This window comes from Curtobacterium sp. USHLN213 (assembly GCF_037144815.1).
Classification (GTDB): Bacteria; Actinomycetota; Actinomycetes; order Actinomycetales; family Microbacteriaceae; genus Curtobacterium.
Map to the genome: position 1 here is coordinate 459,896 of NZ_JBBCYQ010000001.1, position 55,084 is coordinate 514,979.

The window sequence follows — 55,084 nt, forward strand, 5'->3', positions numbered from 1 at the left end:
GGTGCCCGCTGCGGCGGTCGTTTCAGCGTTGGCGGCGAGGATCACTCAGCGATCATGCCATCAGGTCGATACGCTCGGCTGCATGACTAGCCAAGCGCTCGAAGATCACTACAAGGACCAGGTGGAGGAGCTGAGCCCCGGACGAGTCGCGCGGGCGGCCGCAATGCAGGAGTACGCGGATGCAGAGCGCGCACTCCTCTCGCTGTTCCCGATTGTCGACGGTCAACCGTGCATCGCCTCGAAGCAACTGACATATGAGGACAAGGTTGCTTTGGACGATGCTGTCCAGGCCCTCGCTTGGGCACACACGAAGCTGGCGACGACATGGCGGGATTTCGAGGAGTTCTCTGCCTACGTACTCGAACGTGAAACCGGGCGAGTCGCCTAGTTGCTTCCGCAGCGAACCCCCGTGACACGCAATCGTCACGGGGGTTCGCTTCCCTCTAGGGGCGCCCGTCGCCGGCCTTCGTCAATCGGCGACGGGAGTCTTCTCTATCGGCGCCGGAGTCGCGCCCGGATCGCCGCGGCCTGCGTCTGGTCGGAGTCGTTCACTGCCCGGGGGCGCTCGGAGGTCCGGCGCAAGCGTTCGGCCTGCGACTGGTCGACGTCGAGCTCGTCGTCGGCTGCGCGGCGCTCGAGCTCTGCTCGGATGGCGGTCTGTCGGCGGCGGAGCCGCTGCTCGTTCTGGGTCATGATGCTTCCGTTCTCTCGTTGGGTAGTGCGTCGGCGAGCGTGAGTCGCAGGCGAAGCTCGCTGAGGTAGACGTCGCGGTCGGGACGCTTGTCGTCCGGGAAGACTGCTCGAGCTTTCTCGACGCGGCTGCGTCGCCACTCGACCGGCTTCGTGTCCCACTTCCTGCTCGCGCGCTGCACTCGCGCGTTGAGTGCAGCGTGCTGAGCCTCTTCGCGTTCTCGCCGCTGACGCTCGAGGATGCGCTCGATGAGCAGCGCATCGATGTCGGCGAGCACTGCTGGTGTCTCGTCGAGCGCCGCGAGCTCGTGAAGGCGCCGCTCGCGTTGGGCGACTCGGCTCGCTTCTGCGGCTGCAACCTCGGCGACCATCTGATCGAGCTCGGCCTTCGCGGCTACTGCCTCGGGGGTGAGTTGGTAGTCCCGAGCGTTCCGTCGCACCGGCACGGCTCAGCCCTCCGTCTCGGGGCGCAGGTTGAGCGCGAGCAGCCGAGAGCGCTGCGCCTCGGCGGAGAGGATCACGCGGTAGAGCGCTGTGCGCTCACCCTGGGAGTCCGCGAGCTTGAGGTCGAGATTCGCCTTCCGGATCACCTCGTTGATGCGGTCTTCTACCTCGGTGCGTACCTCGTCCGCGGTCTGCTCTGCCAGACGGCCGTAGCCGACCCGGGCGAGCTCCGCGGCTTCGGCTGCGCTGACACCGACCCTGAGGGCGATGTCGTCGTAGTCGAACCCTTCGCGACGGAGCATGACCGCCTGCACGGCTTGCTCAGCTCGAAGATGGCGGTCGACCGCCTTCCCGCTAGCCACGGCGGTACCAGTCGAGGTCGTTGCTCGACAGGCCGACGCCTTCCGACAGCGGCTCGAGCGCGGCCTGCAGGACAGCCAGGCGCCGGCTGCCCTTGCGCTCTCGCGTGGTCGGGCCGTTGCCCTCGTCCGACACCATGCCGGCAAGGCCGAACGTGACGACCGAGTCGGCGATGGCGACCTCCACGGCCTTGCGTGCACTCGCGAGGGCGGTGAGAGACCGCTCCGCGTCGGCGAGCGCCGCCTTCCGAAGCTTGTCGCGGTTCGCCTCCATCGTGATGACGAGCGTGTTGTGGGCGTGGACGAACGCGTCCTCGAACGCCTTGAGCTCGACAGTGGCTTGCTCGAGGTCGTCCCGAGCGGCGGCAACACCCTCTCGGATGTCGCGAGGGATGAAGCCGCCTTCAATCGCGGCGGCACGCGCAGCCTCCTCCATCGCTTCGGTAGCGCGAACCACTCCGAGGTCTGCGGCGCGGTAGGTTCGCTCGGCTTCGGTCAGCCGGGCATAGGACGCTTCGAGCGCCTGCGCTGCCTTCGCGACGGCGGGAACGGCGATGCGGCTTGCGTCGGGCAGGTTGACGATGATGCGAGCGCCGGATGCAACCGACTTGTGAATACGGATCATGATGTGTTCCTTCGCTTAGATGGGGGTTCCGGTGGTGGTCGTGGGGAGGTAGCGGAGCCAGGCGTCAGAGAAGTCGTGACGCTCCCAGCCCTTGCGTGTTCCGCCGGCGGTCGGGTCGAAGCGCACTGAGTGCGATCGGACGATGCCGTAGCCGTCGAACATGCGACCGAGGTAGCGGGAGTCGATCGGCCCTCGGCCTCCGAGGTCCGCCCACGGCGCGTCTTCGATCGCCAGCAGTCGGCCCAGCAGCTCGACAGCCGCGAGACGCTGCTCGTCGCCGAACGCGCGTCGCACGTCCGAGAGGAGGCGGACGCCGAGCGTTGCGGGGCGGTCGCGGGCGTCTTCGAGGATGCCGAGCGCCGCTTGCCGGGCGTTCGCTGGCCAGTGCCCGCCCGCGGCGTCTGCAACCGCGAGCAGCGGCTCCCAGACGTCGGCGTCACGGTCGGTGATGCCGTCTGGCATGACCGGCCAGGGCGCGCCGACTTTCGAGCTGACGCGCTTCGTCCAGGCCGCAAGGCGCGATCGCACTGCGGCGAGCTCCGATCCGTTCTGACGCTCGCGGTAGGGCTCGACGACCTCCCCTGGCGCGCGGCGCCGCATCGGCACGATGACCGAGCGGGCACGCACCGTGTCCGGGATGTCGCCGAGGCCGGCCATCGCGACGGCGGCGAAGGTCGAGAACTCCTCGAGCACGACCTCCTTACCGCGCACCGCGGCTCGGTTGTAAACGCCATTGCGACGGTGCCCCGAGTTGAGGATGCCGCGCAGTTCCTCGGAGGCCGCGTCCCGTGCCCGTACGCCGAACAAGGTGTCGACTTCGTCGAACAAGACCGTGGGCGGCGTCGTCGCGCCGCTGATGCGGCGTGCGAGGTAGGCAGCGGAGGTGTTCACCGTCTCGACCGGATCGTGCGTGAGCTGTGCGAGCACCTCAAGAAGTCGGCTCTTCCCGCTCCCTGGCTCCGGGCTCAGCACCGCGAGGCGCGGCGTGGAGTCGAAGCGGTCGAGGATGTGCGTGTGCGCCACCCAGCATGTGACGGCTATCGCCGCCGCGTCGCTCGGGAACGAAACGAATCGTTCGAGCTGCGCCCGTACGTCATCGAGCAGCCTGGCGCCGTTCGTGGTGTCGGTAGCAGCACGCCGCGCTCGGAGCGCTTTCCGCTCCTCCTTGGTCAGCACGAACGTCACGGGTGGCAGACCAAGCCTTCGGACCGAGCCGTCAGCAGCGGTGTCCCACTCGCGCGCGTGTCCCGGGTAGTTCTCGAGGTACGTCGCACGGGCCATCGCGTAGGCGGTCGCGGCGCCTCGCTCCCCCCGGTTGCCCGCCTTGATGAGCTCGTCGGTCGCGGCGAGCATGTCACTCCGGCTCATGCCCTCGCTCGTCACGGAGTCCGCGATGCGGCGCATCGCCTTCGACGGCTTGCCGTCTCGGACACGACGCATCCACTCCGCGACGCTTCCGTCCGGTGCCGCGTCCGTTCCTCCCCCGCCGTACTCGGTCACGAACGCGTCGTCGATGACCTCCGTCACGGTGGTCGGCTCGATCGCCTCGGCGTAGTGCGTCACGCGCGCCAGGCCGTTGAAGCTCTTGATGTCGACGCCGGGGAACGACGGGTTGCCGTTGCGCTCGACGCGGGGGCTCGCAAGCTTCCAGTGGTGCTCGCCGTTGCCGCTCGAGCTGGGGTTGCCGGCGCCGATGTCGATACCGAGCTGGTCCGGCTGCTCGCGTAACCACTCCCGGCCATCGACGCCGCCGGGGTGCCAGTCGACGTCGATGAGAGTGAGCGGGCGAACGCGATTGCGACCAGGGATGACGAGCACTTCGTCGTCCGGATGTGCTGTCCACCACTCGCGGACCATCGCCTCAATCGTATCCGAAATGTTGAGTGCGACGTAGGCGACCCGCGAGCTCTTCGTGCCCGGCTTCCCCGGAAGGACGTAGTGGCCGGCGCGCTGCCACGCGAGCGCGATGTCAAGGCGCTTCATCGGGCGATCTGGTTCCACAGGTACCGAGGCACGACGACGTAGTAGTGCGGCGGCTGGGCGACGGATGCGTATGCGCCGCACTTCCGGTGGCGCATCCCCGGCTGCCGGTCGCGGCGACCCTTCGGCGGGTACCCCCACTCGTGGTACTCGAACTCGCCGCAGAGCGGGCAAAGGACCATCACCCAGCGCAAGCCCCGCTGTTCCTTGATGGCGAGGACGGCGGCGTAGACAGTGATGCCGTCGCGGTGCAGTGGCGGGTACTCAGGAGTTGTCCTGGAGCTCATGACTGCTCCTTCCGCGACCGCAGCGCGGCAAGCGCGGCTGCCGCGACGTCGCGCTTGAGGCGCAACGATGCTTCCCGGATGCGCTCGTCGTAGGTGAGGGTGCCGCCCTCGGCGTCGATCTGGCGGAGGTACGGCTCGAGCTGGTCGAGAGGTGGCACGGTCGCTCGATTGCGCGGCTTCGGCTCCGGCAGACCCGCCTCCTCACGACGGCGTCGGCGTGCCGCTGCGGATGCCGCCGCGGCCTTCTTGGCGAACGCGACGCGCTGTTCCGGAGTGCGGTTCGACATCGACGTCATGCCGCCCTTTGCACCGCGTAGGCGACGGGCCTCGGCGGCGTCCTCCGGGCCGAGCTCGGAGTAGGAGTCGCGGCTCATCGCGTGGCTCCGGCGAGGAGGGCTGCGAGGCGAGCGCGAACGGACTGAGACAGCGGCGGGGCGGCGTCGACGACACGGGCGATGACGCCGGTCGGAGCGAGCTGCGGTGAGGTGGAAGCCGACGAAGGCATTGGGCACACTCCTGCGAGTAGTGCCCCTGTCTGGCTCGGGTGCGGCGACGGCTTCGCGTCTCTCCTGCGTCATTACCGACGACCCGCATCTGCAGGACCCTGAGTTTCGAGCTCAGGCGGTGGAGCAGCCCAACCGTTCGGTGTTCCGAAGAACTGCGACCACCGTAGCATGATGACCGGCAGTCCGCTACATGTCACCCACTTAACTTCGCACAGTGGCACTACACCCGTCGCACGTGGAGACGCGCGCACAACGGCACGGCGGCGGGGATGCACGCACATCACGGCGCGCTGCTCGATGTTCGCTGGGCGCAGGGATATCCGGTTGGAGCCGTCGCGGACTCGATCTGCTCCGCGCTCGCGGCGTGTGCCCGTGTGACCGCTGTGTCCGACCCCTGCGTCAGCACGTGCGGGCAACGGCGGGGGTAGTGCCCGTATACCCCTCGTTACCTACTGTGCAAAGACAACATAGAGAGGAGGTGTTCGCCCCCTCACGTCCTCTTCCGGGGGTCGGACACAGCGGTCACACGGACACGGAGCTACGCCCCGGCGATGCAACGGGACCGGTGCGTTACTTGACCTACCTCACCCCCACTACGCTCGAGGCTGTGAGCATCCTTCAGCCGATCGGCGCCTTCTTTGCCTCAATGACCGCGACGGATTGGCTCTCTTCGGTAGCTGGCTTGGGTGGCTTGGTCGTCTCCCTCGTTGCCCTGCACCAGGCCCGGCAAAGCAACCTGCGCCCGAACGTCGCCTTCCGATCCCAGTGGCATGAGCCAATCACTTACACCGGCCCGGGAAACGAGCCGGTGGACGTCGAAGACGTCGAGGTCATCATCACCAACCGTGGTGCCGGGGACGCTGTTGACGTTCAGGTCACCTTCCCGCTTTCTGGCCAGGTCCGATCCCTGGGCACGCTAGCTCGGGACGGCTACGGCTCCGCGACGTTCAATGCCTTGGACTTCCCCGGCAGTGCGCCCTACCCCTTCACCGTTACCTGGCGAGAGTACCCGCCAGCCAACGGTCGGATTCGGGCGAAGAAGGGGGTCGCTTCGAGTAGCGACCCGACTGTATGGCGGCACCAGTGACTGTCAGCGCCACGTGATCGGCATCGTCGCGGCGGTGTGGGCCAGTCGCCCAGCTTCGTCGCGCGGCGGGCGCGAGCCCTTGCCCGGACTCCGCATCTCGACGGAGAGCAGCGCCTTGACAACGGCGCGGCGTCGGCCGAGGTCAAGCGCCGCCCACGCTTCGCGCGCGTCAGTCGCACCGAGCAGCGGGCCGAGGACATCCACGCGGCCGGCGTCGCTCATCGCGCTCTCGAGCTCGCCGATGCGGCGCCGCAGGTCGCGCAACGTCGTCTCCGCCGTCGCGAGGCTCGTCAGCCCCTTCGCGACGAGCGACAGCACCCCTGCCTCACCCTGTTGAACCTCGAGCAGTTCCGCGCGCATCCGGTCTACGTCGGGCGCGTCTCGCTTCGCCAGCAGGTCCGCAGCGTCGGGGCGCGACAGTCGCTCGATGACGACTTCGGTGATGAAGTGGTCGGCGTCGTCAGCCTTCCGCGCGAGGTGCGGCGACTTCGTGCAGCGGTATAGCTTCACGCGGTTCGCTCCGGTCGTGCCCGACTTCATCGCGGCGCCGCACACACCGCAGGTCGCGATGCCGCTGAGCAGCCACTTCGGGTTCGGCCCCGTGGACGACCGCCGCGCGGGGTCGGCGAGGAGGTCGCGAGCGGCAAGCCACGTTTCGGGTGTGACGAGGGGTTCCCAGCTGCCCGCCGGAAGGTCGCTTAGTCCGAGGTTGAATCCCGCGCTCCGGTCAGTAGCCGACCGAGGCGGGGCGACGAGCGCCGCATATCGCGGGTTCGAGAGCACGCCACGGACGGCGTAGGGCTGCCAGGGTTCCCCCACAGTCGTCGTGAGGCCTTCGGCGTTCCACGCTGAGGCGATCGACGCGATGGATGCCCCGGCGAGTAGCAGCTCGAAACCGCGGCTGACGGCGCTCGCTTCCGGCTCGAACGGCTCGTGACCGTAGGCGGGGTACTCCCGCCCATCGCGGCCGACACGCATCGCGCCGATCGTGCGCGCGCCAGTCACCAGCCGTGTGTAGCCAAACGCGCGCCGACCACCAGCCGGGACGCCGAGCGACCGTCCGTACTGATTCGCCCGCTTCTGCCGCTCGCTCTTGCGGGCGACCTCGAAGCGCGCCAGCCCGGCCGCGAGGGTCGCACGGAACTCGCCGTCAGCGGTGGTGAGGTCGACCTCGCCGTCGACCGTCGCAATCTTGACGCCGAGCTCGATTAGCGTCACGAGGTCGCGCAGCGATCGCATGAGTCGGTCCTGGTCGACCGCCACGACGACGTCGATGTTCCCGGCCTTCGCGTCGGTCACGAGCTCATGCCACGCGGTGCCGACGCCGCGCGGCTTGGTCGCGCTCACGTCGTTGTCGACATACTCGCGCACGATGTCCCAGCCGCGAGAGGTTGCGAGGCCGCGGCAGCGGTCGCGCTGACGGCCGACGCCCTCTTGCCGGTTGTCACGGTCGAGAGACTGACGGAGGTACAGCGCCGCGCGGGTCATGTTTTAAGTATGTCCTGGATCGGTACTGGATAACCGCATGACCCGGTCCCACCCCCGCATCGTCAGCGTGCCGAAGTCGAGTGCCCGGTCGAGGGGTGCCGTCGCGCCCGGCTCCGCCCGGCCCTCAGACCGGAGCCACGGCCCGGTGACCTCGGCGTTGCAGGCCCAGCCGGTGCCGTGCAGCCGATCGGCCATCCGACGTCGGGCTGCGGCCACACGCGCTGCCGCGTCGGCGGTGGTGGGCGCGGTGCCCTCCGCCGAGCGGATCGTGCCCGTCGTCACCCGGGGCACCGCCACGCGGATGTCGATCCGGTCGAGGAGCGGTCCGGAGAGGCGGCCGAGGTACTTCCGCACCGTGCTCGGGCTGCACGAGCACAGTGGGCCGCCCCGGGTCCCCGCGTTGCCGCACGGGCAGGGGTTCGCCGCGAGCACGACCTGGCACCGTGCGGGGAACTCGGCACTGCCGACGCTGCGGTGGATCGTGATCCGACCGGACTCGAGCGGCTGGCGGAGCGCGTCGAGGACCGCCCGGGGGAACTCGGTCGCCTCGTCGAGGAAGAGCACCCCGCGCGTGGCCCGCGACACGGCACCGGGGCGGAGGAGCCCCGAGCCCCCGCCGATCAGGGCCATCGCCGACGACGAGTGGTGCGGCGCTTCCCACGGCGGACGTACACTCCAGGACTGGTTGCCGAGCCCGCTGACGGAGCGGACGGCTGCGACCTCGAGCGCCGCCTCGGGGTCGAGGTCCGGCAGGAGCCCCGGCAGCCGCTCGGCGAGCATCGTCTTGCCGGCACCGGGCGGGCCGAGCAGGAACACGTGGTGCCCTCCGGCCGCGGCCGCGATGACCGCCCGGACGCCGACGGCGTTGCCGATCACGTCTGCGAGGTCGTGCACGTCCGGACGGAGCTCTGCCACCGCGGGCTGCAGGACGGGGTCGGTCTCGACCGGCGGCAGGAGCGCACCGGCGGTGATCGCGCTCGCCCGGAGCGACGGTGTGCCGATCACCTCGACGCCCGGCACGATCCGGGCTTCCTCGACGTTGCCGAACGGCACTACGACCGTGTGGATGCCGGCGTCCCGCGCGGCGATCACCATCGGGATGACCCCGGGCACGGGCCGGACCCGCCCGTCGAGCCCCAGCTCGCCGATGTACGCGACCTCGCGGGAGACCTGCGGCGCGATGCCCTCGGCCCCGAGGACCGCCATGGCGATGGCGAGGTCGAACCCGGAGCCACGCTTCGGGATCGACGCCGGGGTGAGGTTCACGGTGATCCGCCGCGCCGGGAGCGGACTCCCGGCGACGGCGCTGGCCGACCGGACCCGCTCACGCGCTTCGCCCAGGGCCGCGTCCGGAAGACCGATGATGCTGAAGCCGGGCAGCTGGCTGGTGAGGTGCGCCTCGACCTCGATCACGCGCCCCTGGACCCCGACGAGCGCGATCGCCGACGCGCGCCCGATGTCCGTCGTCACAGCACACCCGCCACGTGCTCGACCCCGACGCGGTCACCGTCGACGTGCACGGCGACGGCATCGACGCGGATCATCCGCGCCGACACCTCGGGATGGTCCGCGAACCAGGCCGGCACGAGACGGCGCAGTCGTGTGACCTTCGAGGCCGTGATCGCCTCGAACGGATGGCCGGTCGCGTTCCCCGACCGGGTCTTCACCTCGATGAAGCACAGCGTGCAGGACTGCCACGCGACGATGTCGATCTCCCCGCGGGCGCATCGCCAATTGCGTTCGACGACGCGGAACCCGTGGCTCTCGAGCCATTCCGCAGCCTGTTCTTCGCCGAATCGTCCGAGACTGCTGTTCCGCAGCGGTGTTCGTTCCATGTCGTTGCCTCCGCCACGACCATCCCGGACCACCGGTCGTCGCCGAGGCGGGCGCCGACGAATTGTGGAGGGGACTCACCGACCGCAGCGTTGTGGAGGACAAAGAGAAGGACCCCGGTCGGCCGAAGCCGTCCGGGGTCCTGCAGCAGGGGCACTCAGTGTGCGGCTGCGTACGCTTCCTGCACCTGGGTGGAGATACGCCCGCGGGTCGAGACCTCGTACCCGTTCTCCTTCGCCCATTCACGGATCTTGGCGAGCTCTTCCGAGTTGCCGCGCTTCGGCGCCGCCTTCGGAGCAGTCCCACCGGAACGGCGGCCGGAGACCTTGCGCGCGGCGGCGACGTAGTCGGAGATCGCCTCACGGAACTTGTCGACGTTGTCGTCGGTCAGGTCGATCTCGTACGACGATCCGTCGAAGGCGAATTCGACGGTCCGACCCGAGCCGGCGGTGATGGGCGTGTCGTCGAGATCGTCGACGAGTTGAACGGTGACCTTCTGTGCCATGACGTGCTCCTTGTGCAGGGGACGGGAAATCCCCTTCACATTAGCGGGCGGAATGCATTCCGGCACAATTGTCTCGGCGATTCTCAGATTCGCCGAAAAGAAGTGAAGATCACTCGTCGAGCGCGAGTTCTTTCGGCAGCTCGAGTTCGCGGGAAGTGAGTTCCTCGACGTTCACGTCCTTGAACGTCAGCACCCGGACGGACTTCACGAATCGGTCGGAACGGTAGACGTCCCACACCCAGACGTCGTTCATCGTCAATTCGAAGTAGAAATCGTGTTCGGTGTCACGGCGGGCGAGTTCCACCTCGTTGGCCAGGTAGAAACGTCGCTCGGTCTCGACCACGTACCGGAACTGCGACACGACGTCGCGGTACTCGCGGTACAGGGCCAGTTCGACCTCGCGGTCGTAGTCGTCGAATTCGTCGTCATCCATCGCGCCCACAGTCTACGGCGACGGGAGCACCGACGACACACCGCGACCGACCCCACACCACAACGCGCGACCGCCCCGCAGCTCGACGCGCGACCGCCCCGCAGCCCGACGCGCGACCGAACGCGCTCAGCCCGCCAGCGCGTCCAACTCGGCGAACCCGTCCAGCGCCACGCTCGACGCCTGGTGCAACCAGCTCTTCCGGTGCAGCGCGTGCGCCCCCACCGATCGGATCGCGTCGTAGTGCGCCGTCGACCCGTACCCCTTGTTCGACGCCCACGCGTAGTGCGGCGCCTCGTCGTGCGCGGCCGTCATGAGCGCGTCACGGGCGACCTTCGCGACGACCGACGCCGCCGCCACCGAGGCGCAGTCCCGGTCGGCCTTGACCCGCACGACGACCTCGAGCGGGTCGGACGGCAGCCGGAGCGTCACGGGGACGGCACGGGTGAGCCAGTCGAACGAACCGTCGAGCACGACCACGGCGCCATCCAGCGAGAGTCCGTCCGCCACCAGCGCGGCGATCGCCGACGCCCCGGCCTGGCCCAACGCCGGCACGATGCCCTGCTCGTCGACCACCGAGGCGGACGCCATCCCCACCGCGGTCCGGGTCCACCGGCGGACGACGGGGTCGAGGGCCTCGCGACGAGCGGCGGTGAGCAGCTTCGAGTCTGCGAGCCCCTGCGGCACCCGGCCGATGTCGAGCGTCACGGCAGCGACCCCGACGGCGACAGGCCCGGCGATCGCGCCGCGGCCGACCTCGTCCATCCCGATGACGGTCACCCGGCCGTCGGCCAGGAGCTTCTTCTCGAGCCGGAGCGACGGCCGGACGGCGGTCACTTCTCCCGCTCCTCCACGCCCGCGAACACCTCGGGGTGGTCGTCCAGCCAGGTCCACCGGCTCGACGGCCACGAGATGACGAAGGCACGCCCGGTCACGTCGGACAGCGGCACGAACCCCTTCGACGGGGTGTCGCCGTTGTACCGCGAGTCCTTCGAGTCGTAGCGGTTGTCGCCCATCACCCAGATGGCGCCCTTCGGCACGGTGACCGAGAAGTCGGTCCCCGAGGCGCGGGTCTCCCCCGTCGGCAACTTGAGGTACGGCTCCTTGATCGGCACACCGTTCACGGACATCTGCCCGAGGTCGTTGCAGCAGGACACCTTGTCGCCGGGCAGGCCGATGACGCGCTTGATGAGGTGGTCGTCGCTGTCGCCGGTGCCGAGGCCGACCTGGGTGAGGAGCCAGTCGATGGCCTTCGCCGGCTGGGTCGTCGGCGTCACGCTCGGCACCTCGGACCCGGTGAGCCACCCGCCCGGGTCCTTGAACACGACGACGTCGCCGCGCTTGAGGGACACCACGTCTGGCACGAGCTCGTTGACGATCACCCGGTCGTTGATCTGCAGCGTGTTCTCCATCGAAGCCGACGGGATGTAGAACGACCGGATCAGGAAGGTCTTGACGAGGAACGAGACGAGCAACGCCGCGATGAAGATGATGACGAGATCGCGGAGGAAGGTGAGGACACCGTTCCGCTTCTTCTCGACACGGGGCCGGCGCCCGGTTTCGTCAGTCGTGTCCGTCATTTCCGCTCTCGTTCAACCACAGGTTCCCGTCGCGGACCGCAGGAGTCCACGAAAAAGGGAAAGCCCCCCGTCGATGCACAACCGTACATGGACGAGGGGCCGACAGCGGCGTCCGGCTCGCGGACGCTCACTGTGAAGGCGATCAGGAGTCGCGCTTCTCCTTGATCTTGCGACGGGCAGCCTTGCCGCGGAGTTCGCGGAGGTAGTAGAGCTTCGCACGACGGACGTCACCCTTGGTGACGATCTCGATGTGGTCGATGATCGGCGAGTGCACCGGGAACCAGCGCTCGACGCCGACCTGGAAGCTCACCTTGCGGACCTTGAAGGTCTCGCCGAGGCCGTGACCCTGGCGGCCGATGACGACGCCCTGGAACACCTGGACACGCGAGCGCGTGCCTTCGATGATGTTGACGTGCACCTTGATGGTGTCGCCGGGGCGGAAGTCCGGGACGTCGGTGCGCAGCGACGCTGCGTCGACGTGGTCGAGGAGCTGGCTCATGATTGGGTCACTCTCTGCGGACGCACACGGGTCGCCGCGGATCGAATTCGGTAAGTGAAGGTGTGTGCCCGGTGTCGGCGACTCCCCCGTGGCAGAGTCCAGCCAGGGCACGGCTACCCATCTTGCCACAGCAACCCACGTCCGCAAAACGCGCGAGGATGGTCCCATGATCGAACTCCGCACCCCCGCCGAGCTGGACGGCCTGCGCGCCGCCGGTCGGTTCGTGGCCGACGTCCTCGACGAACTGCTCGACACCGTCGACGTCGGCGTGAACCTGCTCGACCTCGACCGGGTGGCCGCACGGATGATCGCCGACCGCGGCGCGGTGAGCTGCTACGTCGACTACCACCCCTCATTCGGCAAGTCGCCGTTCGGCAAGAACCTCTGCACCTCGGTCAACGACGCGGCGCTGCACGGCCTGCCGTACGACCGTGTGCTCGTCGACGGCGACCTCGTGAGCCTCGACTTCGCCGCGAGCGTCGACGGCTGGGTCGCGGACTCCGCCGTCACGGTGCAGGTCGGCACCCCGCGCGAGGACGACCAGCGCCTGATCGACACCGTCGAGCGCGCGCTCATCGCGGGCATCGCCCAGTTCCGCACGGGCAACAAGCTCGGCGACGTGTCGTACGCGATCGGTCGCGTCGCGAAGGACGCCGGCTACGACGTGAACCTGCAGTTCGGCGGGCACGGCGTCGGCAGGACGATGCACGGCGACCCGCACGTCCCGAACGACGGCCGGCCCGGGCGCGGTCTCAAGCTCCAGCAGGGGCTGGTCGTGGCGATCGAGCCGTGGCTCATGCAGGGCACCGCCGACCTGTTCCAGGACGACGACGGCTGGACGCTCAAGAGCGTCGACGGCTCGCGCGCCGCGCACGTCGAGCACACCGTCGCCGTGACCGACGCCGGTCCCGAGGTCCTCACCCTGCGTCGCGCCCAGCGCGCCGACGCGACCGCCTGAGGATCCGCAGCCAGCGGCGCACCGAGCCCAGGTGGTCACATCAGGGCCGGGAGGCGCGGTGCGGGCAGCTCCCGCGCCTCCTGTCTCGCAGTGCGCGGCCGGCGCCGAAGCCGCGAAAGCGACAGGTCACAGCCGTGCGGCGTGGTCCGTGCCGCGAGAGCGACAGCCGCCCGCAGCGCCAGCCGCGCGCTACGCGTCCGGCAGCAGATCCGGCCTGACGCGCCGCGTCCGCTCCACCTGCTGCTCGTGCCGCCACGCACCGACGCGGGCGTGGTGCCCACTGAGCAGCACGTCCGGCACGTCGAAGCCACGCCAGGACGCGGGCTTCGTGTACGACGGGTACTCGAGCAGCCCGTCTTCGTGGGACTCCTCGACGAGGGACTCGGGGTTGCCGACGACTCCGGGCACGAGTCGCCCGACGGCCTCGATCATCGCCATCGCAGCGACCTCGCCGCCGTTCAGCACGTAGTCGCCCAGCGAGAGCTCGACGACCGTGGCGTGCGCCGCGGCCCACTCGAAGACCCGGGCGTCGATCCCCTCGTACCGCCCGCAGGCGAACACGAGGTGGTCCGACGTCGACGCGAGCGAGCGCGCGATCGCCTGCGTGAACGGCCTGCCGGCGGGCGTCGGGACCACCAGGGTCGACGAGCCGTCGGGCCGGAACAGCGACTCGAGCGCGAGCGCCCACGGTTCGGGCTTCATGACCATGCCCGCTCCCCCGCCGTACGGGGTGTCGTCGACGGTGCGGTGCCGGTCGGTCGTCCACGAGCGGAGGTCGTGCACGTGCAGGTCGAGCAGGCCGCCGGAGCGGGCCTTGCCGAGCAGCGAGACGTCCAGCACGGAGAAGAACTCCGGGAAGATCGTGACGATGTCGATGCGCACGCGCGCTAGTCCGTCACGGTCTCGGGTCGGGACGTGTCCTCGGGGTCCTCGAACAGGCCCGTCGGCGGCGTCACGGTGACGGTGCCGGCGGCGATGTCCACCGCGGGCACGATCGCCGAGACGAACGGCACGAGGACCTCGCCCCGCGACGGGGTGTCGATGGCGAGGAGGTCCTGCGCCGGCAGGTGGTCGACCCGCGCGACGGTACCGACCTCGACGCCGCCGCGGAGGACCGTCAGCCCGACGAGCTGGTGGTCGTACCAGGCGTCGTCCTCACCGGTCTCGGCGTCGGCGTCCTGCTCGACCCAGAGGATCGCCCGCGCGAGCGTCTCGGCTGCGGTGCGGTCCCCGATGCCCTCGAAGAAGGCGACCGGGTGGCCGTTGTACCAGCGGAGCTCGTCGAGCGCGATGGTCTTGCCGGCCCAGGGCGAGTCGTCCGGGACCTGGAGCGTGAACACGGCTCCGGGCGTGAACCGACGATCCGGGTCGTCGGTGTAGAGCTCGAGCTTGATGCCGCCCTTGAGCCCGTGCGCCTTCGTGATGCGACCCACCCGGAGCTGGGTCGTCTCCCTAGGAATCGGTGTCGACCACGTCGACACGCACCCGCTTGCCGTCGGCGAGAGCCGAGACGAGGGTGCGCAGCGCCTTTGCGGTCCGTCCGGCGCGACCGATCACGCGGCCGAGGTCCTCGGGGTGCACACGCACCTCGAGGACCTCGCCCCGCGCGGAGGTGGAACTGGCGACGCGCACGTCGTCAGGGTGATCGACGATCCCCTTGACGAGGTGCGTCAGCGCGGATTCGAGCAAGGAATTACGCCTCGGTCGTCTCTGCGGTCTCGTCGGCCGACTCGGCCGGAGCGGCGGCGGGGGCCGTCTTCTCCGACTTCGGCTTGAGGACGGCCTTCTTGGAGGAGTCCACGACGAACGCCTGCTTGGGCTCGGCGACCTTGACCTTGGACTCGGTGTCCTTCTCGCCCTTGAACTTGGCCCAGTCGCCGGTCAGCTTGAGGAGGGCCGCGACCTGCTCGGTCGGCTGCGCGCCGACGCCGAGCCAGTAGAGCGCACGCTCGGACTCGATCTTGATGACCGAGGGCTCCTCGGTCGGGTGGTACTGACCGATCTCCTCGATGACGCGACCGTCGCGCTTGGTGCGCGAGTCGGCGACGACGATGCGGTAGTACGGCGCCCGGATCTTACCGAGACGCTTGAGACGGATCTTGACAGCCACAAATGCTCCTGTTGCGTGTTGTTGTGGTTGAACCGGACCGCGGGCGTGGGGGCACACACGGTGGAAGCTCGATGAGACCGTGATCCGCTGGATAGAGGGTCGAGCGGACACGATTCGACCGTTCATTCTTGCAGGTTTCCGAGCGAGAAGCGAGTCGGGACGCGCCGTCAGGGTGCGAGTCGTCGAACCGCTTCGAGCGCTTCGGACGTGGCACGCACCGCGTCGACGCTCCGGGCGTCGCGCGCGCCGCCCACGACGGCGTACGGCACACCGGATGCCAGGAGGCGCGGCTCGAGTCCGTCGGACGGCCCTGCGCCCGCCTCGGCACCCGTCCCGAGCGCCCGCTCCTGCCCGGCGCAGACCACCACGGTGTCCGCAGGGACGCCGCGTTCCTCGCCGTGCTCGTCGCGGATCCAGAGCACACCGGGCTCGATGCGGAGGTACTCCTGCACGCCGCCGACCAGGTGCACGCCGGCGTCCCGGAGCCGGCCGATCGCCACCCAGCGGGAGGTGATGCCGATGCCCTGCCCGAACTTGCCCGAGCGACGGAGGACGGTGACGTCGCCGCCGGGTCGGAGCGTGCGGGTCGCCACGGGGAGCCGCTGCGGCACGTCCCCCACGACGGTGTCCGCGACGTCGAGGTCCCAGCGGACGCCGAACTCGGTGGCACGCCGGGGCTCGTCGGGCGACTCGACGAGGAACGCCGCCGTGTCGACGCCGATCCCACCGCCGCCGATGATCGCGACGGTCCCGGCGGGGACGCCCTCGCGGAGCGCCCGCTCGTAGGACCGGACGTGCGGCAGGTCGGCACCGGGGACGTCGATCGCCCGGGGCACGACACCGGGGGCGAGCACGACGGCCTCGCTCGCGGTGAGGTCGGCGGCCGTGGCGGCCCGACCGAGGTGGATCGTCGCGCCGCGGTCCTCGAGCTCGGCGCGGGCGGCGCGGACCGTCGCCGCGTAGTCCTCCTTGCCCGGCACCAGCGCGGCGAGGTCGAACTGTCCGCCCAGCCGGTCGGACGCCTCCCAGAGGGTCACGGTGTGGCCGCGACGAGCGGCGTCGACCGCGGCGGCGAGCCCGGCCGGGCCACCACCGACGACGTCGACGCGCTTCGGGTCGGTCGTCGGACGGGCGGGGAACGCGACCTCGCGGGCGGCGCGCGGGTTGACCAGGCACGACACGGGCTGGCCGACGATCGAGCGGTCGAGGCAGGCCTGGTTGCAGCCGATGCAGGTGTTGACGAGGTCGAAGGCGCCGGCGAGCGACCGGTTCACGATCGCGGGGTCGGCGAGGAACGGGCGCGCGAGGGCGACCGCGTCCAGGAGCCCGTCGGCCAGCACGGCCTCACCGTCGCGCAGGTCCGTCATCCGGTTCGACGCGATGACCTTCACGTCCGGGTACGCCGAAGCGCGGACGACGCCGGCGATGCGGGCGGCGTACGCGAGCCACGCACCGTGCGGCACCGCGGCCTGCACCGTCGGCGTGCGGGACTCGTGCCAGCCGATGCCGACCGATATCCCGTCGAGGCCGAGGGGCAGCAGCTCGTGCACGAGCGCGTCGACGTCGTCGTCGGTCGACGAGCCGGGCATCAGGTCGGCGCCGGAGAGCCGGATCGTCACGGCGAGGTCCGGTACCGCCCTGCGGACGGCGTCGACGACCGCCACCGTGAACCGACGACGCCGGACCGCGTCCCCGCCCCACTCGTCGTCGCGCAGGTTCGTCAGCGGCGACTGGAACTGGTTGATGAGGTAGCCCTCGGACGCCATGATCTCGACGCCGTCGAAGCCGATGTCCCGCGCCGACCGGGCGGCGTCCGCGAAGTCCTCGATGGTCCGCTCGATCTCGGCGGCGGTCAGCTCGACCGGCACCACGCCACGGGCAGCCGCCCACGGCAACGCGGACGGGGCCACCACGCGCTGGGGTTCCCCGTGCCGGTCGACCATGCCCGACGCGAGCGCGTACCGCCCGGCGTGGAAGAGCTGCGCGAGGATCACCGAACCGGCGTCGTGCACGGCGTCGACCGCCGCACGGAACCGCTCGTCCGCTCCCCCGACGCCGAACACGGCGAAGTCCGGGCCACCACGGGCCTCGTCGCTCACCGCGATGCCGCCGGTGATGATGCACGCGGCACCGCCCGCGGCACGCTCACGGTAGAACGCCGCCATGCCGGCCCCGCCGTCGTCGTGCACCTCGAGCCCGGTGTGCATCGACCCCATGACCACCCGGTTCGGCAGGGTCAGGGGGCCGAGCGTCCACGGCGAGGAGACGACGGCGAGGTCGGGCATGGCGACGGTGCTCATGCGCCTACTCTGCCGTGTCGGCAGCCGAGTCGGCAGCAGCGTCGGCCGGCGGCAGGACCGCGTCGCGCAGCGGGGACGTCGTGTCCGCCCAGAACGGCGGGGCGATCACGGTCAGGCCGCCGTCGACCGACAGCACCTGGCCCGTGATGTAGCCGGCCTTGTCGGAGAGCAGGAAGTCCACCGCGTCGGCCATGTCGTCGGCGGTGCCGGGACGCTGCAGCGGGAGCTTCTCGAACACGGTGTCGATCGGCGCCTGACCGGGCACCTTCGTGTAGAAGTACTCGAGCGAGTCGGTGTCGATGAGCCCGCCGTTGACCGCGTTCACGGTGATCTGACGGGGCCCGAACTCGACCGCCATGTACTTCATGTAGGACTCGCTCATGGCCTTCGCGGCACCGAGCGCGGCGTACGTCGGGAACGCGCGGAGCGACCCGTACGAGGTGACCACCACGATGCGGCCGCCCCTGTCCATGAGCTGCGCGGCACGCTGCGCACCGAGGACGAACGAGCGGGCGTTCGTGGCGTAGCTGCGGTCGAGGTGGTGCAGCTTGAGGTCCGCGACGGGCTTGAAGGCGCTCGCGGCGGCGTTCGCGACGAAGTAGTCGAGGCGTCCGTACGTGTCGCGGACCAGGTCGAACAGCGCGTCGATCGACTCGGGCTGCTCGATGTCGACCTGCGCCGTGATCCCGTCGCCGCCCGCGGCCTTGACGTCGGCGAGCGACTCCTCGGCCAGGTCGGCGTTGCCCTTGTACGTCACGACGACGGTGACGCCGCGCTGGCCGAGCTTCTGCGCGAGCAGGCGGCCGATGCCGCGGGAGGCACCCGTGATGAGGGCGATGGGAGCAGTGGTTGCAGCCAATGTGTTCCTTGCGTTGTCAGGGCCTGGAGGCGCGGTTCGGGCCCGCACCGCGCCTCCAGGCCATGGAGTGGTTGCGGGTCAGAACCCGGCCTGGCCGGTCACGACGGCGCGGCCGACGACCAGCTTCTGGATCTCGTTGGTGCCCTCCTCGAAGCGCTGCGCGCGCGCGTCGCGGTAGACGCGCTCGATGGCGTTGCGCTTCCAGTAGCCCTGGCCGCCGTGCACCTGCAGTGCCTTGTCGGTGACGCGGGCGAGCATGTCGACGGCGACCATCTTCGAGGCGCTGGACAGCGTGCCGGCGTCCGGACGGCCCTCCTCGTAGGCGCGGGCCGCCTCGAGGACGAGGGCGCGCGCGGCGGCGATGTCGGCGTAGTTCTCCGCGACGTAGAACTGGATCGCCTGCCGGCTGGAGAGCTTCTTGCCGAACGTCTCGCGCTTGTTCGCGTACTCGACGGCGAGCTCGTTCGCACGCTCGGCGAGGCCGACGGCGCTCATCGCGACGGACACGCGGCTCGGCAGCAGGAAGCCGCCGAGTGCGACCTCGAGGCCCTGGCCCTCCTCGCCCAGACGGGCGGAGGCCGGGATCGGGGTCTCGGTGAAGCGGAGGATCGCGTGGTCGGTGCCACGGATGCCCATGGTGTCGGAGTCGTCGATCACCTCGGCGCCGGGCAGGCCGGAGTTCGGCATGAGGAACGCGACGGTGCCGTCCTGGCCCGTGGTGCCCTCGAGGCGCGCGGCGATGAGCCAGTAGTCGGCCTTCACGCCGAACGTGATGAGGTGCTTCTCGCCGTTCATCACGTAGGTGTCGCCCTCACGGCGGACGGTCGTGCGGATGTCGGCACCCGTGCCCGCGGTCGCCTCGGTCAGCGTGAACGCGACGAGCTTGTCACCGGCGACGCTCGGCTTCACGACCTCGTCGAGCTGCTCCGGCGTCGCGTACGGCTGCATGGCGCGCCAGGTGCCGTTGATGACGTGCACGAGCATGCGGATCGACGCGTGCGACCGCGACACGATCTCCATGATCTCGAGGTAGCGCGAGAACGGGATGCCCCGTCCGCCGAGCTCGGCCGGGGCGGCGAGCGACAGCCACCCCTTGTCCTTGAGCTCCTGGAACAGCTCGGGCGCGACCTGGCCGGTGCGCTCGATCTCCTCCGCCCACTCCTCGCCGCGACCGCGGACCCACTCGGTCACCTCGGCCTTGAGCTCCTGGAAGGCGGCCTCGGTCTGCGGCTCCATGACCATCGTCATCTGTCAGTTCTCCTTCGTCGCGACGAGCGCGGCTGCCTGCTCGCGCAGGACGTTCTTCTGGACCTTGCCGACCGCGTTGCGCGGCAGCTCGGCGATGTACTCGAGACGCTCAGGCCAGTAGTACTTGCTCACGCCGGCCTTGTCGAGCGCGCGCTGCATCGCGGCGAAGTCGAGCTGCTCCGCACCGGCCGCGGGCACGACGAACGCGCAGGCGCGCTCCCCGAGGCGGGCGTCCGGCATCGCGACGATCGCCACGTCGGTGACGAGCGGGTGCTGGTAGAGCAGGTTCTCGATCTCGACGACCGGGATCTTCTCGCCACCGCGGTTGATGACGTCCTTGACGCGGCCGGTGATGGACAGGAAGCCCTTGGCGTCGACCTTCGCGAGGTCACCGGTCTTGTACCAGCCGTCCTCGGTGAAGACGTCGTCCGTGAGGTCCTGCCGGTCGAGGTACCCGTCGAACATCGTCGGCGAGTGCAGCTCGAAGTTGCCCTCGGTGTCCGCCGGCAGCTCGTGCCCCTCGTCGTCGACGATGCGGATCCGGATGCCGGGCAGCGCGCGACCGTCGTGACCGTAGGCGTCCGCCGGGTCGTCGGTCGGGCTGGAGAGCGCCCCGAGGCAGGTCTCGCTCGTGCCGAACGCGCCGAGGATCGCGGTGCCGAGCACCGTCGCGGCACGCTGGGCCAGTGCACGGGGCACCGCGGCGCCCGTCGGCACGAAGATCCGGAGGGACTCGGGCTGTCCGGCCCCGGCCTCGACGAGGTCGACGAGGTCGGTCAGGAACGGCGTCGCGCACTGCACGAACGTGGCCCTCGCGACGCCGAACGCCTGCTCGAGCGCGACGGTGCCGTCCCACACGGGCTGGATGACCTGCGGTGCGCCGAGCCGGAAGGCCAGGAGCATGCCGTACAGGAACCCGGTCTGGTGGGCGAGCGGCGACGGGATGTAGATCCGGTCCTCGCTCGTCAGGCCGGACTGCGCGACGTGCATCGCGGTCGCCAGGCCGAGCGTCCGGTGCGGGTGCTGCACGCCCTTCGGCTCGCCGGTGGTGCCGGAGGTGAAGAGCAGCTGGCAGACGTCGTCCGGGCCGGGCGCGTGGGACAGGATCTGGTCGACGTCCACCTGGACCGAGTCGAGCGCAGTGTCGAAGTAGCGCCAGTTCCACTCGCTCGCGGCGACGCGGTCGGCGGCGTCGGCGGGCAGCGGCGGCTGGTTCGTCGGGCTGTCCGCCTGTCCGCGTGCCTCGGAGCGGAGCACGACCACGTGCTCGACCGACAGGCGGCGCTTCTGGGCCTTCGCCTCGTCGATGACCTCGAGCAGTTCGAGCGCCGGGCGACGCTTCCGGAAGACGTTCGGCAGGAAGACCACGCGGGCGCGGGACCGGGCCAGTGTCATCGTGGTCTCGCGGGGACCGAACACGGGCATGATCGGCGTCGCGACGGCACCGATCTGGATCGCACCGAGGGTGATCGAGACGAACTCGCGCCAGTTCGGCAGCTGCATCGCCACGGACTCGCCCGTGCGGACGCCGAGCTCGAGGAGCAGGGCGGAGACCTTGTCGGCCTCGTCCTGCAGCTCGCGCCACGTCGTGTTCACCGGCTCGGGACCACCGACCTCGATCACGGCGAGGCCGTCCGGGTCCTGCTGGGAGAGTGCGCGGACCTTCTCGCTGAGGACGAGCGGGTCGGCGTCGACGCCGGCGAGCTCGGGCAGCGCGCTCGTCACCGTCTCCTGCTCATCCCCCAGGTCCGTGCTCTCCGCAGCGGCCTCGGCGGCGTCGATCCGGTCGTCGCGGGCGATCTGCGCCTCGGCGCCGTCGCCGACCTCCATGTCGAGGCCGACCGAGTTCATCGCCTCGAGGAAGGTCGGGTACGAGATCCGGTAGGCGCGCGGGTAGGTGAGGGCGGAGACGCCGTCGGCCTTCGACGCGGCGACGGCCAGCGACATCAGCACGCGGTGGTCGTTGAACGAGGACATCGGCGACCCGTGCAGGTCGCCCGGACGGACACCGGTGACGCGCAGCTCGTCGGCGCCCTGCTCGGCGCGGCCGCCCAGTCGGTTCAGCTGGAGCATCGCCGCGACGCGGTCGGACTCCTTCAACCGGATGTGCGCGACGTTCCAGAGCCGGGTCGTGCCCTCGGCGAAGGTCGCCATCGTGGACAGGATCGGCAGCAGGTCCGGGATCGGCTGGCAGTCGATGTCGAGGGGGCGCAGCGGGGAGCCGTCGTGCTCGATGCGCACGAAGCCGGTCTCCTCGTCGATCCGCATCGGGACCCCCATCGCCGTGGCGAGGTCGAGGAACTCGCTCTCCGGGTGGTCGGTCTCGGCGGTGGTGAACGCCGTCATGCCGCGGAGCAGCACGTTCGACTCGCGGATGCCGGCCGCAGCGATACCGAACGCGGCCGAGCCGATGTCCGGCGGGATCACGTAGTCGTGCGGGGTGGCCTGCTGGTTCGCCGGGATCCGGTACTCGAGCCAGTCGTCGGACACCTCGACCGTGAGGCCGAACTGGCGCATCATGCGCACGGTCAGCTCGACGTACGGCTGCTCGTTGAGCCGTCCGCCGGTGATGTGGATCCTGGTCTCCTCCTCCGCGAAGGGCGCGACGAGGAGCAGGCCGGAGATCCACTGCGACAGGGTGCCGGCGATCTGGACGTCGCCGCCGCGCGGACGCTTCGGCTGCACGGTGACCGGCGGGCAGTCGTTCGTGGCCTCGAGCTCGATGCCCATCTGGGTGAGCGAGGTGAGCAGGGCCTTGATCGGGCGGCGCTGGAAGTACTTCATGCCCGAGAGGGTCATCGGCTTGTCCGCCAGCGACGCGAGCCCCGTCATGAAGTAGAGCGTGGTGCCCGAGGAACCCATGTTGAGGAGCCCGTCGGCGCCCCGGGAGCCGTGGTCGACGACGTCGGTAGCCTCGTACCGACCGCCGAGGCCGGTGACGTGGTACTCGTTCCCGCGACGCTTGACGTCGACGCCGAGGGCACGGAGCGTGCCCACGGTCCACTCGACCTGCCGGGTCGCACTGATGCCGGAGACGATGCTCGTCCCCTTCGCCAGCGACGCGAGCACCAGCGCGCGGTGCGCGTGGTACTTCGAGACCGGGATGTCGAGTTCTCCGACGAGCGGTGCGTTCGTCCCGCGCACGACCAGCTGCATGCCTACCTCTTCCCTGTTGAGCGTTACTACGGTACGCCCGGTGTGGATCGTCTGTGAATCGGATCCGCACGACCGGGAGTGCGGTTCCTTGTGCGTGTCCGACAAGGAGCCGGGCAGGATGTACAGCATGGACATCCGTTTCACCGAGTCCCGCCCGTCGACCATCGGCGTCGAGTGGGAGCTCCCCCTGGTCGACCGGGACACCGGCGACCTGACCCCGCGTGCCCCCGCCGTCATCCAGGCGGTGCAGCAGCGGCTCGGTGACCACGACCGGGTGACCGAGGAGCTCCTGACGAACACGGTCGAAGTCGTCACCGGCGTCCACTCGCGGGTGAGCGGTGCCACGAGCGAGCTGTCCGGCATCATCGGCGAGGTCGTCGACGCCGCCGAACCGCTCGACGCGCAGGTCATGTGCGCCGGCACCCACCCCTTCGCCGTGTGGGACCAGCAGGAGATCACACCGGACAGCGAGCACTACACGACCCTCATCGACCGCACCCGGTGGTGGGGCCGTCAGATGCTCATCTGGGGCGTCCATGTCCACGTCGGCATCGACGACCGCGACAAGGCGCTGCCGATCCTCGGCGCGATGCTCGCGTACGTGCCGCACCTGCAGGCCTTCACCGCCTCGAGCCCGTTCTGGGCCGGCACCGACACCGGGTACGCCTCGAACCGCGCCCTGATGTTCCAGCAGCTGCCGACCGGTGGCCTGCCGCCGGCACTCGGCGCGTGGGCGAACTTCGAGGAGGTCGTCGACGACCTCACCCGCACCGGCGTCATCGAGGGCGTCAAGGACCTCCGTTGGGACATCCGCCCGTCGCCCGGCTGGGGCACCCTCGAGAACCGCGTCTCCGACGGCATCTCGACCCTGCACGAGGTCGGGGCCGTGACCGCGCTCGTCCAGTGCCTCGTCACCGAGATGTCCGACCGGCTCGACGCCGGCGAGACCCTGCCGACCATGCAGCCCTGGTTCGTCCGCGAGAACAAGTGGCGTGCGGCCCGGTACGGCATGGAGGCCGAGATCATCACGAACGCCGCCGGCGACGAGCGGCTCGTGACCGACGAGGTGCACGACCTCGTGCAGCGGCTCGACCCGGTGGCGGACCGTCTCGGGTGCCAGCAGGAGCTGCACCACCTCGACACGATGATCGCGGACGGCGCCTCCTACCAGCGGCAGTTGCAGGTCGCGCAGGAGAACGGCGGGGACCTCCGCGCCGTCGTCCGGCACCTGGTCACCGAGCTGCGCGACTCGCTCTGACCGTCACCGTCCGACGGGCTGGCGGGGGGGGGCCGGCCGGCACCGCGCCTCCCGTCCTGGGGGACGTGCGGGAGTCCGCGCGACCGCTACAGTTCCCCTGTGACAGGGGGGACCGCGGAACGCGGAGCAGGGCCGACCGTCCAGCGGGCGGCCGCCCTGATCGACGCGGGACGGCCCGCCGACGCGCTCGCCGACCTGGCCGTCGTCGAACGGGACCAGGGCGCTTCGGTCGCCGGGCACCGTGTCCGGGCGCTGGCCCTCCTGGCGCTCGACCGTCCGGACGACGCCCAGGACGAGGCCCGACGCGCGGTCGGCCTCGCCCCCACCGACTCCGTCGCGCTCCGGATCCTCTCGACGACCCTGGTCCGCTCGGGCGACCAGACCGGAGCCGTCGCCGCCGCGCGCCGATCCGTCGAGGCCGATCCCGGGTCGTGGCTCGCACACCTCGCGGTGGCCGACGCCCTCTGGCTCGACGAACAGCGCCGCCCCGAGGCGCTCCGTGCGAGCTACGAGACCGTCCGGCTGGCGCCGCTCGAACCGATGGCGCACCGCAGGCACGGCGACCTGCTGCTCGCGGCGGGACGGCAGCGCGACGCCCAGGCCGCCTACCGACGCGGCCTCGAGCTCGCGCCGGAGGACCGCGGCGCACGGCACAACTTCGCGGTGTCGCGACTCCGGCGGGGTCACGACGGTGAGTCCGCGCTCGCCTTCGCCGGGATCCTCGCGACGGACCCCACGAACGCGCTCGCGCGACGGAACCTCGTCGTCGGTGTCCTCAACCCGCTCGCGCGCATCCGGTTCGGACTCGGTGCCGGCGCCCTGATGACCGGCTTCCAGTACCTGGTCTCCCTCGACGCGCCGTCGGACGCCGGCCGCTGGTACACGACGCTCCCGCCGGTGATCGGACTCGCGCTCGTGGTGGTCGTCGTGCTCCGGTTCGCCGCCGAGACCCGGCCCCGGACGGGGTTCCTCGTGCGCGCGGCGCGGCGGGCGGTCCCCGGGTGGACGACGACCGTCGGCGTCCTCGGGGCCGCGACGGCCGTCTCGGTCGCGGGCCTCTTCCTCCCGCCGGTCGCGGCAGTGGTGGCACAGGGACTGGTGTTCGCCGGGGTCGTCGTCGCCTCGGTACGCATCCGGAGGACGATGCGCGCGTTCCCGAAGACCACGCCCGTGCGGCAGGACGTCGACGAGGGACGGACCGACCGCGACGACGACGGCTGGGGGAACCCGTGGTGAACGACGACGGACGAGGAGTCCCGATGGACGACGACCCACTGATCGACGCGATCCGGCGAGCCGTGGTGGCCGCTCCGGAGGACGTCACGCTCCGGGTCCACCTCGGGCGCCTGCTCCTCGACGCGGGGCGCCGGGTCGAGGCCACGACCGAAGCGGCGGCAGCGGTCGCGGTCGCCCCCGACGACGCCGCGGCCCGGGCGCTCATGCTCGAGGCGCTGCAACCCGACGCGACGGCCGGCCCCGCCGCGCCCGGACCGGACGACGCCGCGACGGACGACGCCGGTCCCCCGCCCGCGACCGGGTTCGACTGGCACGCCGCCGAGCAGCAGGTGGAGCACATCGTCGAACCGGCGTTCGTCGACGACGACGGCCCCGACCCGAACCCCGCGTCGGCGTTCTCCGTCGAGCGCGCCGGTGTCCGGTTCGCCGACGTCGGTGGCATGGAGACCGTGAAGCAGCGCCTGACCGCGGCGTTCCTCGCACCGCTCGCGAACCCCGAGCTGCGCACCCTCTACGGCAAGAGCCTCCGCGGCGGCCTGCTCCTGTACGGGCCGCCCGGCTGTGGCAAGACGTTCATCGCCCGGGCCGTCGCGGGCGAACTCGGCGCACGGTTCATGAGCGTCTCGATCACCGACGTGCTCGACCCCTACGTCGGCCAGAGCGAACGCAACATCGAGGCCGTGTTCCGCGCCGCCCGGGCTGCGGCGCCCTGCGTGGTGTTCTTCGACGAGGTCGACGCGCTCGGACAACGGCGCAGTCAGACCCGGAGCTCGCACGTCCGCGGGATGGTCAACCAGCTCCTCACCGAGCTGGACGGCATCGACGGCGGGAACGAGGGCGTGTTCGTCCTGGCGGCGACGAACCAGCCCTGGGACGTCGACCCCGCGCTCCGCCGACCGGGGCGGCTCGACCGCACCGTGCTCGTGCTGCCGCCGGACGCCCCCGCGCGCGAGGCGGTCTTCCGCGGCCACCTGCGGGACCGACCCGTCGAGGGCATCGACGCCGCAGCGCTCGCGAAGCGCACCGAGGGGTTCTCGGGCGCGGACATCGCCTACGTCTGCGAGGTCGCCGCGGAACGGGCGCTCATGGACAGCGTCACGACCGGGTCGGTCCGGCTGATCGGCATGGCGGACCTGCTCGGCGCCCTCGGTGAGGTGCGCCCGTCCACCGGTGCCTGGCTGGACGCCGCGCGCAACGTCGTCCTCTTCGGCGAGGACGACGGGACGTACGCCGACCTGCGGGCCTGGCTCAAGCGGTCCAAGCGCTGACCGACGGACGGGAGGCGCGGTGCCAGCCGGCACCGCGCCTCCCGTTCGTCAACTGATTGCGATCGCGAGCCGCGTCAGCGACCCAGGAACTTCTGCAGCGACGCGAGCTCTTCCTCGGTCGGCGCCTTGCCGCCCTTGCCGCCGCCGAGCCCGAGACCGGACCCCTTCGGCGCCTGCTGCGGCGCCGCGGCCGCACCCGCGGCGAGCGCCGCACGCTTCGCCGGGTTGCCGACCTTGGACTTCTTCTTGCCGCCCTGCTGCTGCTTCTTGCCGCCGTGCATGCCGGGGATCGGCCCCATGCCGGGCATCTGCGGGACCCCACCGCGGGCGACGGTCTTCATCATCTTCGCGGCCTGCTCGAACCGGTTCACGAGGGCGTTGACCTCGGTCACGGTGGAGCCGGCACCCTTGGCGATGCGGAGGCGGCGGGAGCCGTTGAGGAGCTTCGGCAGCTCGCGCTCCTGCGGGGTCATCGACTGGATGATGGCCTCGGTGCGGACGATCTCGCGCTCGTCGAAGTTGTCGAGCGCCTCGCGCATGCCCTTGGCGCCGGGGAGCATGCCGAGCATGCCCTTGATCGAGCCGGCCTTGCGGAGCTGCTGCATCTGCTCGAGGAAGTCGTTGAGCGTGAACGAGTCGCTCGCGATCTTCTCGGCGACCTTGCGCGCTTCTTCCTCGTCGAAGGCACCCTGCGCCTGCTCGATGAGGGAGAGGATGTCGCCGAGGTCGAGGATGCGGCTCGCCATGCGGTCCGGGTGGAACGGCTCGAAGTCGTCGAGCCCCTCGCCCGTGGAGGCGAACATGATCGGACGGCCGGTCACGCTGGCGACCGACAGGGCCGCACCACCGCGGGCGTCGCCGTCGAGCTTCGAGAGGACGACGCCGGTGAAGTCGACGCCTTCCTGGAAGGCGCGGGCGGTGTTGACCGCGTCCTGACCGATCATCGCGTCGATGACGAAGAGGACCTCGTCGGGGTCGACGGCCTTGCGGATGTTCGCGGCCTGCTTCATGAGCTCGGCGTCGACGCCGAGACGACCGGCGGTGTCCACGATGACGGTGTCGTACTGCTGGTCGACCGCGGCCTTGATGGCGTTCTTCGCGACCTTGACCGGGTCGCCGACGCCGTTGCCGGGCTCCGGCGCGAAGACGTGCACGCCGGCCTGTTCGCCGACGACCTGCAGCTGCTGCACGGCGTTCGGACGCTGGAGGTCCGCCGCGACGAGCATCGGCGTGTGGCCGTCCTTCTTGAGCCACTTGCCGAGCTTGCCGGCGAGCGTGGTCTTGCCGGCGCCCTGGAGGCCCGCGAGCATGATGACCGTCGGGGGCCGCTTCGCGAACTCGAGACGCCGCTGCTGGCCGCCGAGGATGGCGACGAGTTCCTCGTTGACGATCTGGACGACCTGCTGCGCCGGGTTGAGCGCGCGGTTGACCTCGTCGGAGAGGGCCCGCTCGCGGACGGCTGCGGTGAACGCCTTGACGACCTCGAGCGCGACGTCGGCGTCGAGGAGCGCCCGCCGGATCTCGCGGACGGTGCCGTCGACGTCGGACGGAGTCAGCCGACCCTTGCTCCGCAGGTTGCGGAAGGTCTCGGTCAGCCGATCGGAGAGTGAACCGAATTGCGCCATGATCCGTCGATTCTACAAGGCCCCGCCCGGACGCTCTCGCCCGTTCACCGCAGGAGGACGCCCTCGGCCAGTTCCACCGTCGTGCCGAGCCCGAGATCGACCACCACCGGAGCCGACGACGGGGCCCGGTCGAGCGTCGGGAACCACCGGCGGCCGGGCGACACCAGGATGAGCAGCCCGTCGACGTCGCCGACGGGGGCGAAGTCGGGCCCCGGCGGGCCGGCGTAGGGGTCGAGTCCGTGCTGGCTGAGCGTCTCGACCGCCCCGGGGACGTCGGGGACGGCGATGCCGACCTCACTGACCGACACGAGCAGCGGGGCGAGCGGCGCGGGGTGCCCGCCGGCCGGCGCGGCGTCGCCGTCGGGGAGCTCCCGTCGCTCGATGAGCTCGAGCAGCTGCCGGTCGGGCCCCTCGAAGTACACCGACCGCGAGTCCCACCCAGCCGGCCCCTCGAACTCGTCGACACCCTGCGCCCCGAGCACCGTCGCGACCTCGGCCGCCCGGCGCTTCGCGTCCGCGAACGTCCCGGTCGGGATCGTGAACGCGAGGTGGTGCGCCCCGGTCATCCCGTCGAGCACGCGGAAGACGAGCTGCGACGACCCGACGGTGACCCGGACCGAGTCGTCGTCGGCGAGCACGGCGCACCCGAGTCTCTCGTAGCAGCGGGCGGTGTCGTCGAGGGAGCGGGTGGCGAGCTGGACCTGGCGGATGTGCATGGCCCCACCCGACACCCTCAACCGCGCTTCAGGTCAAGCCCCGGACTACTGTCCGTCGCATGCACCTCCGGGAGATCGACCTCGGCGGCTGGGCCCGTGCCGCTGCCGTCGCACTGCTCTGCGGGTTCGCCGCCGCCGTGTTCGCGTCACGGTTCGCGATCCCGGTGTCGACCGTCGTGGCCGTCGGCATCGGCGCGGGGGTGCTCGTGACCGTCCTCGTCGTCGTCGCCTGGGCCACCATCGGCGGGTACGCGACCCAGCGGGCGCTGCGGGAGTGGGTTCGAGGGGGTCCGGAGCCGGTCGCCGTCCCCGCCCGACGGCGGGTCCGGTGGCTCGCGCACTTCATCGACCGGACCAGCTGGTTCGCGTGGCTCTCCGCGGTCCTGGCCGTCCTGTTCCTCGCACCGGCCGTCTCGCAACTGGCCGGTGCGAGCGACTGGCAGGACGTCGTGCTCGCGCTCTTCCCCGGGGTGCTGTGGGCGGGCATCGCGGTGCACGTCTTCGCGGTCGAACGACGCCACCTGCCACGGGCTCGTGCGCTGTACGAGGAGGAGCTCCGCACGGCAACGTGGCAGGACGTCCGCCTGCCGTGACCTCCGGAAACCCGTCGATGCCGTTGTTGGACGGAGTACAGAAACTGTCGTAGCCTGGCGCGCATGCCGGAACTCGACATCGTGCGCCCGTCCGGGTTGCTGGACCACGCCGAGGGACTCGCACTGCAGCGGGCCCTCCACGCCGACGTCGTCGCCGGCCGCTCTCCCGGGGCCGTCGTCCTGTGCGAGCACCCGTCCGTGTACACCGCCGGGCGTCGCACCGAACCGTCCGACCTGCCGACGGACGGCTCCCCCGTGGTCGACGTCGACCGCGGCGGACGGATCACCTGGCACGGACCGGGGCAACTCGTCGCGTACCCGATCGTCCGGCTGGCCGAGCCGCTCGACGTCGTCGCCTGGGTGCGGGACCTCGAGCAGGTCATCGTCGACGCGGCGGCCGCCGTGGGTGTGCTCGCCGAGCGGGTCCCGGGTCGCAGCGGCGCCTGGGTCCCCGGCCCGGCCGGTGCCCCGCACGCCAAGGTCGGCGCGATCGGCCTGCACGTCGCCGAGGGGGTGACGAGCCACGGCCTCGCGATCAACTGCACGAACAGCCTCGACGCCTACGCCGCGATCGTGCCGTGCGGGATCAGCGACGCGGGGGTGTCGACCCTCAGCCGCGCAGCCGGTCGCACCGTGACGGTCGACGAGATCGTCCCCGTGGTGCTCGACCGCCTCCGCGCCGCCGAGCGGGGCATGCACTCCGGACACCGGATCAGCAGCGCCGCGGGCACGCCCACCACCACGCCCGCACGACAGGAGACCCTCGTATGACCCTCGCCCCCGAAGGCCGCCGGATGCTCCGCGTCGAGGCCCGCAACGCCGAGACCCCGATCGAGACCAAGCCGGCGTGGATCAAGACCCGCGCCACCCAGGGTCCGGAGTTCCGCGAGCTGTCCGGCCTCGTGCGGAGCAAGCAGCTGCACACCGTCTGCCAGGAGGCCGGCTGCCCGAACATCTTCGAGTGCTGGGAGGACCGCGAGGCCACCTTCCTCATCGGCGGCTCGCAGTGCACGCGCCGCTGCGACTTCTGCCAGATCGACACCGGCAAGCCCGAGCCGCTCGACCGCGACGAGCCCCGCCGGGTCGCGGACTCCGTCGCCGAGATGGGCCTGAAGTACGCCACCGTCACCGGCGTCGCCCGCGACGACCTGCCCGACGGCGGCGCCTGGCTCTACGCGGAGACGATCCGCCAGATCCACGAGCACTCCCCCGGCACCGGCGTCGAGATCCTCGTGCCCGACTTCAACGGCCGCCCGGACCAGCTCGGACAGGTGTTCGACGCCCGCCCCGAGGTCTTCGCCCACAACGTCGAGACCGTACCGCGCATCTTCAAGCGCATCCGCCCGGCGTTCACCTTCGAGCGCTCCCTCGACGTCATCACGCAGGGACGCGACGCGGGGCTCGTCACGAAGTCGAACCTGATCCTCGGCATGGGCGAGGAGCGCATCGAGATCGAGGATGCCCTGCAGCGCTTGTACGACGCCGGCACGGACATCATCACGCTGACGCAGTACCTCCGCCCGTCGCCGCGGCACCTGCCGGTCGCGCGGTGGGTCGCACCCGAGGAGTTCGTCGCCCTGCGCGAGGTGGCCGAGGAGATGGGCTTCGCCGGGGTCCTCGCCGGGCCGCTGGTCCGGTCGTCCTACCGGGCCGGGCGCCTCTGGGCGCGTGCCACGGTCGCCCGCGGCGGCACGGTGCCGGAGCACCTGTCGCACCTGCTCGACGCGACGCCGGGTCGCCAGGCCGTCTGAGCGGTGGGACCGGACGGACGACGGACGGGGGGGGGGGGGGCCCGGGGCCCCCGCGCCTCCCGTTCCGCGCATGCGTCCGTGACGGACGCGTCGGTCGCTACGCGCGACCGCGGATGCTCCTGAGCAGCCAGCCGATGACGGCCAGGATGATGAGGACGATCCCGACCCACAGCAGGAACTTCAGGGCACCGACGAAGATGCCGCTGAAGAGCAGGACGAGGCCGACGATGATCGCGATGATCAGCAGAGCGGGCATGTGAGGGCTCCTTCCGTGTACCTGGACGATCCCTGTACTGCGCAGACGGTACCCGGAATCAGCCCACGAGGTTCTGCACGAACACGTGCGGGGTGAAACCGGTGAGGTCGTTGATGCCCTCGCCCTGGCCGATGAGCTTGATCGGGATGCCCGTCTTCTCCTGCACGCTCAACACGAAGCCGGCCTTGGCCGAGCCGTCGAGCTTGGTGATGACGAGCCCCGTGACGCCCGCGCCCTCGATGAACGCCTGCGCCTGCGCGAGGCCGTTCTGGCCGGTCGTGGCGTCGAGCACGAGCAGGACCTCGGCGATCTCGGTCTGCTTCTCGACCACGCGCTTGATCTTGGTGAGCTCGTCCATCAGCCCGGCCTTGGTGTGCAGTCGGCCGGCGGTGTCGATGACGACGATCTCGGTGTTGTCCCTGATGGCCTTCTCGACCGTCTGGTACGCGACCGACGCCGGGTCCTGCCCGGGCTGGGCCGGTCGCACGACCTCGACGCCCGCTCGCTCCGCCCACGTCGCGACCTGCTCGACCGCGGCGGCGCGGAAGGTGTCCGCCGCGCCGACGAGGACCGTGCGGTCGTACGTCTTGAGGAACTTCGCGAACTTGCCGATGGTGGTGGTCTTGCCGACGCCGTTCACCCCGACGACGAGCACGACCGCCGGCCGGTTGCTGAGCTTCAGCGTGGTGTCGAGCTTCGACAGCCGTTCCTCGAGCACCTCGCGCAGCATCCGCTGGAGGTCGGAGGGGTCCGTCGTGCCGTAGCGGTCGACGCGCGCGTGGAGGTCCTGGATGATCTCGTCGGCGATGTCCGGGCCGAAGTCCGCACCGATGAGCGCCGTCTCGAGGTCCTCCCACGTGGTCTCGTCGATCGTCTTGCGCTGGAACAGCCCGCGCAGCCGGGAGGACAGTGACCAGGAACTCGCCATGTTCCCAGCTTAGAGCGCGGCGCATGTGGGCGGCGCCCGGTACGCTCGACACCACGAAGGGGAGTATTCCTCCTCGGTGTCCCCGTCAGTACGGTCCGGAACGATCCGGGCCCGGGGCGCCGGTCGTGGTCGACACATCGTGCGGACCGCGGCGGAAGAGACCTTCAGGCCTCGGCGTACCCACCACCTGGTTGCGCCCATCGACCTGAAGGAAACCCGTGGACGTCCCACTCTTCGTCTGGCTCCTCACCATCGCAGGCATCCTCGCGCTGCTGGTGTTCGACTTCTTCTCGCACGTGCGCACCCCGCACGTCCCGCACATCAAGGAATCCGCGTTCTGGTCGGCGTTCTACGTCGGGCTCGCGATCCTCTTCGGTGTCGGCATCCTGGTCTTCGGCGGCGGACAGGCCGGCGGTGAGTACTTCGCCGGGTGGCTGACCGAGAAGGCACTGTCGGTCGACAACCTGTTCGTCTTCCTCATCATCATGACGAGCTTCGCCGTGCCGAAGGAGTTCCAGCAGAAGGTCCTGCTCGTCGGCGTCGCGATCGCCCTCGTCGCACGCGGCATCTTCATCGCCCTCGGCGTCACGATCATCGACAACTTCTCGTGGGTGTTCTACCTGTTCGGCGCGCTGCTCTTCTGGCTCGCCTGGTCGCAGGCCCGCAGCGGCAACGACCACGGTGGCGACGAGGGTGACTCCCGCCTGATCCGGATCCTCAAGCGCGTCATCCCGACCTCGGACCACTACGACGGCGACCGCCTCACCACGAAGGTCGACGGCAAGCGCCTCTTCACGCCGATGCTGCTCGTGATGGTCGCGATCGGCCTCACCGACGTGCTCTTCGCGCTCGACTCGATCCCCGCGATCTTCGGGCTGACCCAGGACGCCTTCATCGTGTTCACCGCGAACGCGTTCTCGCTGCTCGGGCTCCGTCAGCTGTACTTCCTCATCGCCGGGCTGCTCGAGCGCCTCATCTACCTCGGACAGGGCCTCGCGGTCATCCTCGGGTTCATCGGCGTCAAGCTCGTCTTCCACGCCATGCACGTCAACGAGCTGCCGTTCATCAACGGCGGTGAGCACATCGAGTGGGCTCCGGAGATCCCGATCTGGTTCTCGCTGGGCTTCATCATGCTGACGATCGCGGTCGCCACGGTGGCGTCGCTCGTGGTGTCGAAGCGTCGCCAGGAGCGCGGGCTCACCCCGACGGGCGAGCCGAAGGAGGCCGTCGAGGCCGACGCGCACTAGTCGCGACCGTCTGACGGTCTGGAGGCGCGGTGCCCGCCGGGCCCCCCCCCCCCCGGCGGCGCGGCCGGGGGCGCCCCGGCCCCCCCCCCCCCCCCCCCCCCCCCGCGTCGCCGGGGGGGGGGGGCCCCCCCCCCCCCCCCCCCCCCTCCCGTCCGTCGTGTGGTCGCGGAGGCCGGCGGCGCGCCGAGACTCGGCCAGGCGGACAGTTTCGCGGCCGCGAGGGCACGAAACTGTCCGCGGAGCCGAGTCTCGGACTCGGGCCTACGCGACCGCGACCGCCGGCTCCGGCGACCGCTTCTGCACGCGCTGGCCGACGACGGCGGAGACGCCGTCCTGCCGCATCGAGACCCCGTACAGCGCGTCGGCGATCTCCATCGTGCGCTTCTGGTGCGTGATCACGATGAGCTGCGACGACGCCCGCAGCCGCTCGAACACCGTCAGCAGCCGCCCGAGGTTGGCGTCGTCGAGCGCCGCCTCGACCTCGTCCATGATGTAGAACGGCGACGGGCGGGCGGTGAAGATCGCCACCAGCAACGCCACCGCGGCCAGGGACCGCTCGCCGCCGGACAGCAGCGTCAGCCGGTCGATCTTCTTGCCGGCGGGCTTCACCTGCACCTCGATGCCGGTGTTCAGCAGGTCGTCGGGGTTCGTCAGCGTGATCGACCCGGAGCCGCCGGGGAAGAGGATCGGGAAGATGACGTCGAACGCCTCCTTCGTGTCGTCGAACGCGGACTCGAAGATCGTCTGCATCTTCTGGTCGAGCTCGTCGATGATCGTCATGAGGTCGGTCCGGGTCTTCTGCAGGTCCTCGAGCTGCTCGGCGAGGAACGCGTGACGCTGTTCGAGCGCCTGGAACTCCTCGAGCGCGAGCGGGTTCACCTTGCCGAGCTGCCCGAGGTCCCGCTCGGCCGCCTTGAGCCGTCGCTCCTGCTCGGCGCGGACGTACGGCACCGTCTCGACGTCGGCGGGGTCGACGTCCTCGGTGGCGTCGAACTCGGGCAGGGCGGGGCCGCCCGGGAGCGTCGACTCGGCGTCGACCAGTTCGACCAGGTCGTCGTCGGCGTCGGTCGGCGAGTCGGCGTCGGTCGGCGAGTCGGCGTCGGTCGGCGAGTCGTCGGACTGGAGGCGCGGCTCGGCCCCGTCCTCCACCGTCGCCTCCGGCACGGCGCCGTCCAGGACCGTCTCCGCCGCGGCGGCAGCGGCCGCGCGCTCGGCGTCGCGGTGCTTCCGCGCGAGGACCCGGGGGTCGATCAGGACGTCCACCGGGACCGGCACGTGCGGCCCGTACTCAGCGACGAGCACGGCCTCGACGAGCCCGAGCTCGCTCTGCGCCCGGTCGAGCACGCCGGACACGTGCAACTTCTTCTCGTAGATCTCCATCTCGAGCGAGTGCACGCCGTCGGTGATGGACTGGAGGCGGTCGCGGAGCTCGCGCTCCTCGTTCCGGATCGTCTGGAGCTCGGTGTTCCGCTTCGACCGCTCGGCCTCCTCGGTGGCGAGCTGCACGCGCGCCTCGGCGAGGGACCGGTCGACGGCACCGAGCAGCCCGGGCAGGTCGGCGAGCACGTCCTCGGCGACGGCTATCTGGCCACGGCGGATCACGGCGAGTCGTGCGGCCTCCGCCGCTGCGGCGCGTTCGGCCTCGAGTTGCCGCTCCAGCTGGTCGGCGCGGGTCCGCTCCGCCCGGACACGCTCGCGGACGGTCTCGACCTGGATGCGCTGCTCGATCTCGGCGGCGCGTGCGGCCTCGAGCGCGTCCTGCAACCCGGGGCGCTCGGACGCGTCGACGACGGGGCGCGGACGGTCGGCGAACTCCTGGCGTGCGCGTTCCGCCTCGGCCAGGGCCGCCTCGGCAGCCTCGGCAGCGCCGTCGGTCTCGGCGAGGGCTGCGCGCAGTCGCTCGACCTCGGCGGCGGCGTTCTCCACCTTCGCGCGGGTCGACGCGCTGGTCCGGTCGTACTCCGCCTTCGCCCGGGCGTGGGCGCGCGAGGCAGCGTCCGCGTCGTCCGCCGCGCGACGTGCGTCCTCGACGGCGGTGCGGGCGGCCTGGAGGCGCGTGGCCGCGTCCTCGGCGTCGCGCGCGATCGCGTCGCGGCGGGTCACGGCGTCGTCGCGTTCCGCGACGAGTTCGATGCGCGAGGTCACGCGCTCGCCGCCGCCCGTCACGCGGACCGCACGGACGAGGTCACCGGACCGCGTCACCACCGTGGCCTGCGGGGCGGCGGTGAGCACCGCCTCCAGGTCGACCCCGTCGGCGTCCGCGACCAGCGTGTCCCGCAGGATCGCGGCGATCGACGGCGGACCCTGCACGAGGTCGAGTGCGCGGCGGACCCCGGCCGGGAGCCGCTCGGGCAGTCCGGACGGCAGGGCGTCGGCGTCAGCGACCACGACGTCGATGCGTCCGATGTCCTCGGTGCGGGCGTGCGCGACGGCGTCGAGCGCGACGGACCGGTCGTCGGCGAGGACGGCGTCGGCGAGCCCGTCGAGGGCGATCGCGATCGCCCCTTCGAACCCGGGCGTCACGCTGAGACGGTCCGCGAGGCGACCCACGATGCCGTCGCGCCCGGCCTCGATGAGTGCCTGCGAACCGTCACGGACGTCGATCGACATGCCGAGCGCGGCGACACGGGCGTCGAGGGCGTCCCGTTCGCGCTCGAGGGCGTGCAGGCGGTCACGGAGTTCGTCACGCGCCGCCTGGGCCGCTTCCTGCTGCTCGCGGGCGGTCTCGAGCGCGGCGGTCAGCGCCTCCTCGTCGATGCCCTCGGACGGGTCCGCGCCGAGTTCGGCGAGTGCCGCAGCCGCCCGTTCGGACCGCTCCCCCGCCTCGGCCAGCGCCCGCTCGCGCCGTTCCCGGTCGGCCACCGCGGAGCCGCGTTTCGACGTCGCCACGTCCACCGCGGACCCGAGGCGCTGGGCCTCGAGGTCGTGCTGCGAGACGAGAGCGGCCTGGGCGGCGATCCGCTCGTCGAGAGCGTCGAGCGCCGCACGGGCCGCCTGCACCCGCTGCGCCGCCACCGCCGTGCCGCCGGTCATCTCCGCCGCCTGCGCCTCGAGCCGGTCCGCTTCGTTCCGGACGCCCTGCACCTGCTCCGGCGTGATCGTGGGGCCCTGCTGCGGTGCGTCGGCTTGCTGGGCGAGGAACATCAGGCGCTGGTTCGCCAGGCTCGACAGGCCGCGGAGCCGCTCCTGCACGCTCTCCAGCCGGTGCACCACCGTGCGGGCGCGGTCGACGTCGTCGCCGACCATGCTCTGCTCGACGTGCTGCTGGCGGGCACGGGTCTGGTCGAGCCGTTCCTGCAGCACGATGCGCTCGGACTTGCGACCGGCCTCGACCTCCTGGTGCTCGTGGAGCTCGCGGCGCAGGCGGACGACGTCGTCGGCGAGGATGCGGGCCTTGGCGTCACGGGCGACCGCGGCGACCGACTGGGCCTTGCGCGCGACCTCGGCCTGGCGTCCGAGGGGCTTCAGCTGGCGGCGGATCTCCCCCGCGAGGTCGGACAGGCGCGTCAGGTTCGTCTGCATCGCGTCGAGCTTGCGGAGGGTCTTCTCCTTGCGCCGACGGTGCTTCAGGATGCCCGCGGCCTCCTCGATGAAGCCGCGGCGGTCCTCGGGCGTGGCGTGCAGGACCTTGTCGAGCTGGCCCTGGCCGACGATGACGTGCATCTCACGGCCGAGGCCGGTGTCGCTCAGGAGCTCCTGGACGTCGAGCAGGCGGCAGTTCTCGCCGTTGATCGCGTACTCGCTGCCGCCGTTGCGGAAGAGCGTGCGGGAGATCGTGACCTCGGAGTACTCGATCGGCAGCAGGCCGTCGGCGTTGTCGATCGTCAGCAGCACCTGCGCACGGCCGAGCGGACCGCGCGTCGAGGTGCCCGCGAAGATGACGTCCTCCATCTTGCCGCCACGGAGGGTCTTCGCCCCCTGCTCCCCCATCACCCACGCGAGGGCGTCCACGACGTTGGACTTGCCGGAGCCGTTCGGGCCGACGATGCACGTGACGCCCGGTTCGAACGCGAACGTCGTCGGCTGCGCGAAGGACTTGAACCCCTTGATGGTCAGGCTCTTCAAGTACATGCGGTCTCCGGATGCTCTGGTTGGGCGTCAGGCTAACGCGTGCGACGGCGTGGGCGTGGTTGGCACACGGGGCAGATGTGGCTCGATCGGTTCATGAAGGCCTCACGCACGATCGTGGTGCCGCACCGGGGGCACGGCTTCCCCTGCTGCCCGTACACGTGCAACCGCTGCGAGAAGTACCCGGACTGCCCGTTCACGTTGACGTACTGCGCGTCGAAGCTCGTGCCGCCGTCCTCCAGCGCACGGCCGAGGACGTGCCGCACCTCGGCCAGGAGGCCGTGCAGGTCGGCGCGGGTCAGCCGCTCGGCCGGGCGGTCGTAGTGCAGCCTGGCGGCCCAGAGAGACTCGTCGGCGTAGATGTTCCCGATGCCGCTCACGACGCCCTGGTCGAGCAGGACGCGCTTGATGCCGCTCGAGCGCTTCCGGGCGGCGGCGATGAAGCGGTCGTCGTCGAACGCGGGGTCGAGCGGGTCGCGGGCGATGTGCGACACCTGCTTCGGGATGCTCCGGCGCCACACGGCGTCGGGATCGACCTCGTCGACGTGTCCGGCGGAACCGGCCGGCGCCCCGTCGATCGTCGGGACCATCTCGTCGATCGCCATCGAGCCGAACGTGCGCTGGTCGACGAACTCGAGCTCGACCGGGGGCTCCGGGGAGCCGTCGCGGTCGGTGCCGGTGGGCTGGACGTCGAGGAGGATCCGTCGGTGCTTCGCCGCCTCGCGCCCACGGCCGAGCAGGATCTGACCGCTCATGCCGAGGTGGGCCACGAGGGCCTCGGGTCGGTCGCCCTCGTGCTCCGGCTGCAGGGGCATCCAGAGGAACTTGCCACGACGGACCGCGGCGGCGATGGTGCGACCGGTCAGGCGGTCGGCGAAGTCCTCGGCCGGACCGTCGTGCCGGGTCAGTGCCCGGTCGTCGACGACGTCCACGTGCAGGACCCGCGCGCCACTGACGGCGGGTTCGAGGCCGGCGCGGACGACCTCGACCTCGGGCAGTTCGGGCACGCGGTCAGGCCGCCCGGCCGGAGAGCTGCGTCCACGCCTGGAGCGCCGCTGCCATCTCGGCGGTCTTCTTGCTCGACCCGGTGCCGGTGGAGACGTCCTCGCCCTGGAGCACGACCGTGGCGTGGAAGGTCTTGTCGTGGTCGGGACCGGCCTCGGTCACGCGGTACGACGGGTTGCCGAGCGACAGGCTCGACGCGAGTTCCTGCAGGCTCGTCTTCGGGTCCATCGCGGCGCCGAAGCGGTCCGGGTCGATGAGGAGCGGTTCGACCAGCCGGAGCACCAGCTCGGTCGCCGGGTCGGGGCCGGCGGAGAGGTAGGTCGCGCCGATCACGGCCTCGACCGTGTCGGCGAGGATCGACGACTTGTCGCGGCCACCGGTCTGCTCTTCACCCTTGCCGAGCCGGAGGTACTGTCCGAGCCCGATCATGCGGGCGATCTCGGCGAGGGCGACCGTGGACACCAGGCTCGCGCGCCGCTTGGCGAGGTCGCCTTCGTCGAGGTCGGGGAAGGACCGGTAGAGCTTCACGGTCACGGCCTGGCCGAGGATCGAGTCCCCGAGGAACTCGAGGCGTTCGTTGTGCCCGATGCCACCGTGCTCGTACGCGTACGAGCGGTGGGTCAGGGCGAGCTGCAGGAGCTCGAGGTCGATGTCGGCCCCGAGGATCCCCTGCAGACGAACGACGTCCGGCCCCACGGGGCGGGACCCCGTGGCGCCGGACGTCGCTGTCATGCGTGTGGTCCGATCAGACGTCGGCGACCTTGCGGCCCTTGTACTCCATGTACAGGGGCGTGCCGGCGGAGTCCTCGACGACCTTCGCGCGGTGCGGGAGGCTGTAGGTGACCTTGCCGTTCTCGATCGTCTTCACGAGCTGGACCGGCGCGGCCTTCCACTGCGAACGACGGGCGTGCGTGTTGGCACGGGACTGCTTGCGCTTGGGAACGGCCATGGTGGTTCTCTTTCGGTTGGTCGGTGGTCAGTGGCGAGGGGCGGCGGTCAGTCGGCCTGGTCGGCGTCGGACCGCTCCTGACCCTCGGTGGTCTGGGGCGTGGTCGTGCTGGCTGCGTCGGTGTCCTCGCCGCCGCTCGTCGCGTCGTCGAGGGTGATGCCGCTCAGCGCAGCCCACCGCGGGTCCAGGACCTCGTGAGCACGCTGCTCGCCGATGTCGGCCAGTCGCTCGCCCGTCACCGGGTCGAGGCCTGGGCAGTCCGGTCGGCAGACCGGCTGGAACGGCAGCGCCAGCACCACCGCATCTCGAACGACCTGTTCACAATCCACGTGGTCATCGTGAACGAAGAAGTCGAAATCCTCCGAGGCATCATACGCGAACAGCTCGGCGAAATCGACCTCGACGGGCTCGCTGATGTCGATGAGGCACCGGGAGCACTCGCCCTCGGCCTCGGCGCTGGCGTGCCCGGAGACGAGGACGCCCTCGTGCAGGCCCTCGAGCCGGAGGTCGATGTGCATCTCGGCGCCTTCGCGGACGGAGATGACACCCGCTCCCATCGCATCCGGCACCGCGATGTCGAGCGAGTGCTCGCGCATCTCGCCCGGCCGGTGCGCGAGGTCGCGCACGCGCAGGGCGTAGGGGCTGTTCACGTGGGAAGACACGATCGACAAGCCTACATCGCTCGGGCCTGCGAGTCGAGGCGGGGGCGGGCGTGTCCGGTTCCGTGCGTCCGGCGCTCAGCGTCCGGTGTGCTCGTGGAGGGCCGCCGCGACCACCTGCGGCACGTACGGGGTCACGTCGCCGCCGAGGGACGCCACCTGACGGATGAGCGAGCTCGACACGTGGGCGCGGGCGGCCTCCGGCAGCAGGAACACCGTCTCGACGTCGGCGAGGTGGCGGTTCATGATCGCCATCGGGGTCTCGTACGCGACGTCCTCGCCGGATCGGACGCCCTTGACGAGGACCTTCGCACCGACCTGCCGGCAGTAGTCGACGAGCAACCCCGAGGTCCACTCCCCGACCCGGACGTTGTCGGACACGCCCGTCTCGACGAGCGACTCCTCGATGAGGCGGACACGGTCGACCGCGTCGAACATCGCGGGCCGCTTGTCGGGGTTGTGCACGACGAGCACGTGCACCTCGTTGAAGAGCCCCGCCGCACGCCCGATCACGTCGAGGTGCCCGAGGGTCACGGGATCGAAGGAACCGGGGACCACCGCGATCTGCGCCATGCCAGCGACGATACCGGCGTTCAGTTCTTGCCGAGGAACGCGGCGTCGGACTCGTCGAGCCGCCGGGCCAGGGCTTCGCGGAGCGCGGGGTGCCCGTCGAGCTGCGGATCGGGCTCCAGCACGCGCTCGGCTTCCTCGCGCGCGTCGACGATGAGGTCGGCGTGCTCCACGACGCGCAGGAGGTTGAGCGACGACCCCCCGCCCGACTGCCGTTCGCCGAGCACGTCGCCCTCGCGCCGGAGCTCGAGGTCGACCCGCGCGAGCTCGAACCCGTCGTCGGACGCCGACACCGCGTCGACCCGTTCCCGCGAGGTCGTCTCGGCCTCGGCCGCGGTCACGAGCAGGCACACGCCGGCGTACTGGCCGCGGCCGATGCGCCCGCGGAGCTGGTGGAGCTGCGAGACGCCGAACCGGTCGGCGTCGAGCACGGCCATCATCGAGGCGTTCGGCACGTCGACGCCGACCTCGATCACGGTCGTGGCCACGAGCACGTCGACCGTTCCGGCCGCGAAGGAGGTCATCACCCGGTCCTTCTCGTCCGCCGTCATGCGGCCGTGCAGGACCTCGATCCGGCGGTCGGCGAGGACCGGCATCGTCCGCATGCGTTCCGCCGTGGCGAGCACGGTGGCCGGGGCGCGCTTCGGGGCGTCGTCGTTCGCCGGGTCGGGCTCGCCGTCGTCTTCCGTGTGGGCGTCGTCGATCGCCGGGCACACCACGAAGGCCTGTCGGCCGTCGGCGAGTTCCTCGGCCATGCGGGTCCAGATGCGGGACTCCCAGCCCGGGTGCTCGGCGAGCGGGACCGTGAAGGTCTCGACGCCGGCGCGGCCGGAGGGCAGCCCGGTGATCGTCGAGACGTCGAGATCGCCGAACACCGTCATCGCCACCGTGCGCGGGATGGGCGTCGCGGTGAGGACGAGCACGTGCGGCGGTGTGGCCCCCTTCGTGCGGAGGGCCTCGCGCTGTTCGACCCCGAAGCGGTGCTGCTCGTCCACCACGACGAGGCCGAGCTCGGCGAAGTCGACCCGGTCGCCGAGGAGCGCGTGCGTGCCGACCACGAGCCGCGAGCTGCCGGACGCCGCCGCGAGCAGGGCCCGCCGCCGTTCGTCCGTCGACTGCGACCCCGTGAGGATCACCGGCCGGAGCTCGGCCGCGAGGTCGGGGCCGAGGAACTTCACGATCGACCGGAGGTGCTGCGCCGCGAGGACCTCGGTCGGGGCGATGAGCGCCGACTGCCCGCCGGACTCGGCCACGGTGAGCATCGCCCGGATCGCCACGAGGGTCTTGCCGGAGCCGACCTCGCCCTGCACGAGGCGGTGCATCGGCCAGTCCGCCGCCAGGTCGTGCGCGATCTCGGCGCCGACCGACCGCTGGTCGTCCGTGAGCGTGAACGGCAGCGTGGCGTCGAAGCGTTCGAGGATCCCGCCGGACGAGGCGGAGCGCGGCGTGGCGGCGGTGGCGCGCGCGGCGATCCGGCGCTGCACGAGGGCGGTCTGGAGCACGAACGCCTCGCGGTAGCGGAGGGCGTCCTGCGCGCGCTTGAAGTCCGCGACCTTCTCGGGGCGGTGCAGGAGTTCGAGGGCCTTGCGGAACGGCACGAGGTCGAGTCGGGTCCGCACCCGGGCGGGGATCGGGTCCGGGACGTCGGGCAGCGTGTCGAGCACGATCGCCATCGACTTGGCGATCTGCCACGAGGTCAGCGTCGACGTCGCCGGGTAGATCGGGATCGGCTGGCGGGAGAAGCGGATGGCTTCCTCGGACTCGGGGTCCGCCGTCGCCCGGGGGTCGTCGCGGTCGAACAGCTCGTAGTCGGGGTGGGCGAGCTGCCGTGCGCCGCGGTAGTCGCCGACCTTGCCGGAGAAGATGCCGCGGGCACCGGGCACGAGGTCCTTCGTCCGCCAGCCCTGGTTGAAGAACGTCAGGGTGAGCAGCCCCTTGCCGTCGCCGATCTTGGCTTCGAGGATCGAGCCGCGGCGCGCACGCATCGTCCGTTCGCGGACGTCGACGACCTCGGCCACGATCGTCACCGACTCGCCGATCGCGAGGGAGTCGAGCGCGGTCAGGGCACCGCGTTCGGCGTAGCGCCGGGGCGCGTGCTCGAGGAACTCGCCGACCGTGCGGTACCCGAACGCCTTCTCGATCGCGCTCGCCGTCCGTCCGCCCAGGACGTTCGACAACCGCGCGTCGAGCGGTGCGGGGCCGAGGTCCGGCACCGCCGGCTCGGTTGTCGTTCCGGTCGTGACCACACGTCAACGGTACCCGGCGGCACCGACGCGATCCGCGCCTCCTGGACCGCCTGTGGAGAACGCCTGGAGCGCCCGGCGGCCCGCTACGGTGGCTGCATGACCCGCATCATCGCCGGCGCCGCCGGCTCCACGACGCTCCGGGTGCCGAAGTCCGGCACACGGCCGACGAGCGACCGGGTGCGCGAGGCGCTGTTCTCGTCGCTCGAGGCTCGCGGGCTCGTCGACGACACCTCCGTCGCCGACCTGTACGCCGGCACGGGTGCCCTCGGGCTCGAGGCGGCGTCCCGCGGTGCGGTCGAGGTCGTGCTCGTCGACCGGGCGTCGGCGGCGGCGCAGGCCTGCCGGGCGAACGCGAAGGCCGTGCAGCAGCGGGTTCCCGGCGTGCGGATCGACGTGCAGCCGCAGCCGGTGCTCGGGTACCTGCGCGGCACCGTCCGGACGTTCGACCTGGTGTTCATCGACCCGCCGTACGACGTCACCGAGCACGAGCTGGCCGAGGTGCTCGAGACGCTCGTGCCCCGGCTCACGGCGGCCGCGGTGGTGGTCGTGGAGCGGAGCAAGCGCTCCCCGCAGCCGACGTGGCCCGCGGGGCTCGAGCCGTTCAGCAAGCGGAGCTACGGCGAGACCGTCGCGTGGGAGGCCGTGGTCGCCGCCGCCTGACGGCGCGCCCGCGCCCGCTGACGCCGCGCCCGCGTCCGCGAACCGGTCAGCCGGCCGCGCCGTCCCAGTCGGCGTAGGGGTCCCACCCGGTCGTCGGCACGGGCACTTCCCCGCGCACGAGGTCCGCGTCGCCCCGGTCGAGCACGACGCCGATCCGACGGAACCCCCCGGGCAGCGGGACACCGGGCGGGAACGCGGCGAGCAGCCCGTGGTCCTCGCCGCCGTGCAGCGCCACCTCGTCGATGACGGGCCCGGTGCCGGAGGCCTCGTCGAGCGCCAGTGTCACCCCGCTGGCCCGGGCGAGCCGTCCGGCGTCGATCGCCAGCCCGTCGGAGAGGTCGAGCATCGCCGTCGCCCCCGCGGACGCCGCGCGTGGCCCGTCCGCGATCGGCGGGACCGGGCGCCGCTGTCGTCCGACGTCGGGGTCCGTGTCCGCGCCGCTCGCCACGACCGCCTCGCGGGAGGGTTCGCCGTCGGCGTCCACACCCTCGCGGAAGAGCCGCGTCAACCCGCGCGCCGCCGGTCCGAGCTCCCCCGAGACGGCGAGGACGTCCCCGGGGCGGGCGCCCGAGCGGACGACGGGGGCACGGCCCTCGAGGTCGCCGAACGCCGTCACCGACACCGTGAACGCCGACGACGTGGAGAGGTCCCCGCCGACGACACCGCAGCCGGGCGCCAGGGCGTCGACCGCCAGGCGCACCCCGTCCGCGAAGGACTCGAGCACCGCCACGGGGGTGTCCTGCGGCGCCGCCAGGGCGATCACGAGACCGGTCGGCACCGCACCCATCGCGGCGACGTCGGACAGGTTCGTCGCCGCGGCCTTCCACCCGACGTCCTCGGGTGCGGACCAGGCCCAGCGGAAGTCCGGCCCGTGCACCATCATGTCCGTGGTCACCACGAACCGGCCGTCCGGTGCCGCCACGACCGCGCAGTCGTCGCCGGGGCCGAGCAGCGGCGCTCCGGCGGGCAACCGGCGCACGATGCGGTCGAGGACGACGAGTTCGCCGAGCTCCCCCACGGTCGGTCCGGCCCAGGCGTCGTACGTCGCGTCCACACGAGAACGGTAGCCTGGACGTCGATGGACACCGTGCGCCGCCCCACCCGGAAGACCGCGATCGTGGGCGTCGTGATCGCCATCGCGGCCGGTCTGACCGGCTGCACGAACGCCGTCGCGATGTCCCCGGCGCCCTCCGCCGACGCCGCCGCGTGCGCAGCGGTGCAGGTCCGGCTGCCGGCAGCGGTCGACTCGAAGTTCGACCTGCGGAACACGAACGCCCAGTCGACGGCGGCGTGGGGCGACCCCGAGGTGGCCCTGTACCACTGCGGCGTGGCCGTCCCGACGGTCTCCGACCTGCCGTGCTTCTCGCTCGGTGACGTCGACTGGATCCGGGACGACCGTGGCGGGCAGATCGTCTACACGACCTTCGGGCGGTCGCCGGCGGTCCAACTCGTCATCGACGCGACGAAGACCACGAACCAGGTCGTGCAGGACGTCACCGACGCGGTGTCGACGCTCCCGAAGGACGGGCACCAGTGCCTGGACCCGTCCGACGTCGACCAGTAGGCCCGGATCAGCGGACGGCGGCGCGCCCCAGCTCGATGAGCTCGCGGACGAGCTCGCCGTAGGACACGCCCGACGCCGCCCAGCAACGCGGGTACATCGACAGCGGCGTGAACCCCGGCATCGTGTTGACCTCGTTCACCACGAAGCCGTCGTCGGTCAGGAAGCAGTCGACGCGGGCGAGCCCGGAGCCGCCGATCGCCTCGAACGCCCGGGCGCCGATCGACCGGATCTCGTCCGTCTGCGCCTCGGTGAGCGGGGCCGGGCAGAGCAGCGACTCGTCACCGCCGAGGTACTTCGACGCGAAGTCGTAGAAGCCGTCCTCGGCGACGACGATCTCGCCCGGCAGGCTCGTGCGCGGGACGCCGTCACGACCCTCGAGCACCGCGACCTCGACCTCGCGCCCGATCACCCGCGGCTCGACGATGACCTTGGAGTCGTGCTCGAACGCCAGGTCCATCGCGGCACCGAGCTCGTCGGGGCCGTCCACGCGGGACACCCCCATGCTGGAGCCCGCACGTGCCGGCTTCACGAAGAGCGGCCACCCGTGCGCGGCGATCGCCTCGGCGACGTCGACCGGGTCGGCCGACCACTCGCGACGGAGCACGGTCGTCCACGGCGCGACCCGGAGCCCGGCGTGCTCGAGGACCGCCTTGGCGACGTGCTTGTCCATGGCCAGGGCGCTCGCGAGCACCCCGTCGCCGACGTACGGCAGACCGGCGATCTCGAGGAGCCCCTGGACGGTGCCGTCCTCGCCGAACGGGCCGTGCAGGATCGGGAAGACGATGTCGACCGCGATCGTCGTGACGGAGCCGTCCGGGTGCGAGACCACGAGCTCGTTCGTCGCCGGCGACGTCGGGAACGCCACGCGGGTGCCGTTGTCGGGCACGGTCGGGAGCGTGCCGTCACGGAGCGCCCACTGCGCCGGGTCGTCGGGCTGGAGCGTGAACGCCCCGTCCTTCGTGATGCCGATCGGCACGAGGTCGTACTCGGCACGGTCGACGACGTCCATGATCCCGCCGGCGGTCACGCAGCTGATCTCGTGCTCGCTCGAACGGCCGCCGAACAGCACGGCGACGGTCGTCGGTGGCACGGGTGCGATCGTGGGCATGGCAGTCCTCTTGCTGGTCGGGGTCGGACCGGTCACTCGCCCTGGGGTTCGTCGGTCTCGGTGAGGTGCGGCGCGATGTTGCGCGGATCGAGCCTACCGGCGAGCACCTCGGCGACCTGCCCCACGATCGGCATGTCGACGCCGTTCGCCGCGGCGAGCTCGAGGATCGGCGCGACCGAGGCGAGCCCCTCGGCGGTCTGGTTCATCTGGCGCACGACCTCGTCGAACCGGTACCCCTGGCCGAGCAGCCGCCCCGCGGTGTTGTTCCGCGAGAGCGGTGACTGGCACGTCGCGATGAGGTCGCCGAGACCGGCGAGCCCGGACAGCGTCGAGGGCTGCGCGCCGAGCGACACCGCGAAGTCGGTCATCTCGGCGAGCCCGCGCGTGATGATCGACGCCTTCGTGTTCTCGCCGTAGCCGACGCCGTCGACGATGCCGATCGCCACGGCGATGAGGTTCTTCAGCACGCCGCCGAACTCGGTGCCGATGACGTCGGTGTTGATGAACGACCGGAAGTACGGGTTCGTGGCGACGGCGGCCACCGCGCTGGCGGTCTCGGCCGACGACGAGGACACGACGGCCGCGGTGGGCTGCCGACGGGCGATCTCGAGCGCCAGGTTCGGGCCGCTCGCGACGGCGATGCGGTCCTGGTCGATGCCGAGGCCCTGGAGCAGGACCTCGCTCATCCGCAGACCGGTCGCCTTCTCGACGCCCTTCATCAGGCTCACCACGGGCACCCCCGGCGCGAGCAGCGGCGCGATCGCGTCGAGGTTCGACCGCAGGGTCTGCGACGGCACCGACACGTACACCTGCTGGGCACCGTCGAGCACGGCGGACAGCGACGTCGAGGCGGTCAGGGTGCGCGGGAGGTTGATGCCGGGCAGGTACTCCGAGTTGCGCTTGGTCTCGGTGATCTCGCGCGCGACCTCGGGGCGACGTGCCCACACGACCGTGTCGGCACCGCCCTCGGCGAGGACCTTGGCGAACGTGGTCCCCCAGCTGCCGGCACCGATGACGGCGACGCGCGGCTTGTCGGTCGACTGCATGACCACGCGGATCGCGGCGGTGTCCACCGCTCCGGGGGCTGCGACCGCGGGGTCCGGGTGGTCATCGTGCGGGCGGAGGCCCGGTCGCTGCTCACTCAAACCGGCCGGTCTCCTTCTGGTTGTTCGCCGCCGGGTCCCAGCGGGTCGGGGGTGCCTGCTGCCCGCGGAGCTCCTCGAGCAGCGCGGTGATGTGCCGCATGAGCAGCTCGGTCGCCTCGACGAGCACCTGCTGGTCGATCGGCTTGCCGCGGTACGCCGACAGGTCGACGGGGTCGCCGACGATGACGTCCACACGCGACGGCGGGATGAGCCGGAGCTTCTTGCCGTACCGCGCCATGATGTTCTGCGTGCCCCAGTGGGCCATCGGGATGAGCGGCACGTCGTTCTCGAGCGCGATCCGCACCGCGCCGGTCTTGCCGCGCATCGGCCACAGGTCGGGGTCACGGGTGAGCGTGCCCTCGGGGTAGACGATGATGGCGCCGCCCTGCTCGATCAGGGACCGGCCGCCACCGAGCGGGTCGCTCAGCCGGGTACGGCCGGAACGCTCGACGGGGATCTGGCCCATGCCGGACATGATCTTGCCGAAGACCGGGACCTTGAACAGGGACGCCTTCGCGAGGAACCGCGGTGCCCGACGGGACAGCCAGACCGCCGTGCCGACGACGAGCGGGTCGATGTTGGTGAAGTGGTTCGGTGCGAGCACGAACGCGCCCTCGGCCGGCAACCGGTTCGGTCCGTGCCAGTGGTAGCGCGCGGAGAAGCGGAAGGTCGGGATGACCACGGTCGCGAGGATCCGGAAGGCCGTGTTCAGCTCGCCGCGGCGCCACCGGCGCCCAGGGACGGGCATGCCGGTGGTGACCTGCGAGGCGGAGGCGCGCCGCGCCTCCTGGCCCTCACCGTCACCGCGAGGTGCCGGAGCAGCAGTCACCGCGCTAGCCCGCGAAGTCGAAGTCGGCGCCGAGCTTGCGCAGCTTCGGGATGAAGTGCTCGTAGCCGCGGCTGATGATGCCGACGTTCGTGATGTGGGACTCGCCCTCGGCGGTGAGTGCCGCGATGAGGTGGCTGAAGCCGCCGCGGAGGTCCGGGACGCGGACGTTGGCGGCGTGGAGCGTCGTCGGGCCGGTGATGACCGCGGCCTGCTCGAAGGGACGGCGGGCGACGCGACGGTCGTGCCCGGGCAGGCCCTCCTTGTGGACGACGATGTCCGCGCCCATCTCGTTCAGGGCGTCGGTGAAGCCGAAGCGGTTCTCGTACACGGTCTCGTGCACGATGCTCTGCCCGGCGGCCTGGGTCAGGGCCACGACGAGCGGCTGCTGCCAGTCCGTCATGAACCCGGGGTGCACGTCGGTCTCGATGACGACCGGCTTGAGGACCTCGAGCTCGCGGTAGAAGCGGATGCCGTCCTCTTGGATGTCGAACCCGCCGCCGACCTTGCGGAAGACGTTGAGGAACGTCATGAGTTCCTGCTGCTTCGCACCCTCGACGAAGATGTCGCCGTTGGTCGCGAGCGCGGCGGAGGCCCAGCTGGCGGCCTCGTTGCGGTCGTTGATCGCACGGTGCGTGTAGCCGCGGAGCGACTGCACGCCCTCGATGAAGATGACGCGGTTCGGCTCGACCGAGACGATCGCGCCCATCTTCTGCAGGATCGCGATGAGGTCCATGATCTCGGGCTCGATCGCGGCGTTCCGGAGCTCCGTGACGCCCTCGGCGAGGGTCGCGGACAGCAGGACCTGCTCGGTTGCGCCGACACTCGGGTACGGCAGCTCGATGTACGCGCCCTTGAGGCCGTCCGGGGCGGTGAGGTGGATGCCGTTGACCTGCTTGTCGACGACCGCGCCCATGGCACGGAGGGCGTCGAGGTGGAAGTCGATCGGGCGGTCGCCGATGCGGCAGCCACCGAGGTCGGGGATGAACGCCTCGCCGAGCTTGTGCAGCAGCGGACCGCAGAACAGGATCGGGATGCGGCTCGAACCGGCGTGGGCGTCGATCTCGGCGAAGTGCGCCGACTCGACGTTCGACGGGTCGAGGATGAGCTCGCCTCGTGCAGGATCGGTGATGCGCACGCCGTGCACCTCGAGCAGCCCGCGGACGACCTTGACGTCGGAGATGTCCGGGACGTCCTTGAGGATCGACGGGGTGTCACCGAGCAGCGACGCCACCATGGCCTTGGTCGCGAGGTTCTTCGCCCCGCGGACCTCGATGCGTCCCACGAGCGGCTTGCCCCCGCGGATGACGATCTCGTCCGACTTGAGGCCCACGCGCGCCCCTGCGGCCGCTGCGTCCTGTACGAGAGAGTTCACTACTTCACCGGCAATGTCTTCGGCCGCCAACGGGAGCGGCGGGATTCGAACTCCGTGATCGAGGTCTCGTCACGGAGGGTGAGCCCGATGTCGTCGAGCCCTTCCATCAACCGCCAACGAGTGTAAGCGTCGATCTCGAAGGGGACGTCCACATCCCCGAGCGACACGCGCTGCGCCACCAGGTCCACGGTCGCCGACACCCCCGGGTTCCGCTCGATCTCGGCCCAGAGCCGCTCGACTTCCGATTCGGTCACGATCGCGGTGACCAGTCCCTGCTTGCCCGCGTTGCCCTTGAAGATGTCGGCGAAGCGAGGCGAGATGACGACCGCGAAGCCGAAGTCACGCAGTGCCCAGACGGCGTGCTCACGCGACGAGCCGGTGCCGAAGTCCGGGCCTGCCACCAGGACCTTCGCGCCCTGGTACTCGGGCTGGTTCAGCACGAAGTCGGGGTCCTGGCGCCAGCCGGAGAACAGGGCGTCCTCGAAGCCGGTCTTCGTGACCCGCTTGAGGTAGACCGCGGGGATGATCTGGTCGGTGTCGACGTTGGACCGCTTGAGCGGTGCGGCGATTCCGGTGACGGTCGAGATCTTGTCCATCAGTGTGCCCCTTCCAGGACGGCGTTCGACTCGGACGTCTCCAGGTCCCACGGGCTGGAGAGCGTGCCGCGCACGGCGGTCGCCGCGGCCACGAGCGGGGACACCAGGTGGGTGCGCCCGCCCTTGCCCTGACGCCCCTCGAAGTTGCGGTTCGACGTGCTCGCGCAGCGCTCCCCCGGCGCGAGCTGGTCGGGGTTCATGCCCAGGCACATCGAGCAGCCGGCGAACCGCCACTCGGCCCCGAACTCCGTGATGACCTTGTCCAGCCCCTCGGCCTCGGCCTCGAGCCGGACCCGTGCGGACCCCGGCACGACCATGACCCGGACCCCGTCGGCCTTCTTGCGGCCCTGGATGATCGACGCGAAGGCCCGGAGGTCCTCGATGCGCGAGTTCGTGCACGACCCCATGAAGACCGCGTCGACGGCGATGTCCTTCATCGGGGTGCCGGCCGCGATGTCCATGTACTCCAGCGCACGCTGCGCGGCGGCCTGGTCGTTCGGGTCGTCGAAGTCCGCGGGCGACGGCACGCTCTCGGAGAGCGAGACGCCCTGGCCGGGGTTCGTGCCCCAGGTGACGAAGGGCTCGAGCTCGTCGGCGTCGATGAAGACCTCGGCGTCGAACACCGCGTCGTCGTCGGTCGACAGGGTGTCCCAGTAGGCGACGGCGTCGTCCCAGTCCTGGCCGGTCGGGGCGTGGTCGCGGCCCTGCACGTAGTCGTAGGTGGTCTGGTCGGGGGCCACCATGCCGGCGCGGGCACCGGCCTCGATCGACATGTTGCAGATCGTCATGCGGCCCTCCATCGAGAGCGCACGGATCGCCGAGCCGCGGTACTCGAGCACGTAGCCCTGCCCGCCGCCGGTGCCGATCTTCGCGATGACGGCGAGGATGATGTCCTTCGCCGTCACGCCCGGACGCAGCGTGCCCTCGACCGTGATCGCCATGGTCTTGAAGGGCTTGAGCGGCAGGGTCTGGGTCGCGAGGACGTGCTCGACCTCGGACGTCCCGATGCCGAACGCCATCGCACCGAACGCCCCGTGCGTGCTGGTGTGCGAGTCGCCGCAGACCACCGTGATGCCGGGCATGGTCAGGCCGAGCTGGGGACCGACCACGTGGACGATGCCCTGCTCCTTGTCGCCCAGGGAGTGCAGGCGGACGCCGAACTCCTCGCAGTTGCGACGGAGCGTCTCGATCTGGGTCCGGCTGGTCGGGTCCGCGATCGGACGGTCGATCGCGAGGGTCGGGGTGTTGTGGTCCTCGGTCGCGATCGTCAGGTCCAGGCGGCGCACCGGGCGGCCGGCCTGGCGCAGGCCGTCGAACGCCTGCGGACTCGTGACCTCGTGCACGAGGTGGAGGTCGATGTAGAGGAGGTCGGGGTTGCCGTCCTCGCCCTTGACCACGACGTGGTCGTCCCACACCTTCTCGGCGAGCGTCTTTCCCATCGGCCCGACCCTTCCTCGTTGTCGTCGATGCGCCGCTGTCGCGGCTCGGTCCGGCGAGTCTAGCAGGTTGGTATACCAACGTGCTCCCGCGCCGGTCCGGCGGCCTGGAGGCGCGGCTCGACTCCGCGACACCCGTCGCGGTGGGAAGATGGTCGCGACATGACGACACCTGCGCACTCGACCCGGACCATCAACATCGAGGGCGCGATCCGCGCCGCGGTCGCCGGTGGCGCCCCGCTCGCGCTGCTCATCGCCCTCGGGATGCCCGGGTACGCCGCCTTCGCCATGTTCGCCGGGTTCACGGCGATCTTCGGCGCGACCGAGCCCTACCGGCAACGTGCGGTGACGACCGGTGTCGCCGGCGCGATGCAGGCGGTGTGCATGGCCGCCGGCGTGGGTGTCGCCCTGGCCGGGTCGCAGCTCTGGATGCAGGCGGTCGGGCTCGTCCTCGTGCTCGTCTTCGCCGTCTGCACGCTGAGCGCCCTCCGCTCGATCCCGGCGCAGCCGATCTTCCCGGTGTTCGCGTTCCTCGTCTCGTCGCTCGTGCCGGTCCGGCCGGCCGACGTCCCGGTCATCGCCACGATCATCGTGTGCTCGGTCGTCTGGGCCTGGCTCGTCGCGATGTCCGGCTCCGTCCTGCGCCTCGTGCTGCACCCGCACGCCCCGCACCGGTTCCGGCCGCTGGCGGAGCGCAAGCACCGTTCGCTCGCGGTGCTCCGGACGCCCGCGCTGTGGGAGACCGTGGCCCTCAACGTGGTCGGAGCGCTCGTCGCCGGGGCCGTCGCCGAGACGATCCCCGGGCTCGGGCACCCCTACTGGGCGGTCATCGCCGTGGTGTCGACGCTGCCCGCACTGCGCCAGCGGCACACGGTGTTCCGGGCGTTCCAGCGGTTCATCGGCACGATCGGCGGCACCGTGATCGCGGTGGGCATCCTGCTGCTGGAGCCCTCGGCGTGGTGGATCGTCCTGATCGCCGTCGTCGGGCAGTTCTTCGCGGAGATCTTCGTCGCGCAGCGCTACGCCGTGTGCCTGCTCTTCCTCACGCCGCTCGCGCTCGCCGTGTCGTGGCTGAGCCTGCCCGAGGCGCCGGAGCTCCTCGCGCTCGACCGCGTCGCGCAGACCACCCTGGGCGCGCTCGTCAGCGTCGCGCTGCTGTTCGTGGGGCGTGGGATCGAGCGGCGGCGCGGTCGCGCGCTGGGCGCGACGGGCGCGATCCGCACCGTCTGACGCGGGCTGCGCGGACGGGAGGCGCGGGTCGGGCCGACACCGCGCCTCCCGTCCGCAGCAGGGCGCCGCAGACCCGCTGCGGCTGCGTGCGCGGACGCGTCAGTCGCGGGGCTGGATGTTCCAGGCGTCGATGACGGGACGGCCGTGCTCGTACCCGAGCACGCTCACCGAGGCGGTGCCGAGCTTCAGCACGGCGCCGTCCTGCGGTGCGAGGCGGATCCACGCGGCGCCGAGCGCGCGGAGGACGTGCCCGTGGGCGACGACGATCGCGTCCTGCCCCTCGGCGAGGACCGGTCGGGCACGGTTGAGGATGCGCTCGACGCGGACCCGGACCTCGGCGGCGTTCTCGCCCGGGGTGTCACCGGCGGGCACGCCGTCGGTCCAGAGGTCCCACGGGCCGTGCCGGAGGACCTTGATCTGCGGCGTGGTGAGCCCCTCGTACGCGCCGTAGTCCCACTCGTAGAGGTCCTCGTCGAGCTCCGCGTCGACACCGACGAGCGCCGCCGTGTCACGGGCACGCTGCAACGGGCTGGACAGTGCCAGCGCGAACGTGCGGTCCGCCAGGTACCGGCCGGCGCGCTTCGCCTGCTCGATGCCGTTCTCGGTGAGCGGGATGTCGGTGCGGCCGGTGTGCTGCCCGCTCTTCGACCACTCCGTCTCTCCGTGACGGACGAGGACGAGTTCGCCGGGGCGTTCCGAGGTCATGTGTTCCTTCCGATGAGCAGGCCGAGCGCGGCTGCGCCGACCGAGACGACGAGCATCCCGAGGCCGTTCAGGACGGCGAGCCGGGGCTTGCCGGATCGGAGGAGCTGTACGGTCTCGACGCTCGCCGTCGAGAACGTCGTGTACCCACCCATCATGCCCGTTCCGAGCACCGCGACGACCGGGAGCGGGATCGTGCCCGCCTGCCCGAGGCCCGTCAGGACCCCGAGGACGAGCGATCCGGACACGTTGATGACGACCGTGCCGAGCGGGAAGCCGGACACCCGGGCCTTCACGACACCGTCGAGGAGGAAGCGCAGCGCCGCGCCGACTCCCCCGCCGACCGCGACGAGGAGCAGTTCGAGGGCGTTCACCGGGCGCCTCCGGACCGGAGCACCGTGGCGAGCCCGATGCCGGCCACGACGGCGAGCAGCCCCGCCACCACCGTGAGCAGGGCGTACCCGCTGCCGGCGCCCCAGCGACCGACGTCGAGCAGCTGCGCGGTGTCGTCGGCGAGCGTGCTGTAGGTCGTGAAGCCGCCGAGGATCCCGGTGCCGACGAACAACCGCAGGCCCCGACGACGCCCGACGTCCGGGCCGCGGTGCGCGAGCGCCTCGAGCAGGAGGCCGAGGCAGAACGCGCCGACGACGTTGATCGCGAAGATCGCCCAGCTGATGCCGTCGTGCGCCGGGAAGACCTCGGCGAGGAGCGCTCGGACACCGGTGCCGATCGCACCGCCGAGTGCGACGACGCCGAGCATCGACCAGCGGAGGTGGGGTGGACGTTCGTGCACGGTGCTCCTATCGCCGAGCACGCCGGATCGTCTCCGCGCGTGCGGTGTTCTCGGGATAGGGACCGTTGGCGGCTGGCCGCGGTTGGGTCCGGCAGGCCCCACTGCCGGGTCTGACGACCGGATCAGCGTACCGCGTCAGTCCGCGACGGCCGCGATGCCCTCGATCTCCACGAGCTGGTCGTCGTACCCGAGGACGGTCACCCCGACGAGGGTGCTCGGCACGTCGTGGTCGCCCATGGCCTCGCGGACGACCTCCCACGCGGCCACGAGGTCGGCCTGCCGCGTCGACGCGACGAGGACCCGGGTCTGGGCGAGGTCGGCGATCCCGGC

At 71.2% G+C, this 55,084-nt stretch carries 59 protein-coding genes (2 of these 59 cut by a window edge); 13 read left to right on the top strand and 46 right to left on the bottom strand.

The genetic code is table 11. The annotated features are described in order from the left end of the window. A protein-coding gene (locus WFH25_RS02085) for a hypothetical protein (RefSeq protein WP_336696655.1) crosses the window boundary here: on the bottom strand, positions 1-45 show its 5' portion. The gene continues 813 nt to the left of window position 1, outside the view; only the first 45 of its 858 coding nucleotides appear in the window; the start codon lies at positions 43-45; the stop codon falls past the left edge of the window. Positions 46-82: 37 nt separating this feature from the next. Here WFH25_RS02085 and WFH25_RS02090 point away from each other — a divergent pair, with 37 nt between their 5' ends. Beyond that, complete coding sequence (locus tag WFH25_RS02090; RefSeq protein WP_336696656.1) at positions 83-388, top strand: hypothetical protein; 306 nt, start codon at positions 83-85, stop codon at positions 386-388. Positions 389-492: 104 nt separating this feature from the next. Here WFH25_RS02090 and WFH25_RS02095 read toward each other — a convergent pair whose 3' ends face one another. The 7 genes from WFH25_RS02095 to WFH25_RS02125 are packed head-to-tail and all read right to left on the bottom strand — an operon-like array spanning position 493 to position 4,759. Next, on the bottom strand, positions 493-693 hold the full coding sequence (locus WFH25_RS02095) for a hypothetical protein (RefSeq protein WP_336696657.1): 201 nt from the start codon (positions 691-693) through the stop codon (positions 493-495). Next, complete coding sequence (locus WFH25_RS02100) at positions 690-1,136, bottom strand: hypothetical protein (protein WP_336696658.1); 447 nt, start codon at positions 1,134-1,136, stop codon at positions 690-692. Before WFH25_RS02100 ends, WFH25_RS02095 begins: the two co-directional genes overlap by 4 nt. A gap of 3 nt (positions 1,137-1,139) precedes the next feature. Continuing rightward, a complete protein-coding gene (locus tag WFH25_RS02105; RefSeq protein WP_336696659.1) occupies positions 1,140-1,436 on the bottom strand; it encodes a hypothetical protein in 297 nt (98 codons plus the stop codon). A gap of 52 nt (positions 1,437-1,488) precedes the next feature. Continuing rightward, positions 1,489-2,118: a hypothetical protein gene (locus WFH25_RS02110; RefSeq protein ID WP_336696660.1), complete on the bottom strand. Its 630-nt coding sequence runs from the start codon at positions 2,116-2,118 to the stop codon at positions 1,489-1,491. Between the two features lie 15 nt (positions 2,119-2,133). Beyond that, positions 2,134-4,101, bottom strand: coding sequence for a DUF3631 domain-containing protein (locus WFH25_RS02115; protein WP_336696661.1), 1,968 nt, complete (start codon positions 4,099-4,101; stop codon positions 2,134-2,136). Then, complete coding sequence (locus WFH25_RS02120; RefSeq protein ID WP_336696662.1) at positions 4,098-4,385, bottom strand: hypothetical protein; 288 nt, start codon at positions 4,383-4,385, stop codon at positions 4,098-4,100. The genes WFH25_RS02115 and WFH25_RS02120 overlap by 4 nt, the downstream gene beginning before the upstream one ends. Next, the gene (locus WFH25_RS02125; RefSeq protein ID WP_336696663.1) at positions 4,382-4,759 is read right to left on the bottom strand and encodes a hypothetical protein; all 378 of its coding nucleotides are present in this window, start codon (positions 4,757-4,759) and stop codon (positions 4,382-4,384) included. Before WFH25_RS02125 ends, WFH25_RS02120 begins: the two co-directional genes overlap by 4 nt. Positions 4,760-5,498: 739 nt before the next feature. Between WFH25_RS02125 and WFH25_RS02130 the strand changes: the two genes are divergently transcribed. Beyond that, positions 5,499-5,978 carry a hypothetical protein gene (locus WFH25_RS02130; protein ID WP_336696664.1) on the top strand — a complete coding sequence of 160 codons (480 nt, stop codon included), beginning with the start codon at positions 5,499-5,501 and terminating at the stop codon, positions 5,976-5,978. A gap of 3 nt (positions 5,979-5,981) precedes the next feature. On the opposite strand, the gene WFH25_RS02135 is transcribed toward WFH25_RS02130, so the two are convergent. The 8 genes from WFH25_RS02135 to rplS form a co-directional block, all read right to left on the bottom strand. Further along, the gene (locus tag WFH25_RS02135) at positions 5,982-7,466 is read right to left on the bottom strand and encodes a recombinase family protein (protein ID WP_336696665.1); all 1,485 of its coding nucleotides are present in this window, start codon (positions 7,464-7,466) and stop codon (positions 5,982-5,984) included. 3 nt (positions 7,467-7,469) lie between these two features. After that, positions 7,470-8,936: a YifB family Mg chelatase-like AAA ATPase gene (locus WFH25_RS02140; RefSeq protein WP_336696666.1), complete on the bottom strand. Its 1,467-nt coding sequence runs from the start codon at positions 8,934-8,936 to the stop codon at positions 7,470-7,472. Beyond that, positions 8,933-9,301 carry a YraN family protein gene (locus WFH25_RS02145; RefSeq protein WP_336696667.1) on the bottom strand — a complete coding sequence of 123 codons (369 nt, stop codon included), beginning with the start codon at positions 9,299-9,301 and terminating at the stop codon, positions 8,933-8,935. The genes WFH25_RS02140 and WFH25_RS02145 overlap by 4 nt, the downstream gene beginning before the upstream one ends. Before the next feature lie 155 nt (positions 9,302-9,456). Continuing rightward, positions 9,457-9,804: a histone-like nucleoid-structuring protein Lsr2 gene (locus WFH25_RS02150; protein WP_070416398.1), complete on the bottom strand. Its 348-nt coding sequence runs from the start codon at positions 9,802-9,804 to the stop codon at positions 9,457-9,459. A gap of 109 nt (positions 9,805-9,913) precedes the next feature. Continuing rightward, on the bottom strand, positions 9,914-10,237 hold the full coding sequence (locus WFH25_RS02155; RefSeq protein WP_070419101.1) for a DUF2469 family protein: 324 nt from the start codon (positions 10,235-10,237) through the stop codon (positions 9,914-9,916). Between the two features lie 126 nt (positions 10,238-10,363). Beyond that, a complete protein-coding gene (locus tag WFH25_RS02160) occupies positions 10,364-11,071 on the bottom strand; it encodes a ribonuclease HII (protein ID WP_261646370.1) in 708 nt (235 codons plus the stop codon). Beyond that, positions 11,068-11,814, bottom strand: coding sequence for a signal peptidase I (gene lepB / locus WFH25_RS02165; protein WP_092386757.1), 747 nt, complete (start codon positions 11,812-11,814; stop codon positions 11,068-11,070). Before lepB ends, WFH25_RS02160 begins: the two co-directional genes overlap by 4 nt. A 142-nt stretch (positions 11,815-11,956) precedes the next feature. Then, complete coding sequence (rplS, locus tag WFH25_RS02170; RefSeq protein WP_022905818.1) at positions 11,957-12,313, bottom strand: 50S ribosomal protein L19; 357 nt, start codon at positions 12,311-12,313, stop codon at positions 11,957-11,959. Positions 12,314-12,479: 166 nt separating this feature from the next. On the opposite strand from rplS, the gene map reads away from it, so the two are divergent. Further along, the gene (map, locus tag WFH25_RS02175) at positions 12,480-13,271 is read left to right on the top strand and encodes a type I methionyl aminopeptidase (protein WP_336696668.1); all 792 of its coding nucleotides are present in this window, start codon (positions 12,480-12,482) and stop codon (positions 13,269-13,271) included. A gap of 189 nt (positions 13,272-13,460) precedes the next feature. Here the strand turns inward: map and trmD are convergent, their stop codons facing one another. The 8 genes from trmD to aroA all read right to left on the bottom strand — a co-directional run bounded on the left by trmD (position 13,461) and on the right by aroA (position 22,944). Then, positions 13,461-14,153 carry a tRNA (guanosine(37)-N1)-methyltransferase TrmD gene (gene trmD, locus WFH25_RS02180; protein WP_336696669.1) on the bottom strand — a complete coding sequence of 231 codons (693 nt, stop codon included), beginning with the start codon at positions 14,151-14,153 and terminating at the stop codon, positions 13,461-13,463. A gap of 5 nt (positions 14,154-14,158) precedes the next feature. Further along, entirely contained in the window at positions 14,159-14,704 is a 546-nt protein-coding gene (gene rimM / locus WFH25_RS02185; protein WP_336696671.1) for a ribosome maturation factor RimM, read from the bottom strand. A 19-nt stretch (positions 14,705-14,723) separates the two neighbouring features. Then, entirely contained in the window at positions 14,724-14,960 is a 237-nt protein-coding gene (locus WFH25_RS02190) for an RNA-binding protein (RefSeq protein WP_022902329.1), read from the bottom strand. A 4-nt stretch (positions 14,961-14,964) separates the two neighbouring features. After that, positions 14,965-15,381 (bottom strand): 30S ribosomal protein S16, encoded by a 417-nt coding sequence (gene rpsP / locus WFH25_RS02195; protein ID WP_070416404.1) that lies wholly within the window; start codon positions 15,379-15,381, stop codon positions 14,965-14,967. Positions 15,382-15,548: 167 nt separating this feature from the next. Further along, the gene (locus tag WFH25_RS02200; RefSeq protein WP_336696672.1) at positions 15,549-17,681 is read right to left on the bottom strand and encodes an oxidoreductase; all 2,133 of its coding nucleotides are present in this window, start codon (positions 17,679-17,681) and stop codon (positions 15,549-15,551) included. A gap of 4 nt (positions 17,682-17,685) precedes the next feature. After that, positions 17,686-18,540, bottom strand: coding sequence for an SDR family oxidoreductase (locus WFH25_RS02205; protein WP_071296154.1), 855 nt, complete (start codon positions 18,538-18,540; stop codon positions 17,686-17,688). Positions 18,541-18,618: 78 nt separating this feature from the next. Next, positions 18,619-19,788: an acyl-CoA dehydrogenase family protein gene (locus tag WFH25_RS02210; protein ID WP_071302165.1), complete on the bottom strand. Its 1,170-nt coding sequence runs from the start codon at positions 19,786-19,788 to the stop codon at positions 18,619-18,621. Between the two features lie 3 nt (positions 19,789-19,791). Continuing rightward, positions 19,792-22,944: a 3-phosphoshikimate 1-carboxyvinyltransferase gene (gene aroA / locus WFH25_RS02215; RefSeq protein ID WP_336696673.1), complete on the bottom strand. Its 3,153-nt coding sequence runs from the start codon at positions 22,942-22,944 to the stop codon at positions 19,792-19,794. Between the two features lie 118 nt (positions 22,945-23,062). Here aroA and WFH25_RS02220 point away from each other — a divergent pair, with 118 nt between their 5' ends. From WFH25_RS02220 to WFH25_RS02230, 3 genes are all read left to right on the top strand, one after another. Next, positions 23,063-24,202, top strand: a complete 1,140-nt coding sequence (locus tag WFH25_RS02220) for a glutamate--cysteine ligase (RefSeq protein WP_217637395.1) — start codon at positions 23,063-23,065, stop codon at positions 24,200-24,202. A 99-nt stretch (positions 24,203-24,301) separates the two neighbouring features. Next, positions 24,302-25,438: a tetratricopeptide repeat protein gene (locus tag WFH25_RS02225; RefSeq protein ID WP_336696674.1), complete on the top strand. Its 1,137-nt coding sequence runs from the start codon at positions 24,302-24,304 to the stop codon at positions 25,436-25,438. Positions 25,439-25,461: 23 nt separating this feature from the next. Next, complete coding sequence (locus tag WFH25_RS02230; RefSeq protein WP_336696675.1) at positions 25,462-26,706, top strand: ATP-binding protein; 1,245 nt, start codon at positions 25,462-25,464, stop codon at positions 26,704-26,706. A gap of 74 nt (positions 26,707-26,780) precedes the next feature. On the opposite strand, the gene ffh is transcribed toward WFH25_RS02230, so the two are convergent. After that, positions 26,781-28,331, bottom strand: coding sequence for a signal recognition particle protein (gene ffh / locus WFH25_RS02235; RefSeq protein ID WP_336696676.1), 1,551 nt, complete (start codon positions 28,329-28,331; stop codon positions 26,781-26,783). A gap of 44 nt (positions 28,332-28,375) precedes the next feature. Further along, positions 28,376-29,047 carry a hypothetical protein gene (locus tag WFH25_RS02240; protein ID WP_336696677.1) on the bottom strand — a complete coding sequence of 224 codons (672 nt, stop codon included), beginning with the start codon at positions 29,045-29,047 and terminating at the stop codon, positions 28,376-28,378. A 59-nt stretch (positions 29,048-29,106) separates the two neighbouring features. On the opposite strand from WFH25_RS02240, the gene WFH25_RS02245 reads away from it, so the two are divergent. From WFH25_RS02245 to lipA, 3 genes are all read left to right on the top strand, one after another. Further along, on the top strand, positions 29,107-29,640 hold the full coding sequence (locus tag WFH25_RS02245) for a hypothetical protein (RefSeq protein WP_336696678.1): 534 nt from the start codon (positions 29,107-29,109) through the stop codon (positions 29,638-29,640). Between the two features lie 63 nt (positions 29,641-29,703). Further along, on the top strand, positions 29,704-30,411 hold the full coding sequence (gene lipB / locus WFH25_RS02250) for a lipoyl(octanoyl) transferase LipB (protein WP_336696679.1): 708 nt from the start codon (positions 29,704-29,706) through the stop codon (positions 30,409-30,411). Continuing rightward, positions 30,408-31,391 carry a lipoyl synthase gene (gene lipA / locus WFH25_RS02255; RefSeq protein ID WP_083413783.1) on the top strand — a complete coding sequence of 328 codons (984 nt, stop codon included), beginning with the start codon at positions 30,408-30,410 and terminating at the stop codon, positions 31,389-31,391. Before lipB ends, lipA begins: the two co-directional genes overlap by 4 nt. A gap of 97 nt (positions 31,392-31,488) precedes the next feature. Here the strand turns inward: lipA and WFH25_RS02260 are convergent, their stop codons facing one another. Next, complete coding sequence (locus WFH25_RS02260; protein ID WP_139199230.1) at positions 31,489-31,647, bottom strand: DUF4175 domain-containing protein; 159 nt, start codon at positions 31,645-31,647, stop codon at positions 31,489-31,491. Between the two features lie 58 nt (positions 31,648-31,705). Continuing rightward, the gene (gene ftsY, locus WFH25_RS02265) at positions 31,706-32,575 is read right to left on the bottom strand and encodes a signal recognition particle-docking protein FtsY (protein ID WP_336696680.1); all 870 of its coding nucleotides are present in this window, start codon (positions 32,573-32,575) and stop codon (positions 31,706-31,708) included. 218 nt (positions 32,576-32,793) lie between these two features. On the opposite strand from ftsY, the gene WFH25_RS02270 reads away from it, so the two are divergent. Continuing rightward, entirely contained in the window at positions 32,794-33,822 is a 1,029-nt protein-coding gene (locus tag WFH25_RS02270) for a TerC family protein (RefSeq protein ID WP_070416415.1), read from the top strand. Positions 33,823-34,083: 261 nt separating this feature from the next. Here WFH25_RS02270 and WFH25_RS02275 read toward each other — a convergent pair whose 3' ends face one another. The 7 genes from WFH25_RS02275 to WFH25_RS02305 form a co-directional block, all read right to left on the bottom strand. Continuing rightward, positions 34,084-37,893, bottom strand: coding sequence for a chromosome segregation SMC family protein (locus tag WFH25_RS02275; protein ID WP_336696681.1), 3,810 nt, complete (start codon positions 37,891-37,893; stop codon positions 34,084-34,086). 32 nt (positions 37,894-37,925) lie between these two features. Beyond that, entirely contained in the window at positions 37,926-38,897 is a 972-nt protein-coding gene (mutM, locus tag WFH25_RS02280; protein ID WP_336696682.1) for a bifunctional DNA-formamidopyrimidine glycosylase/DNA-(apurinic or apyrimidinic site) lyase, read from the bottom strand. A 4-nt stretch (positions 38,898-38,901) separates the two neighbouring features. Continuing rightward, entirely contained in the window at positions 38,902-39,627 is a 726-nt protein-coding gene (gene rnc, locus WFH25_RS02285) for a ribonuclease III (protein WP_309888899.1), read from the bottom strand. Positions 39,628-39,640: 13 nt separating this feature from the next. Further along, the gene (rpmF, locus tag WFH25_RS02290; RefSeq protein ID WP_022905230.1) at positions 39,641-39,844 is read right to left on the bottom strand and encodes a 50S ribosomal protein L32; all 204 of its coding nucleotides are present in this window, start codon (positions 39,842-39,844) and stop codon (positions 39,641-39,643) included. Positions 39,845-39,891: 47 nt separating this feature from the next. Then, complete coding sequence (locus tag WFH25_RS02295) at positions 39,892-40,494, bottom strand: YceD family protein (protein ID WP_070416418.1); 603 nt, start codon at positions 40,492-40,494, stop codon at positions 39,892-39,894. Positions 40,495-40,581: 87 nt separating this feature from the next. Next, positions 40,582-41,076, bottom strand: a complete 495-nt coding sequence (gene coaD, locus WFH25_RS02300; RefSeq protein ID WP_336696683.1) for a pantetheine-phosphate adenylyltransferase — start codon at positions 41,074-41,076, stop codon at positions 40,582-40,584. Between the two features lie 20 nt (positions 41,077-41,096). Continuing rightward, positions 41,097-43,286, bottom strand: a complete 2,190-nt coding sequence (locus WFH25_RS02305) for an ATP-dependent DNA helicase RecG (protein WP_336696706.1) — start codon at positions 43,284-43,286, stop codon at positions 41,097-41,099. Between the two features lie 129 nt (positions 43,287-43,415). Between WFH25_RS02305 and WFH25_RS02310 the strand changes: the two genes are divergently transcribed. After that, positions 43,416-43,979 carry an RsmD family RNA methyltransferase gene (locus WFH25_RS02310; RefSeq protein WP_336696684.1) on the top strand — a complete coding sequence of 188 codons (564 nt, stop codon included), beginning with the start codon at positions 43,416-43,418 and terminating at the stop codon, positions 43,977-43,979. 46 nt (positions 43,980-44,025) lie between these two features. On the opposite strand, the gene thiL is transcribed toward WFH25_RS02310, so the two are convergent. Then, positions 44,026-45,033: a thiamine-phosphate kinase gene (gene thiL / locus WFH25_RS02315; RefSeq protein ID WP_336696685.1), complete on the bottom strand. Its 1,008-nt coding sequence runs from the start codon at positions 45,031-45,033 to the stop codon at positions 44,026-44,028. A gap of 24 nt (positions 45,034-45,057) precedes the next feature. On the opposite strand from thiL, the gene WFH25_RS02320 reads away from it, so the two are divergent. Further along, complete coding sequence (locus WFH25_RS02320) at positions 45,058-45,543, top strand: DUF3515 family protein (RefSeq protein WP_336696686.1); 486 nt, start codon at positions 45,058-45,060, stop codon at positions 45,541-45,543. A gap of 7 nt (positions 45,544-45,550) precedes the next feature. On the opposite strand, the gene WFH25_RS02325 is transcribed toward WFH25_RS02320, so the two are convergent. The 6 genes from WFH25_RS02325 to leuC form a co-directional block, all read right to left on the bottom strand. After that, entirely contained in the window at positions 45,551-46,651 is a 1,101-nt protein-coding gene (locus WFH25_RS02325) for a D-alanine--D-alanine ligase family protein (RefSeq protein ID WP_071302178.1), read from the bottom strand. A 32-nt stretch (positions 46,652-46,683) separates the two neighbouring features. After that, complete coding sequence (locus WFH25_RS02330; protein WP_070419107.1) at positions 46,684-47,697, bottom strand: NAD(P)H-dependent glycerol-3-phosphate dehydrogenase; 1,014 nt, start codon at positions 47,695-47,697, stop codon at positions 46,684-46,686. Between the two features lie 91 nt (positions 47,698-47,788). After that, the gene (locus tag WFH25_RS02335) at positions 47,789-48,544 is read right to left on the bottom strand and encodes a lysophospholipid acyltransferase family protein (protein WP_071296141.1); all 756 of its coding nucleotides are present in this window, start codon (positions 48,542-48,544) and stop codon (positions 47,789-47,791) included. 85 nt (positions 48,545-48,629) lie between these two features. Further along, the gene (gene murA, locus WFH25_RS02340) at positions 48,630-49,997 is read right to left on the bottom strand and encodes a UDP-N-acetylglucosamine 1-carboxyvinyltransferase (protein ID WP_071296140.1); all 1,368 of its coding nucleotides are present in this window, start codon (positions 49,995-49,997) and stop codon (positions 48,630-48,632) included. After that, on the bottom strand, positions 49,997-50,593 hold the full coding sequence (gene leuD / locus WFH25_RS02345; RefSeq protein ID WP_071296139.1) for a 3-isopropylmalate dehydratase small subunit: 597 nt from the start codon (positions 50,591-50,593) through the stop codon (positions 49,997-49,999). Before leuD ends, murA begins: the two co-directional genes overlap by 1 nt. Next, a complete protein-coding gene (gene leuC / locus WFH25_RS02350) occupies positions 50,593-52,032 on the bottom strand; it encodes a 3-isopropylmalate dehydratase large subunit (RefSeq protein WP_071302179.1) in 1,440 nt (479 codons plus the stop codon). Before leuC ends, leuD begins: the two co-directional genes overlap by 1 nt. 159 nt (positions 52,033-52,191) lie before the next feature. Between leuC and WFH25_RS02355 the strand changes: the two genes are divergently transcribed. Continuing rightward, positions 52,192-53,259 carry an FUSC family protein gene (locus tag WFH25_RS02355; protein WP_336696687.1) on the top strand — a complete coding sequence of 356 codons (1,068 nt, stop codon included), beginning with the start codon at positions 52,192-52,194 and terminating at the stop codon, positions 53,257-53,259. 99 nt (positions 53,260-53,358) lie between these two features. On the opposite strand, the gene WFH25_RS02360 is transcribed toward WFH25_RS02355, so the two are convergent. From WFH25_RS02360 to WFH25_RS02375, 4 genes are all read right to left on the bottom strand, one after another. Beyond that, positions 53,359-53,964: a histidine phosphatase family protein gene (locus tag WFH25_RS02360; RefSeq protein WP_070416429.1), complete on the bottom strand. Its 606-nt coding sequence runs from the start codon at positions 53,962-53,964 to the stop codon at positions 53,359-53,361. After that, positions 53,961-54,335, bottom strand: coding sequence for a fluoride efflux transporter CrcB (gene crcB / locus WFH25_RS02365; RefSeq protein ID WP_071296136.1), 375 nt, complete (start codon positions 54,333-54,335; stop codon positions 53,961-53,963). Before crcB ends, WFH25_RS02360 begins: the two co-directional genes overlap by 4 nt. Next, positions 54,332-54,721, bottom strand: coding sequence for a fluoride efflux transporter FluC (locus tag WFH25_RS02370; protein ID WP_070416431.1), 390 nt, complete (start codon positions 54,719-54,721; stop codon positions 54,332-54,334). Before WFH25_RS02370 ends, crcB begins: the two co-directional genes overlap by 4 nt. A 168-nt stretch (positions 54,722-54,889) precedes the next feature. Continuing rightward, positions 54,890-55,084: the 3' portion of a RidA family protein gene (locus WFH25_RS02375; protein WP_229086634.1), read on the bottom strand. The gene runs 213 nt beyond the window's last position; 195 of the gene's 408 nt are visible here — the last part of the coding sequence; its start codon lies beyond the right edge, outside the window — the gene reads right to left on this strand; the stop codon is at positions 54,890-54,892.

What these genes read in the sequence shown, in the direction of transcription:
- WFH25_RS02090 (WP_336696656.1), top strand. Translation starts at nt 83, where the DNA reads ATGACTAGCCAAGCGCTCGAAGATCACTACAAGGACCAGGTGGAGGAG.
- WFH25_RS02095 (WP_336696657.1), bottom strand. Translation starts at nt 693, where the DNA reads ATGACCCAGAACGAGCAGCGGCTCCGCCGCCGACAGACCGCCATCCGA.
- WFH25_RS02105 (WP_336696659.1), bottom strand. Translation starts at nt 1,436, where the DNA reads ATGCTCCGTCGCGAAGGGTTCGACTACGACGACATCGCCCTCAGGGTC.
- WFH25_RS02110 (WP_336696660.1), bottom strand. Translation starts at nt 2,118, where the DNA reads ATGATCCGTATTCACAAGTCGGTTGCATCCGGCGCTCGCATCATCGTC.
- WFH25_RS02115 (WP_336696661.1), bottom strand. Translation starts at nt 4,101, where the DNA reads ATGAAGCGCCTTGACATCGCGCTCGCGTGGCAGCGCGCCGGCCACTAC.
- WFH25_RS02120 (WP_336696662.1), bottom strand. Translation starts at nt 4,385, where the DNA reads ATGAGCTCCAGGACAACTCCTGAGTACCCGCCACTGCACCGCGACGGC.
- WFH25_RS02125 (WP_336696663.1), bottom strand. Translation starts at nt 4,759, where the DNA reads ATGAGCCGCGACTCCTACTCCGAGCTCGGCCCGGAGGACGCCGCCGAG.
- WFH25_RS02135 (WP_336696665.1), bottom strand. Translation starts at nt 7,466, where the DNA reads ATGACCCGCGCGGCGCTGTACCTCCGTCAGTCTCTCGACCGTGACAAC.
- WFH25_RS02145 (WP_336696667.1), bottom strand. Translation starts at nt 9,301, where the DNA reads ATGGAACGAACACCGCTGCGGAACAGCAGTCTCGGACGATTCGGCGAA.
- WFH25_RS02150 (WP_070416398.1), bottom strand. Translation starts at nt 9,804, where the DNA reads ATGGCACAGAAGGTCACCGTTCAACTCGTCGACGATCTCGACGACACG.
- WFH25_RS02155 (WP_070419101.1), bottom strand. Translation starts at nt 10,237, where the DNA reads ATGGATGACGACGAATTCGACGACTACGACCGCGAGGTCGAACTGGCC.
- lepB (WP_092386757.1), bottom strand. Translation starts at nt 11,814, where the DNA reads ATGACGGACACGACTGACGAAACCGGGCGCCGGCCCCGTGTCGAGAAG.
- rplS (WP_022905818.1), bottom strand. Translation starts at nt 12,313, where the DNA reads ATGAGCCAGCTCCTCGACCACGTCGACGCAGCGTCGCTGCGCACCGAC.
- map (WP_336696668.1), top strand. Translation starts at nt 12,480, where the DNA reads ATGATCGAACTCCGCACCCCCGCCGAGCTGGACGGCCTGCGCGCCGCC.
- WFH25_RS02200 (WP_336696672.1), bottom strand. Translation starts at nt 17,681, where the DNA reads ATGAGCACCGTCGCCATGCCCGACCTCGCCGTCGTCTCCTCGCCGTGG.
- WFH25_RS02210 (WP_071302165.1), bottom strand. Translation starts at nt 19,788, where the DNA reads ATGACGATGGTCATGGAGCCGCAGACCGAGGCCGCCTTCCAGGAGCTC.
- aroA (WP_336696673.1), bottom strand. Translation starts at nt 22,944, where the DNA reads ATGCAGCTGGTCGTGCGCGGGACGAACGCACCGCTCGTCGGAGAACTC.
- WFH25_RS02220 (WP_217637395.1), top strand. Translation starts at nt 23,063, where the DNA reads ATGTACAGCATGGACATCCGTTTCACCGAGTCCCGCCCGTCGACCATC.
- WFH25_RS02230 (WP_336696675.1), top strand. Translation starts at nt 25,462, where the DNA reads ATGGACGACGACCCACTGATCGACGCGATCCGGCGAGCCGTGGTGGCC.
- ffh (WP_336696676.1), bottom strand. Translation starts at nt 28,331, where the DNA reads ATGGCGCAATTCGGTTCACTCTCCGATCGGCTGACCGAGACCTTCCGC.
- WFH25_RS02240 (WP_336696677.1), bottom strand. Translation starts at nt 29,047, where the DNA reads ATGCACATCCGCCAGGTCCAGCTCGCCACCCGCTCCCTCGACGACACC.
- WFH25_RS02245 (WP_336696678.1), top strand. Translation starts at nt 29,107, where the DNA reads ATGCACCTCCGGGAGATCGACCTCGGCGGCTGGGCCCGTGCCGCTGCC.
- lipB (WP_336696679.1), top strand. Translation starts at nt 29,704, where the DNA reads ATGCCGGAACTCGACATCGTGCGCCCGTCCGGGTTGCTGGACCACGCC.
- lipA (WP_083413783.1), top strand. Translation starts at nt 30,408, where the DNA reads ATGACCCTCGCCCCCGAAGGCCGCCGGATGCTCCGCGTCGAGGCCCGC.
- WFH25_RS02260 (WP_139199230.1), bottom strand. Translation starts at nt 31,647, where the DNA reads ATGCCCGCTCTGCTGATCATCGCGATCATCGTCGGCCTCGTCCTGCTC.
- ftsY (WP_336696680.1), bottom strand. Translation starts at nt 32,575, where the DNA reads ATGGCGAGTTCCTGGTCACTGTCCTCCCGGCTGCGCGGGCTGTTCCAG.
- WFH25_RS02275 (WP_336696681.1), bottom strand. Translation starts at nt 37,893, where the DNA reads ATGTACTTGAAGAGCCTGACCATCAAGGGGTTCAAGTCCTTCGCGCAG.
- rnc (WP_309888899.1), bottom strand. Translation starts at nt 39,627, where the DNA reads ATGACAGCGACGTCCGGCGCCACGGGGTCCCGCCCCGTGGGGCCGGAC.
- rpmF (WP_022905230.1), bottom strand. Translation starts at nt 39,844, where the DNA reads ATGGCCGTTCCCAAGCGCAAGCAGTCCCGTGCCAACACGCACGCCCGT.
- coaD (WP_336696683.1), bottom strand. Translation starts at nt 41,076, where the DNA reads ATGGCGCAGATCGCGGTGGTCCCCGGTTCCTTCGATCCCGTGACCCTC.
- WFH25_RS02310 (WP_336696684.1), top strand. Translation starts at nt 43,416, where the DNA reads ATGACCCGCATCATCGCCGGCGCCGCCGGCTCCACGACGCTCCGGGTG.
- WFH25_RS02320 (WP_336696686.1), top strand. Translation starts at nt 45,058, where the DNA reads ATGGACACCGTGCGCCGCCCCACCCGGAAGACCGCGATCGTGGGCGTC.
- WFH25_RS02325 (WP_071302178.1), bottom strand. Translation starts at nt 46,651, where the DNA reads ATGCCCACGATCGCACCCGTGCCACCGACGACCGTCGCCGTGCTGTTC.
- WFH25_RS02330 (WP_070419107.1), bottom strand. Translation starts at nt 47,697, where the DNA reads ATGCAGTCGACCGACAAGCCGCGCGTCGCCGTCATCGGTGCCGGCAGC.
- WFH25_RS02335 (WP_071296141.1), bottom strand. Translation starts at nt 48,544, where the DNA reads ATGCCCGTCCCTGGGCGCCGGTGGCGCCGCGGCGAGCTGAACACGGCC.
- leuD (WP_071296139.1), bottom strand. Translation starts at nt 50,593, where the DNA reads ATGGACAAGATCTCGACCGTCACCGGAATCGCCGCACCGCTCAAGCGG.
- leuC (WP_071302179.1), bottom strand. Translation starts at nt 52,032, where the DNA reads ATGGGAAAGACGCTCGCCGAGAAGGTGTGGGACGACCACGTCGTGGTC.
- WFH25_RS02355 (WP_336696687.1), top strand. Translation starts at nt 52,192, where the DNA reads ATGACGACACCTGCGCACTCGACCCGGACCATCAACATCGAGGGCGCG.
- WFH25_RS02360 (WP_070416429.1), bottom strand. Translation starts at nt 53,964, where the DNA reads ATGACCTCGGAACGCCCCGGCGAACTCGTCCTCGTCCGTCACGGAGAG.
- WFH25_RS02370 (WP_070416431.1), bottom strand. Translation starts at nt 54,721, where the DNA reads ATGCTCGGCGTCGTCGCACTCGGCGGTGCGATCGGCACCGGTGTCCGA.